A 55,416-nucleotide genomic window follows, 5' to 3' on the forward strand; every position below is an offset into this window, starting at 1 on the left:
CTTCGGGGTGTGGCCACGTACGAGGACATCTACAAGCTCACGTACGTCCGCGGTCCCAGCGGCATCATCGTGATGCTCGCCGAGGAGCTGAAAAAGGGCTGACGGCCGCCACCCGGGCGGCGGCCGTCAGCTCGTCACATCAGACGCCGAGCGGGTGCCAGACCGTCTTCGCCTCCAGGTACCGCCGCAGGCGCGTCAGGTCCGGGGCCGCTGTCCAGTCCGGCTCTGCCGCCGGGACCGTCAGCACCCGCTTCACCGTGTTCGCCGCTTCGCGGGCCAGTTCGACGCGGTCCGCCGGGGTTGCTCCCGTCGGGTCCAGCGCGTTGACGTCTCCGTGCGATGCCAGCCAGGGGCCCAGTTCCGCGGCTCGCCCGGTCAGGACGTTCGCCACGCCGCCCGGGACGTCCGATGTCGCCAGGACCTCCGACAGGGTGATCGCCGGCAACGGACGCTCCGCGCTGGACACCACCACCGCCGTCGAGCCCGTGGCCAGGACCGGGGCCAGGACCTCGACCAGGCCCAGCAGCGACGACTGCTGCGGGGCCAGCACGCCCACCACGCCCGTCGGCTCCGGGACCGTGAACGAGAAGTACGGGCCCGCCACCGGGTTGGCCGCGCCGAGGACCGTGGCGATCTTGTCCGTCCAGCCCGCGTACCAGACCCAGCGGTCGATGGCCGCGTCCACAATGGACTCGGCCTTCTTCGGCGCCAGGCCCTCCGACGCCGACACCTCCGCGATGAACTGGTCGCGGCGGCCTTCGAGCACCTCGGCCACGCGGTAGAGGACCTGGCCGCGGTTGTACGCCGTGGCGGACGACCAGCCTCCGAACGCCTTGCGGGCCGCCACCACCGCGTCGCGGACGTCCTTGCGGGAGGCGTGGGCCGCGTTCGCCAGGAACTTGCCCTTGCTGTCCGTCACCGGATACACGCGGCCGGATTCCGAACGGGGGAACTTGCCGCCGAGGTACAGCTTGTACGTCTTGGCGACGGAGATGCGGTCAGACATTCAGGTACGCCTCCAGCCCGGTGCGGCCGCCTTCGCGCCCGAAGCCGGATTCCTGGTAGCCGCCGAACGGGGCGGTGGGGTCGAAGCGGTTGAAGGTGTTGGCCCAGACCACGCCGGCGCGCAGCTGGTTCGCCATCCACAGGATGCGGGAGCCCTTTTCCGTCCAGATGCCCGCCGAAAGCCCGTACGGCGTGTTGTTCGCCTTCGCCACGGCCTCGTCCGGCGTGCGGAACGTCAGCACCGACAGCACCGGGCCGAAGATCTCCTCGCGGGCGATCCGCATCGACTGGTGGACGTTCGCGAACACCGTCGGGGCGAAGAAGAACCCGCGCTCCGGCACCGGGCACGGGCTGGTCCAGCGCTGCGCGCCTTCGGCGTCGCCCGACTCGACGAGGCCGCGGATCTTCGCCAGCTGCTCGGCCGAGTTGATCGCGCCGATGTCGGTGTTCTTGTCCAGGGGGTCGCCGATGCGCAGCGTCGAGACGCGGTAGCGCAGCTTCTCCAGCACCTCTTCGGCGATGGACTCCTGGACCAGCAGGCGCGAGCCCGCGCAGCAGACGTGGCCCTGGTTGAAGAAGATGCCGTTGACGATGCCCTCGACGGCCTGGTCGAGCGGGGCGTCCTCGAACACGATGTTCGCCGCCTTGCCGCCCAGCTCCAGGGTCAGCTTCTTCGGCGTGCCCGCGACCTGGCGCTGGATGGCCTTGCCGACGTCGGTCGAGCCGGTGAAGGCGATCTTGTCGACGTCGCCGTGCTCCACAATGGACGCACCGATGTCGCCGGCGCCCGGGAGGATGTTGACCACGCCCGGCGGGAGTTCCGCCTGCTGGCAGATTTCGGCGAACACCAGCGCGGTCAGCGGCGTCGTCTCGGCCGGCTTGAGGACCACGGTGTTGCCGGTGGCCAGCGCCGGGGCGATCTTCCAGGCCAGCATCAGCAGCGGGAAGTTCCACGGGATGATCTGGCCCGCGACCCCCAGCGGCCGCGGGTCGGGCCCGTACCCCGCGTAGTCCAGCTTGTCGGCCCAGCCCGCGTGGTAGAAGAAGTGCGCCGCCGCCGTCGGGACGTCGGAGTCGCGCGACTCCTTGATCGGCTTGCCGTTGTCCAGGCTCTCCAGCACCGCCAGCTCGCGCGAGCGCTCCTGGATCAGCCGCGCGATGCGGAACAGGTACTTCGCGCGCTCGGTGCCCGGCATCTTCGACCAAACCGTGGTGTACGCCTTGCGCGCGGCCTTCACCGCGGTGTCCACATCGGACTTCGACGCGGTGCCGACCTCGGCGAGGACCTCTTCGGTGGCCGGGTTGATCGTCTTCAGCGGCTCACCCGAGCCGTCGACGAATTCGCCGTTGACGAACGGCTTGTAGGAGTCCTTCAGGTTCGCGATGGCGCGGGATTCGGGCGCCGGTGCGTACTCGAAAACAGGCATCAGTCCACCGTCACGTAGTCGGGGCCGCTGTAGTGGCCGTCCACCTGGGTGCGGCGCTGCAGCAGCAGGTCGTTGAGCAGGCTGGACGCGCCGAAGCGGAACAGGTCCGGGGTCAGCCACGGCTCGCCGGCGACCTCGTGCACGGCGACCAGGTACTTGATCGCGTCCTTCGTCGTCCGGATGCCGCCCGCGGGCTTGACGCCGCGCAGCTCACCGGTCTGGGTGTGCCAGTCGTGGACGGCCTGCAGCATGATGTGGGTGACCGGCAGCGTCGCGGCGGGGGAGACCTTGCCGGTGGACGTCTTGATGAAGTCGCCGCCCGCCAGCAGCGCCAGCCACGACGCGCGCCGGACGTTGTCGTACGTCGCCAGTTCGCCGGTCTCGAGGATGACCTTCAGGTGGGCGTCGCCGCAGGCGGCCTTGATCGCCCGGATCTCCTCGAAGACGTCCATGTACCGGCCTTCGAGGAAGGCGCCGCGGTCGATCACCATGTCGACTTCGTGCGCCCCGGCTTCGACGGCGATCTTCGTGTCGGCCAGCTTGATCTCGCGGCTCGTCCGCCCGGCGGGGAACCCGGTGGCGACGCTGGCGACGTGCACGCCGCTGCCCTCGAGCGCTTCGACGGCGGTGGCAACCATGTCCGGGTAGACGCAGACGGCGGCGACGCGCGGGGTGTCCTGGCGTTCGGGATCGGGCCGGACCGCCTTCGCGGCGAGGGCCCGGACCTTGCCCCGGGTGTCGGCGCCCTCCAGGGTGGTCAGGTCGACCATGGAGATGGCGGTGTCGATGGCCCACCGCTTGGCGTCCTTCTTGATGCTGCGCGTGCCGAGGCCCGCCGCGCGCTGCTCGACGCCGACCTGGTCGACACCGGGCAGCCCGAGCAGGAAGCGGCGCAGGCTCGCGGCGTCGCGAGTCGCGTCCACCAGCGGTGCCGGGGTGTCCGGCGCCGCTGACGTGCTGGTCGTGGCTGTCATGGGCCTGAGTCTAGGCGGCGGGTCCGACAGTTCGTGTCCCCGTTGGTTGTGACGCTGGGTGCGTAACACGTCACAACGCCGAGGTCAGGCCCCTTCGATCTGCGGTGGCTCGGCTCGGTTCGAAGGCTTCCGGTACACGACCACGCCACCCCAGAAGGCCAGGCCGTTGATCTTCACGGTGGGCGCGGTCGGCGGGGCCGGGGGTGCGCCCGACTTGTCCTCCAGGACGAAGCCGCCCATCAGGCCGATGCCCGTGACGTCCACGTTGATGTCGTCGGGGACGGTGATCTGGATGCCGCCCATGATCGCGACGGCGGTGATCGTGCTGTGCTTGTCCGCGAACCGGGCCTGGCGGAGGTCGATCTCCGCGCCGCCCCAGAAGGCCAGGCTGTTGTGCTGCGGGGGGAGGACCCAGCTGCCCTTGCGGACCGCGCCCGACAGCACGCCGATCGACACCGGGGAGCCCGGGTGGCCGCCGATGCGCTGGTCCGGGAAGCCCAGGGCGCGGGTCGTCGCCGGCTCGATCGCCGCCGAGGACGTCGGGAGGTCCGCCGTCACCGGCTTCAGCTCGCCGAGGGTTTTCGCCGCGTAGACCGTGGTGAGCCGCTCTTCCAGCTCGTTGACCGTGATCCGCCCCTCCGCGAGGGCGTTGTGCAGCACCCGGGCGACGCGTTCACGGTCCGCGTCGGAAGCCCGCATCTGGTCGGGCGTCAGTTCGCTCACCCGGCGTAGCTTATCGGCGAAAACCACGCTGTGTGTCCATCTTCTGGAGGACACTGGGCCGATGGTCGAGTTTCCGGACGGCACCCGCGTGCACGGGCGCGGGCTGGGCCGTCCCCGCCCCGACGGACCCGAGCCCGATTTCGGGCTCTACCTGGGGACGAGCCGGCTGCGCCGCAAGCACGGCGGCGGCATCAGCTGGCCGCACGAGTGGATCACCTGGCCCGATTTCCTGTTGCCGATGAACCCGCAGGACGCCCGCCGCAAGATCAAGGCGCTCCACGAACGGGCGAAAACCGAGACGGTCGAGGTCGCCTGCTACGGCGGTGTGGGGCGGACCGGGACGGTCATGGCCTGCCTGGCGACCCTGTCGGGGGTGCCGGCCGAGGAGGCGGTCGCGTGGGTGCGGGCGAACTACCACGAACGGGCGGTCGAGACGCCCTGGCAGCGACGCTGGGTCAGCTGGTTCGCGCAGCAGAGCTGAGGAACGCGGCCCACGCGGGGGCGGGGACGGTGAGGTGGCCGCCTTCGCGGTCCTTGGTGTCGCGGACGCCGACGGTGGAGGGGGAGGTGGCCACCTCGACGCAGTTGGAGTCGTTAGTGCTGTGGCTGCTCTTGCGCCAAGCGTTCATGGTTTGTGCTCCTCAGCTGGGACCGGCTCGCCGATAGTACTGGCAACCAGCCGCGCCGAGTCGGCGTGTGACAGCGCGATGGCACAGATTTCGCGCCAGGCTGTCTTGACCATGGCCACGTGGTGGTCCTCCTCGAGAAAGCTGCTCGTACCCCGGCTTTCGACATGGACCAAAGAGGGCTCGTCCCCAAATTCGAGGATGAGGAATGGTCCCCGTAGGCCGGGGTGCGCGCCCGCGGCGAAGGGAACCACGCGGAAGGTGACATTGGATCGGCGGCCGAGGAGGAGAAGGTGGTGGAGCTGTGCGCGCATGGTCTCGGAGTCGCCGATCGGGCGGTGGAGCACCATTTCATCGACCATGAGCTCAACGGAAGCGGCATTGCGGCGGCTCAGGATGAGCTGGCGGGTGAGCCGGGCCGAAACCAGACCTTCGACTTCGGCTTCGGTCAGGCGCGGATCGCCGCCGTGCAGGAGTGCGCGCGCGTATTCAGGGGTTTGGGCGAGGCCGGGAATGACCTGTGATTCGTAGTTCTTGATGCCGACCGCTTCGTTCTCAAAGCGCATCAAATCCTTCCAGTTCGGCGGCAACTTGCCATGGATCTCGTGCCAGTTCCGCTCCTCACCCTCCCTGACCAGCGCCAACAGCTCCGTCCGCTTCGCGGCCGGCACGCGCAGCAGCCCCAGAATCGCCGACACGTCGTCCGCGTACAACCCGCGGTCGCCGGTCTCCATCCGGCTGATCTTGCTCTCCGAGCAGTCGAGGGCCGTCGCCACGTCCAGGCAGGTCAGGCCCGCCGCCACCCGCCACGTCCGGAGCTCCGCCGAGACCCTTCGCTGCCGCACCGACACCCGCTTGTTCTTGGCCATGCGCACACCTTCACCGCTTGCCGGCGCGGCAAGGAAGATCGCTCACCCGGTCGATCAGTTGCGTGCGTCCGTGGCAAGGAACCAGGCTTGGGCATGTTCAAGAAACCCAAGGCCATGCACCAGACCTGGACGCTCAACGGCGTCTACGCGAACTGGAAGCTGACCGTCGCGATCGAGCCGGGGGAGTACGCCCACGACGTGCCCGAGTGGCCCGGGGAGAAGCTGGCGCCGCTCGTCGGGCACTTCTTCGAGGCCGTCAACCTCTACGAACTGAGGAGGGACGCCGAACTGACCCACCGGCTAGATTGACCGCATGGATGTGCACGTCGTCGACCACCCCCTCGCGAAGGCCCGGCTCTCCACGATGCGCGACGCGCGCACCGACAGCGCCGCGTTCCGGGCCGCGCTGCACGAGCTGACCGTCATGCTCGTCTACGAAGCCACGCGCGACGTGCCCGTCAAGATCGAGAAGATCCACACGCCGGTCGCGCGCACCGACGGCTACAAACTCGCCAAGCCGCCGCTGCTCGTACCGGTGCTGCGCGCCGGGCTGGGCATGGCCGACCAGGCGCACAAGCTGATCCCGGACGCGCAGATGGGGTTCGTCGGGCTCGCGCGCGACGAGGAGACGCTCAAGCCGACGCCGTACCTCGAATCCCTGCCGGAATCGCTCGCCGACCGGCCGGTGCTGGTCCTCGACCCGATGCTCGCCACCGGCGGCTCGATGGAGTACACCATCCGCCTGCTGACCGACCGCGGCGCCGACGACGTGACGGCGATCTGCGCGCTCGCGGCCCCCGAGGGCCTGGCCCACCTGGAGAAGACCGGCCTGCCGGTGCGGGTCGTCACCGCGAGCATCGACGAGCGCCTCAACGACTCGGGCTTCATCGTCCCGGGCCTCGGCGACGCGGGCGACCGCCAGTACGGCGCCGTCTAGCCTTGCCCGTCCTGAATTGGCGGTGGATCGCCGTGACCGCCGCCGCGGTCGCGGCCGTCACCGGGGTCCTGCTCTGGGTGTTCCTGGCCTGGTCCGGACGGCCCGACGCGCCGGTCCGGATCGACGCGGTCAAGACGGCGTTCGGCGTCGGCGCGGGCGGGGCGTTCGCGCTCTGGCTGGCGACCCGCCGCCAGCGCACCCTCGAACTGCAGCTGGCCGAGACGACGCTGGACCTGGAGGAGCGCCGGGTCACCGAGCTGTACACGAAGTCCGTCGAGCAGCTCGGCAGCGACAAGGCACCCGTCCGGCTCGGCGGGCTGTACGCCCTCGAACGGCTCGGGCAGGACAACCCGAAGCACCGGCAGTCGATCGTCAACGTGCTGTGCGCGTACCTCCGGATGCCGTTCAAGGCCCCGGACACCGGCCTCCGCGGCCGGACCGGCGCGGAACCCGGCGAGGACACCGACCCCGAGCTGCTGGTCCGCCTGGCCGCGCAGTTCACCGGCACCGCGAACTTCGACCGGTCGACCTTCGACGAGGGGGCGTTCTTCTCCGGGTCGCACTTCGCCCGGGACGCCCGGTTCACGCGGATCCGCTCGGGCGGGGTGTTCCAGTTCTCCCACACGACCTTCGACGAGGGCGCGGCGTTCGAGGACGGCGAACACGAGGAGCTCGACCTCGCGGACGCGCGGTTCCCCGAGGCCGGGTAACACAACACCCGGGCCGGTGCCGGCCACTCAACGGTGTGACCAACCAAGTGACAGGGGCGCCGGTGGGTGACCGGGCACTGTGGGACCGGGCGGCCGAAGGCGACGAAGCCGCCTTCGGCGAGCTCTTCGAACGGCACGCCGAGGCCGTCTGGAACCACGCCTACCGGCTGACCGGCTCGTGGTCCGCGGCCGAGGACCTCACCTCGCACACCTTCCTCATCGCCTGGCGCCGCCGCGCCGACGTCACGCTCGTGCGGGACAGCGCGCTGCCGTGGCTCTACACCGTGGCCGGCAACGCCGCCCGGGACGAACACCGCGGCGCGAGCCGGCGGTTGCGCCTGCTCCGGAAGCTGCCGGACGCGCCGGTGGTGTCCGACCACGCCGACGCGGTGGCCGAGCGGCTCGACGGCGAACAGCGGCTGCGCGAGGTCGTCGCCGCCGTCCGGACGCTGCCGAAGGCGCAGCGGGAGGTCGTCGAGCTGTGCCTGCTCGGTGAGCTGAGCGCCGCCGACGCCGCCGCGTTGCTGGCCGTCGCCGAGGTCACCGTCCGCGCCCACCTGTCCCGGGCCCGCGCCCGGCTGCGCACGCTGCTGGAGGAGAAATGAGCCTGCGAGAACTCCCGCCCCGGCGCACTCTGCCGGACGACGTCCGCGACCGGCTGCGGGCCGAAGTCCGCCGGGGCATCGCGAAACCGCGGCGCACCAGGCACGTCTGGTACGCCGCCGCGGCCGCTGTGCTCGTCCTGGCCGCGGGCGCGGTCGTGGCGACGCAGGTGATCCGATGGCAACCGGTGGCCGGTCCCGGGCGGGGCCCCGAGGTCTTCAATCCGCTCAGCCTCGACGTGCGGGTGGCCACCTCGTCGCTGGACCGCTGTTGGGCCGCGGTGCAGGCGGCGGGAAAGGCGGACCGCGTGCCCCCGCGAGCCGAATGGGTCCCGCTGTTCACGACGGTTCTGCACGCGGATTCGGTGGTCGCGGCGACCGCCGCCGGCAAGCCGATCTTCTGCGAGACCACCGAGGCGACCGTGACGCTGTCGGACCCGGCAGCCACGCCCGCCTACGCCCCGGGCACGCGCACGGGGCTGCTGCTGCACAGCGCGACCGGAATGGCCGGTGGGGTCCTCGCCCCCGACGGGGACGGGTTGTTCCTCGGCTCGCGCACCGAGGACGGCGAGAACCAGTCGCAGGCCATCTACTCCTCCCCGGTCACCCGGCAGTTCGTCGGGGTGACCCGGAGCGACCCGGCACGGACGACGCTCACCCTCGGCCGGCCGATGCAACCGGGCGAGGAAACGCTGCCCGCGGCGCCGCCGCCCCTGCTTTCGGTCGTGGACCGGCCGGTGACCGCCGACCGGACGTCCCCCGCGGGCCGGGCGCTGGGCGACTGCCTGGCGGCGGCGGAGCTGGAGGCGATCCCCGACGCCGCGGCGTACGAGCCGGGGCCGCTGCTCGAGACGGACGTCTACCGGGTGGTCCTCGGCCGCCGCGGCGACCGGTTGGTGGTCTGCACCACCGAGCCCGACTACGGGCGGCCGGGGAAGCCAAGGGTCCGCGCCATCGCCAGCGGCCCTTCGCCGGAGAAGCCGCCGGCGTACCCGTTGATCGTGGATACCCTGGGTCGCCAACCGGGCGCCCCGCCGGCGACGGACCGCCGTCCGTTCGCCGCGGCCCTGCCCGCGACCGCGGCGACGGCGGTCATCGATTTCGGCGGCGGCGCGAGTACCGAGGCCCAGGTCGTGGCCGGCATGGTCGTCGTGTGGGTCCCCGAAAACACCAAGCTCTCGCCGGAGACGAATGTCCACGTGACGGCGAGGGACGCGAAGGGCGCGGTCGTCTACGACGGGTCGTTGCCCATGATCTGAGGCCGCAGCCAGCCGGAGGCGTTCGCGCGCAGAGCCGCTTCGTAGGACGCGGTGACGTCGAACTCCTCCGGCAGGTTGCCGGTCAGTTCCAGGGACACCAGGCCGTGCACGATGGCCCAGCAGCCGACCGCGATCGTCTCCGGCGGGACGTCGAGGAAGACGCCGTCGGCGACGGCCCGGCGGATGATCCGCTCCAGCGGTTCCAGGGTTTTGCGGGCGAGCTTTTCGGCGTCTTCGTTCGGCTCGAACCCGGGCACCGACCTGGAGAACATGATCCCGTAGAGGTGCGGGTCGGCCAGCGCGCTCGTGCGGTAGGCGCTGCCGAGCGCGACGAGGTCGTCGACGGCGTCGCCGGTCAGCTGCGTCCCGGCCATCCGGGCGCCGAAGCGGCGGAAGCCTTCGGTGTAGAGGGCGTTCACCAGGTCGGGTTTGCTGCCGAAGAGCGAGTACACGGCGGTGGTCGACGTCCCGGCGTCGGCGGCCAGCTTGCGCAGGGAAAGCGCCTTCGGCCCGTCGGCCGCGATCAGCTCGCCGGCCCGGTCCAGCAGCTTGAGCCGGAGCGCTTCGTCGTGCGTGCGGGGCCGTGCCATGCACGCAGCGTATCGGAACGGTGTTATGGATGACCAGGGTGAAGAGTTGACCTGGAGTGCACTCCAGGTCGTACTGTCGGGCACATGAGCTACTCGATAGCGGAAGCCGCTCGACGTAGCGGACTGTCCATCGACACCCTCCGGTACTACGAGCGCATCAAACTGCTCGAACCGCCCGCGCGGGACACCGCGGGCCGCCGGGCGTACTCCGACGACGACCTCAACTGGCTGGGCTTCCTGACCAAGCTGCGGACCACCGGCATGCCGATCAAGAGCATGCGCGAGTACGCGTCGCTGCGCCGCCACGGCGTCGCGAGCGCGGGCCGCCGCAAGGCCCTGCTGGTGGAACAGCGCCGGTCGGTCGCCGAGCGGATCGCCGAACTGCAGGGGTGCCTCGACATCCTGGACTACAAGATCGAGAACTACGCCCAGGTCGAGCGCAACGTGCTCGGCGTGGAACCCGGTATGGAGGAGATTTCCGCGTGAAGAACAGGAAGCTGGGCGGCCTGGAAGTCGGCGCCCAGGGGCTCGGCTGCATGGGCATGAGCCAGGCCTACGGCGTCCGCGACAACGACGACGAGTCGATCGCGACGATCCACCGGGCGCTCGAACTCGGGGTGACGCTGCTGGACACCGCGAACGTCTACGCGAACGGCGTCAACGAAGAGCTGGTCGGCCGGGCGATCGCCGGCCGCCGCGACGAGGTCGTGCTCGCGACGAAGTTCGGCATCGTCTGGACCGACGGCGCGATGGGCGCCCGCGGTGACGCTTCGTACGTGAAGCAGAGCTGCGACGAGTCGCTGCGCCGGCTCGGCGTCGACCACATCGACCTCTACTACCAGCACCGCGTCGACCCGGACACGCCGATCGAGGAGACGTGGGGTGCGCTGGCGTCGCTGGTGGAGGCCGGGAAGATCCGGTACGCCGGGATTTCGGAGGCCAGCGCGGCGACGATCCGGGCCGCGCACGCCGTGCACCCGGTGACGGCGTTGCAGAGCGAATGGTCGCTGTGGACCCGCGGCATCGAGGGCGAGATCCTCTCCACGTGCCGGGAGCTCGGCATCGGGATCGTCCCGTTTTCGCCGCTGGGCCGGGGCTTCCTGACGGGCGCGGTGACGTCGGTCGCGGACCTGCCCGAGGACGACATGCGCCGCGGCCTGCCGCGGTTCGCCGAGGGCAACTTCGAGCGCAACATGGCGATCGTCGAGGCCCTGCGCGAGCTGGCCTCGGCCAAGGGCGTGACGGCGGGTCAGCTGGCGCTGGCGTGGGTGCAGGCGAAGGGCGAGGACGTCGTGCCGATCCCGGGCACCAAGCGCCGCAAGTACCTGGAGGAGAACGTCGCGGCGGCTGCCCTGGAGCTGACGGCCGAAGACGTGGCGGCCATCGAAGCGGCGGCCCCCGCCGACGCGATCGCCGGAGAGCGCTACCCGGAGCGGCTGGCCCGCGCCGCCGGGAAGTAACGCTGCCCGCGAGCCTGCTCGCCCGCGGCAGCCAGGAGAGCCCGCACCTCGCGTGATCAAAGCCGGAACTCGCGTGATCCGGGCCGCAACTCGCGTGATCAGGGCCGGAACTCGCGTGATCAGGGCCGTAACTCGCGTGATCGAAGCCGTGACGGGCCGGATCACGCGAGTTCCGTCCCCCATCACGCGAGTTCCGGCTTCGATCACGAGCCGCGCCGCCGGGAAGTAACTTACGCGCTTCTGAGGCTTTTCTGAGATCTCCGGAGCAGGCTCGGTGCCGATCATGCGGTCGGTGCCGAGCCTCAGGAGGTCGTCGTGGAGGAAGTGCTCGATTATCTGGTCGTCGGGGCCGGGCCGGCGGGGTTGCAGCTGGGGCAGCACCTCGGGCACGCCGGGCACCGGTACCTGGTGCTGGAGGCCGGTTCCGCGCCCGGGCACTTCTTCGAGACCTTCCCGCGGCACCGGACCCTCATCTCCATCAACAAGAAGCACACCGGGTACACCGACCCGGAGCTGCGGATGCGGATGGACTGGAACTCGATCCTCGCCGACGGCGACGGCGACCCGGTCGTCTTCACGGACTACAGCGAACTGCTCTTCCCGGACGCCGAGGACTTCCTCCGCTACCTCGCCGACTACGCCGCGAAGCACCGGGTGAACGTCCGCTACGACACCCGCGTCACGCGGATCCGGCGTGAGCGCGAAACTTTCGTTCTCACCGCGGGGGAAACCGAGTTCCGGGCGCACCGGCTGATCATGGCGACCGGTGTCACGAAGCCCTACATCCCGCCGTTCCCCGGCGTCGAGCTCATCGACCAGTACGTCGATGTCGACGTGGATCCCGAAAGTTTCACCGACCAGCGCGTCCTGGTGCTCGGCAAGGGCAACTCCGCGTTCGAGACCGCGGACAACCTGATCGAGCAGGCCGCGGTCGTGCACGTCGGCGGCCCGCGGCCGGTGAAACTGGCCTGGCGCACGCACTTCGTCGGCCACCTGCGCGCCTACAACGCGGGCATCCTCGACATGTACCAGCTGAAACTCCAGCACGCGATCCTCGACGGCGAGGTGCGCGAGGTCCGCAAGGACGCCGACGGCTACCACGTCAAGTTCGCCTTCGCCCGCGCCGACGAGGTCGTCAAGGAAATCCGCTACGACCGCGTGATCGGCTGCACCGGCTTCCGGTTCGACGCGTCGCTGTTCGACGAGGACTGCCGCCCCGAGCTCACGATCGACGACCGGTTCCCGGCGCAGACGCCGGACTGGGAGTCGGTCAACGTGCCCGGCCTGCACTTCGCCGGCACGATCACGCAGGTCCGCGACTTCAAGAAGGCCACCAGCGCGTTCATCCACGGCTTCCGGTACGGCGTCCGCGCGCTGGCCAGGGTGCTGGACGAGCGCTACCACGGCACCCCGTGGCCGCACACCGAGCTGCCCGCCAAACCGGACGCGCTGACCGAAGCCGTGATCACCCGGATCAACCGGACTTCGGCGCTGTACCAGCAGTTCGGCTTCCTCGCCGACGTCGTGGTCGTGGACGGCGACACCGCCCGCTACCTCGAAGAGGTGCCCGTCGACCGGGTCCTGCGGGACGCGCCGGACGACGTCTACGTCGTCACCCTGGACTACGGCCCGGACCACGACAAGATCGATCCGTTCGACTTCGTCGCCCGCGCCGCCCAGGACAAGGCGAACGACCACGGCGAGGGCCACTACCTGCACCCGATCGTCCGGCACCACCGCCGCGGCGAGCTGGTCGCGACCCACCACGTCACCGAGAACCTCGAGAACGAGTGGGACCAGGAAGTCCACATCGGACCGCTCACCGCGTTCTTCACGCGGGAGCTCTGATGCGCACGATCGCGGAGTTCGAGGCGGCGGCCCGCGAGCGCCTCGACCCGGCCCACTACGACTACTTCGCGGGCGGCGCGCAGGACGAGATCACCCTGCGGGAGAACGAAACCGCCTACCAGCGGCTGCGGCTGCTGCCCCGGGTGCTGCGCGGCAGCGACAAGCGTGACCTCGCCGTGACGCTGCTCGGGACGCCGTCGTCGATGCCGATCCTGGTCGCGCCGACGGCGTTCCACCGGCTCGCGCACCCCGACGGCGAGCTCGCCACCGCCCGGGCGGCGGCGCGGGCGGGCACGATCATGATCGTCAGCATGGCCGCCACCACGGCGATCGAGGACATCGCCGCGGCCGCGCCGGACCTCGGCCTGTGGTTCCAGCTCTACCTGCAGCCGGACCTCGAGTTCACCGAGGCGATCGTGCGCCGGGCCGAAGCCGCCGGCGTCAAGGCGTTCGTCGTCACCGTCGACTCGCCCGTGCTCGGCCGCCGAGACCGCGACGACCGCAACGCCTTCCACGACCTGCCGCCCGGCCTCGCCGTGGAGAACCTGCGCGACATCGGCGAGAACCGCAGCGGCGGGACGGCCAGCCACGTCCGCGACATCGTCATGTCGGCGCTGAACTGGGACCACATCGCGTGGCTGCGCTCGAAGACGAAGCTGCCGGTGCTGATCAAGGGCGTGCTGCACGCCGAGGACGCGCGGCTGGCCGTGCACCACGGCGTCGCCGGGATCGTGGTGTCCAACCACGGCGGCCGCCAGCTCGACACGGTGCCCGCGACCATCGACGTGCTGCCGGAGATCGCGGCGGCCGTCGGCGGCGCGGTCCCGGTGCTGCTGGACGGCGGGATCCGCCGCGGCACCGACGTCGTCAAGGCCCTCGCCCTGGGCGCGGACGCGGTCGGCGTCGGGCGGCCGGTGGTGTGGGGCCTGGCCGCGGGCGGCCGCGAAGGCGTCACGCAGGTCCTGGAGCTGCTGCGGGCGGACTTCGACCAGGCTCTCGCGCTGTGCGGCGGGCGGCACCCGGCCGACCTCACCCCGGACCAGGTCCGGCGATGATCGGCGAGCTGCTCGGCTGGCTGCCCGGGCGCGTCGTCGCGCTGCGGATGCGGATCTTCGCGCTGGTCAACGGCCAGGACGCGGTGACGATCCCGGGGCCGCAGGTCGGCGTCGCCGACTTCCGGCGCGTTTACGCCGACCCGGCGGCGAACGGCCGCAGCCGCGGCGCCGCGCTGTCGGACCTGTTCTGGTACTGGCTCTCGCCGGGGGCCGAAGTGCACCAGGAACACCTCGAAGCCGGGCCGCGCTACGACGAGGTCGCCAAGTGCACCCGGCACATCCTGATCCGGTCCAAAAAGGACTCCGAGGAGCTGACCCGGCGCGTGGCCCGCCACGTCCTGGACGGCGTCCGCCCGGGTCTCGTCCGGCTGCGGGACGAGATGATGCCGATCTGGGCGGAGCTCTACTACGAGCTGGTGTTCGACGAGCCGTGCCCGCCGGAGGCGCGGGACCTCATCGTGGCGCACGCCGACGACGTCGTCTCCGCGCTGAAGTGCGTGCGGCCGCGGAACATGCGCCGCCGGGCGCGGCTGACGAAGTACCTCCGGCGGCGCCTCGCCGACGTCCCGCACCCGCTGCCGGAGTCGCTGACCCCGGACGAGCAGGTGTTCTACCTGCAGGGCACGTTCTTCACCACCGCCGTCGTGCAGATGTCGGAGGCGATGGCGCACCTGCTGATGATCATCGCGCAGGACGACGGCCTCCAGCGGCGGCTCGCCGATCGCCCGGAGGACATCGACGGCGTGATCGACGACGGGCTGCGCGCGTACCCGCTGTTCGGCATCGCGCACCGGATCAGCACCGCGGACATCGAGCTGGCGGACCTGACCATCCCGGCGGGGACGGTGCTGTGCTTCAGCTACCCGGACTTCGCCGCCCGGACCGGGAAGGACGAGTTCATCCCGTTCGGCGTCGCGCAGAACCGGGCCTGCCCGGCCCGCGGGCTCGCGCCGCCGACCATGCGGATCGTGACGCAGGAGGTGCTGCGCCGCTTCGACCTCGCTTCGACGGCCGGGCACACGCGCTCGATCCCCAACCGCGGCCCGGCCCTGCTGACCGCCCGCGGGACCCGCCGCCGGCGGGCGCCCCTGGTGTGGCTCGCGGTCCGCGACCGCTGGGAAGACGTCTGGCGCAGCTTCGCCCAGCTCGTCTTCGGCACGTACATGGTGCTCGACGCCCGCAAGAAAGCCCTCTGCTCGACCTACTTCGCCGGAGGTAACCGATGAGCCCGACCGAAGCGGCGCCGGTGTTCTTCCTCGCCGTCGTGGTGATCCTCGTGGTGGTCCGGCTGGTCTGCCTGGCCGCGGTCAAGCTCGGCCAGCCGCCGGTGGTGGGCGAGATGATCGCCGGCGTGCTGCTCGGCCCGTCGCTGTTCGGGCTGCTGCTGCCGGGCGTGCAGGCGGCGCTGTTCCCGGACGGCATCCGGTCGCTGCTGTACGTCGGCGGCCAGATCGGCCTGGTCATCTACATGTTCGGCGCCGGCTACGAGTTCAACCTGAGCAGCGTGGTCAAGTCGCGCAAGTCGGTCGCGGCGATCTCCTCGGCCGGGACGCTGGTGCCGCTGGCCCTCGGCATCGGGGTCGCGGTCCTCGGCACGTCGTGGGTCGACATCGGCAAGGACGGCGTTTCGCTGGTCACCTCGGCGGCGTTCGTCGGGGTGGCCGTGGCGATCACGGCGTTCCCGATGATGGTCCGGATCATCACCGAACGCGGGATCGCGTCGACGAAGTTCGGCTCGCTGGCGCTGGCCTGCGGCGCGCTCGACGACGTCCTCGCGTGGCTGCTGCTGGCCGTCGTGCTCGGCATGCACGCCGGGTCGATCGGGCCGGTCGCGCTCGCCCTCGGCGGCGGCCTGCTGTTCGCGCTCGGCGTGTTCACCTTCGGGCGGCGCCTGCTGAACCGGATGATGGGCAGCGACCGGGTGAACGTCGACCAGCGCGTGCTGATCACCGCGATGACGCTGTTCGCGGCGGCCTGGTTCACCGACACCATCGGGCTGTACGCGGTGTTCGGCGCGTTCTGCGTCGGGGTGGCGTTCCCGCGCGGGACGGCGTCCGACGCGGTGCTGGCGAAGATCATGCCGATCGGGCGGATCGTGTTCGTGCCGCTGTTCTTCACCTACTCCGGGCTCAACACGCGGTTCGCGCTGCTCGCCGACCCCAAGCTGCTCGCCTTCGCGCTGGTCACGGTGGTGGTCGCGATCGTCGGCAAGCTCGGCGCGTCCTGGGGCGCGGCCCGGCTGGCGGGCGAGCCGCCGGCGATCGCCTCGCGCGTCGGCGTGCTCGTCAACGCGCGCGGCCTGATGCAGCTGATCGCGCTCAACATCGGGCTCGCCGCCGGGATCGTCTCGTCGGCGTTGTTCACCGTGCTGGTGCTCGTCGCGCTGGTCACGACGATCATGACCGCGCCGCTGCTGAGCTGGCTCGACCGCCGCGATGCCCGCAAGGGGACCACCGAGGTACTCCTGACGGCCGAACCGGTCCCGGTGACCGGGAAAAGTTGATAGTTCAAATTCAGAAAATCACTGCCAGTATGGACCCGTGCACTCTCGCGCGACGAAACAGCGGGTGCTCCTCGTGGAGGACGACCGCGAACTGGCGGGCATGCTGGGGGAGCTGCTCGCGGACGAAGGGTACGAAACCGAAGCGGCGCACGACGGTCAGCGGGGGCTGCACCTCGGGCTCACCGGACACTACGACGTGATGGTCATCGACCGCCGGCTCCCGGTGCTCGACGGGTTGGAGCTGCTCCGGCAGCTGCGGGCCCGGGCGGTCACCACGCGGGTGCTGGTGCTCTCGGCGCTGGGCGAGGTGGCCGACCGCGTCGCCGGGCTCGACGCCGGCGCCGACGACTACCTCGTCAAGCCGTTCGAGGCCGAAGAGCTGCTGGCCCGGCTGCGTGCGCTGGGCCGGCGTGACCTCGAGGGCGCCGAGTGCCTCCCGCTCGGCACGGCGGCGCTCGACCTGCTGCGCCACGAAGTCGTGCTGCCGCGCGGCGAGCGGATCACGCTGTCCGGGCGGGAGTTCGAGCTGCTGCGGACGCTGGCGCAGCGGCCAAAGGCGATCCACCCGAGGGCGGCGCTGCGCACCCGCGTCTTCGCCGACTCGACCGGGGAGTCCATCGTGGACACCTACGTGTACTACCTGCGGCGCAAGCTCGGCCGCGACGTCGTCCGGACCGTGCACGGCCTCGGCTACCAGCTCGGCGCGGTATGAGCCCCGATCCGGAGGACCGGGCGCTGCGGCGGGCGCGGTGGGCGATCGCCGCGCAGATCGCCGTCGTGGTGTCGCTGCTGGTCGCCCTGGCGGGCGCGATCGCGTACGCGATGCTGCTGTCCGGGCAGCACGCCGACGCCGACCGGACGCTGGCCCGGACGATCCAGCTCGGCCCGGGCACGACCCCGCCCGGCTGCGTCTGGCTGTTCACGCCGACGGCCCACGCGCCTTCGGGCCCGCCGCCGGCGGGGATGCCGCTGCCCGAGTTGAACGCGCTGGTGCCGGCGTCCGGTGACGTCCACACCGAACGGCGGTCGATCGGCTGGATGACCTACACGATCCGGGTGGAGAACCACGGCGGCGCGGTTTCGCAGGCGTTGTTCGAGGAGCGCTACCAGATCCAGGACCGCGCGTCGCTGCTGTTCGGGCTCGGCGTCGCCGAGGTGCTGGCGCTACTGGCGGCCCTGGTGAGCGGGCGGGTGCTGGCGCGCCGGGCGATCCGGCCGCTGGAGGACGCGCTGCGGCGGCAGCGGACGTTCGTCGCGGACGCGTCCCACGAGCTGCGGGCCCCACTGACCCGGCTGTACACGCGCGCGCAGCTGCTGGCCCGGCGCGCGTCCGGCCGCGACGCGGCCGACCTCGACCAGCTGGTCCGCGGCACGCGTGAACTCGGCGAAGTCGTCGAGGACCTGCTGCTGTCGGCGCAGGCGTGCGGCGAACGGCCGTCGCTGGAACCGGTGGAGCTGGGCCTGCTGGCGGAAGAGGCGGTGGCGGCCGAGGCGGTGCGCGCGGGGGAGGGCCGGATCCAGCTGGCGGTGACCCGCGAGCGGCGGCCGTACCTCGTCCAGGGCGTGCCGACGGCGTTGCGCCGTGTGCTCTCGGCGTTGCTGGACAACGCACTCGGCCACACGCCACCGGGCGGGTCCATCGAGGTCTCGCTCGGTGTCCCCGACGAACGGCACGTGGAGCTGCGCGTCCGCGACACGGGCGTCGGCTTCCCGCCGGCGGACGCGGACCGCATCTTCGAGCGGTTCGCCCGCGGCTCGGACGGCGACGGCCGCCGGTTCGGCCTCGGCCTGGCCCTGGTCCGCGAAGTGGTGACGGGCCACGGCGGCACGATCGCGGCCGCCACCCGCCCCGGCACCGGAGCCACGTTCACCCTCCGCCTCCTCCGCGCCGACCCCACGTGAGCAGACCCGTAACTCGCGTGATTACCGCCGTAACCGGTGAGTTCCGGCGGTGATCACGCGAGTTACGGCCTCAATCACGCGAGTTACGGGTTCCGGGCAGGGCGAAGCGGATCTGGCGGGCTGTCTCGGGTGGGAGGAGGTCGAGGTGGGCCTCGATTTCGGCCGCGAGGGCCGGGGACGGGGTCGTGTAGGTGTCCGCCGAGTGGTGGAGCCAGGCGTGGATGTCCTGGTGGGCGTCGGGGGCCAGGTCCGGGTCGCGCAGGAGGGTGAGGTCCGTGTGCAGGCGCAGCCACGTGCCGTGGTCGCGGAGCAGGGCCGCGGCCGCGCGGCGCGTGTGTAGGGGGTGACCGGCGGCCAGGAGGGGGCGGAGCGTGGCCGGGTCGACGAACCGGCCGCGCAAGAACGCCACGACCTGGCGGGTCACCGCGGGCGACGGGTCCGTCAGCAACGGCCGGACCGCCGCCGACTCCGGTGCGATGCGGCGCAGGCCGCGGACGGCCGCGCGGCGGATTCGCGGACGCGCGTCGGCGAGGTGCTCCTCCAGGCGCGGCGCGTCGGCGGCGGTGCCGGTTTCGCCCAGCCCGGCGAGCGCGCCGAACGAGACCGGCAGCGCGCGGTAAACCGCCGCCGGATCCGGGACGAGGGCTTGGGCCATCGTGCGCACGGCTGACGACCGGTCCGCCAGGCAGGCCACGGCGGCGTCCGGGCCGAGCAGCGTCAACGCCCGCACGCGGACCTTCGGCGCCCCGGCCGCCAGCAGCTCCTCGACGCACTCGCCGCGGTCGAGCAGCTCGTTGCCGCAGATGGCGCGCACCACGAAGTCGGGGTGCGTGGAAGCGATCGCCAGCAGCCGCTCGCGGGACAGCAGCCCGAGCGCCTCGCGGTGCGCGAACCGGCGGCTCTCGCGGTCCTCCAGCGCCAGCGCGGTGTCGAGCGAGCTCAGCAGCGACCGGCGGAACAACCCGGTCATCCAGTCGTCGACCTGACGCCGCCGCAGGACGCCGATCAGCGGCAGCAGCGCGCGCAGCGCCGCATCGTCCAGTTTGGACAGAACTGCCTTCCGGGCCGCCGCGCGGACCTGGGGGACCCAGTCCACGCACCGGATCAGCAGCAGCGCCACCGCCTCGGGGTCCGGGCTGACCGCGAGACGCGAGACGGTCGCCTCGCGTTCGCGGCCGTCCGGCGAGCATGCGGCGAACGCCAGTGCTTCCCGCGCGGTACGGCGTCCACCGCTGTACCACCACTCCCGCCGCACGGCGAGGTCGAACTCGACCCACTGCTGCACGTCTTCGAACTCGATCATCGGCCTCCCCTTCCGGCGCCCAGGATGCCCCGGACGCCGGAGGGGAGTCGAACCGATTTACGCCAGCAGCGCCTGGACCGCGGCGGGTGCGTCCGCAACCGCGACCGGGTTCTGCTCCCGCGTGGCCAGGCTCCGGACCGTCACGTTGCCCGCCGCCCAGTCCTCCTGGCCGACGATCACCACCGCGACCGCGCCCGCCTTGTCCGCGCGGGTGAGTTCCTTGCCCAGCTTGCGGTGCTCGATCGGGGTCGACGTCCGCAGGCCCGCGGCGCGCAGGGACGCCGCCACGGACCGGGCCGCGTCGTACAGGTCCTCGGTCACCGGGATCACCATCACGTCGACCTCGTTGCGCGGGGCCGGCGTCAGCCCGTGCGTGTCAAGGAAGTCGATCAGCGTCACGTCGCCCATGCCGAACCCGATGCCGGGGATCTGCTGCGGCGTGAACATCGACGCCAGGTCGGCGTAGCGGCCGCCGCCGAACAGGGCGCGGCGGTTCTGCGGCGAGGTGTCGAAGACCTCGAACACGGTCGAGGTGTAGTACGCCAGCCCGCGCACGATCATCGGCTCGTACTTCACCAGGCTGCCGGCGCTGCTGTTGAGCACGTGGACCAGGTTCGACCGCTCCCGCACCTCGGCCGGCAGCTCGTCGAGCAGCGCCTCGCCGGCGCCGAGCGTCTCCGCGAGCTTCTCGAACTGCTTGTCCGAAAGCCCGATCTCGGCGGCGCTTTCGGCCAGCTTCTCGCGCGGGTACTTCTCCCAGCGGTCGACCAGGGCGAACACCTGGCTCAGGTGGTCCTGCGACACCCCGGCGACGTCGATCAGCGCCGACGTCAGCAGGTTCCGGTCGTTGACGCGCAGCACGAACATGTCCGGCGTCGCGCCGAGGGCGGCCATCAGGTCGTGCACCAGCTCGAAGATCTCGATCTCGCAGTTGGCGCTGTCCGACCCGAAGATGTCCGCGTTGATCTGCCAGTGCTCGCGGACGCGGCCGCGCTGCGGCGCCTCGTACCGGTGGCAGTTCGGGTGGCTGTACCAGCGCACCGGGAACGAGAGCGACTTCGCGCTCCCGGCGATCATCCGCGCCACCGACGGGGTCATCTCCGGGCGCAGCGCCAGCCGCCGCCCGCCCTTGTCGGTGAGCGTGTACAGCTGCTTGTCCGCGATCTCCTGGCCGGACTTCCGCTCGTAGATCTCGGCCGACTCGAGGATCGGGCCGTCGTAGCGGAGGAAACCGCGGCGCTCGAGGACGTCGTAGAGATGACCGAACACCTGGGTACGCACGGACATTTCGGCGGGCAGGAAGTCCCGGGTCCCCTTGTAGGGCGCGGTCGGCAGGTATTCAGGCACGTGACCAGCTTAACGACCGCCACTCAGGCGAAAGCGACCCCGTACGCGGTGAGCAGCACCGCCGCGGCCAGCAGCAACGCGCCGGCGGACGTCACGCGCCCGCCGAGCTTGCCCCGGTTCGGCAGCAGGTGGAGGAAGAAACCACCCGATTGGGCAAGGATCCCGAACAGCAGCAGGAAGCACGTGATCCACAACGTCGGGTCGGACAGCGTTGTGCGGCTGAGGATCTGCAGCGTGACCAGGGCGAGGACCAGCAGGACACCGGCGTGGGCGTGGCCGGCGCGGAACATCGCGCGCTGGTGTTCGGTCAGCTTGCGGTCGCGCAGCACGCCCATCAGCGCGTAGCCGCCGTACATCACGGTCGGCAGCGAGACCAGGGCGATCACCGTGAACAGCTGGGTCGGTCCGTGCATCGGGGAGCTCCTTCGAGGTGGGTAGCGCAACAGTAACACTGTTTTAAAACGCTGTCACCAAAACGGGTGTTCCCCGATCGGGGACCTAGGCGGGACGGCCCTGGGCGAGCACCAGGAGGGGGTTGCGGAGAGCCGCGAGGGAAGCGAGGGGGTCGCCTTCGACGACCAGGACGTCCGCCGCCAGGCCGGGCGCCAGGCGGCCGGTCACCGAGGCCAGGCCCAGCCCGGCCGCGCTGTCCTCGGTCGCGATCTCCAGGATCCGGCGCCGGGGGAAGCCGAGCCATTCGTACAGCTCCAGCGCGCCGGCCGGGTCGTCGAACACCGAGCCCGGCAGGCCCGCGTCGGTCCCGGACAGCAGCCGGACGCCGTGCTCCTCCAGCCACGGCAGCCGCCCGTACATCGCCTGCGCGACGTCGTCGCCGAGCTTCTCGACGATCACCCGCCAGTTGCGGCTGCTCGTCGAGCACGCCGAAATCCCGCCGGCCGCCATCCGCTCGGCCACGTGCGCGCGGCGGTCGAAGGAGCGGGGCCCGGTCAGGAAGCTGCAGTGCTCGACCGTCGACACCCCGGCTTCGACTGCGGCCTCGATCGCGTCCGCGCCGTGGGCGTGCGCCGCCACCGGCAGCCCGTGCGACGCCGCGTGCGCGACGATCAGCGCCAGCTGCCGCGCGTCGAACTGCGACTCCCACATGTCGGCGCCGCCTTCGGTGAGCTGGCCGCCGCTGGCCATCACTTTGATCACGTCGGCGCCCGCGGCCGCGTTCGCGTCGATCAGGGCGCGGATTTCGCCGTCGGAAGCCGTTTCACCGCCGAAAAAGCAGCAATGCCCGCCCGGCACGGTGATCGGCGGACCGGACACGAGCAGCCGCGGCGCCACCGAACCGTCGAACGACCGCCGGACGGCCGCGCCGAGGTGCCCGCGGTCGCCGAGGTCCCGGACGGTCGTGACCCCGCTGCGCAGCATGGCCGTGAGCCGCGAGCGGGCGCCGTCCAGCAGGTCTTCGCTTTCGGAGAAGCGGGCCAGCATTTCGCGTGAGGCGTCGAACGCCAGGTGGACGTGGACGTTGCACAGCCCGGCCAGCGCGGTCCCGGTCGGGAAGTCGTGCCGGGTCGCGTCCGGCGCGGCCTGCGCGAGGACGTCCGCCCGCGGGCCCACCGCGACGAGCACGCCGTCGCGCACCAGCACGGCCCCGTCGTCGATCGGCGTCGACGGCCGCGGCAGCACCCGGCCGGCGGTGATCAGCGTGTCCACGTCACGTCCCCCGCCGCCATCGCGGCCGACAGCGCGAGCAGCGGCCGGACGTCGGATTCGAGGTCGTCCGCCCCCGCGGGGAGGACCTGCTTGGCGCGGCCGTCGCTGGCCTCGCCGTCCGCGTGCCGGCGCAGCGCCGCCTTCAGCGCGGCCGCCGCGGCCGCCGGATCGGTGGCGACGACCTCGCCGAAGTCCGCGTCCAGGTACGGCGAGAGCTGCACCAGGCCGTCCCGGATCTCGATCACCCGCCGGTAGTGCCCGCGGTGGACACCGCGCGGGGACAGCCGGTCGCCGCGCCGCGGCGGGGTCCGCAGCACGATGCTGGGGAACGCCCCGACCAGGACTGTCCACAAGGGAGCGAGCGCCTCGTGTTCGCGCCGGTGCTGGCGGCGGCGCCGCAACGCCGACACCCGCGCCCGCAGCCCGGGGTAGGTGACGCCGGCGAGGAACAGCATCCCGCCGACGATCACGAACGGCACGCCCAGCAGGAGCAGGACCTTGACGACCGGCCCGAACACCCACGCGACCACGATGTACAGCGCGCGGCAGATGCTGCCGATGGCCGCGCTCGCCATGCCGATCGCGCCCAGCCGCAGCCCGATCCGCAGATTCCGGTCCGCCACCCGCAGATAACGCACGATCCAGGCCGTGCAGGCGATGAGACCGTAGATCAGGTACAGCCCGGCGCCGAGGTAGAACGCCGCGACCCAGCTGTCGTGGATCGTCGCCGGACCCAGCGGCAGGCCCCGCAGCTCGGGTGGGGTCAGGCTCATCGTGACGATCATCAGCGTGATCGCCGCGACCAGCGGCACGAGCTCCAGCGCCACCCGGCGGTAGCGCCGCGGGCCGAGCGCCGAGCCGAGGAAGAAGATGACCAGCGCGCAGAGGCCGCACGCCAGCAGGGAGTTGTTGGCGACGCGGGCCGCGCCGCGGCCGAACAGCGCGTCGACCTCGTCGGAGATCACGGTCTGCTGCAGCAGGAACGCGGCCGCGAAGCCGGCGACGCACGCGGTGACGGCCCAGTTGGGCACGGTCGGCGCGCGCGTCACCTGGTAGATCCGCCACGCGAGCGCGGCGGAGAACAGCACCAGCGCAACAAGGTTCACGGGGCTAAGAAGTGTGCTCACAACCACCCTTGGTGATCGCCGAGCGCCCCCTGGATCCGGCGGAGATCCCGGTCCGCAGCGCGCCGCGGGATCGTGTAGTTCAGGACCGACGCCCACTCGAGGATGATGGTCGCGACGGTCTCGGCTTCCCACTCGTGCGCGTCATCGTAGGACGACCGGCGCAGGGCGCGGTGTACGGCATCCGGGTCGAGATCCGTTGCCGGGCCGCGGAGGAAGTCGGCCGGCTCGGCGTCGCCGTGCGGGTGGTGGTCGGCCAGCATGTGGCCGAGTTCGTGCAGGATGATGTGGTCCTGGTGCGATTTCGTCGTTTCGGCCTGGTAGAAGATGTAGTCCGCGGACGTCGTCGCGATCCAGCAGCCGAACGGGCCGGGCACCTCCAGCGGGTACGCCATCAGCCGGATCGGCTTCCCGCGCCGCTCGCCCAGCCGCGCGCAGAGCACCTCGACGTCCAGCGGCGGCCCGATGTCGAGGTCCTTGAGCAGTTTCCGGCAGCGGCGGCGCAGCTCACGCTCCTTCATCGCGCCGGTTCTCCCGGGTTCCGGCCTTCGCGTTCGGCCCGCTCGTAACGTTCGACGAGCTCCAGCAGGTCCATCACCTGCCGCCGGCCCTGCGGCGACAGCTCCTGGGCGCGCATCGCCATCAGCTGGGCCTCGCCCGCGGGAACCGCGGCCACCTCTTCGTCGAAGAAGTACGTCACCGGCACGCCGAACAGCTTCGCCAGCGCCTCGACGTAGTGGATCTTCGGGTTGACCCGCTTGCCCGTGGCCAGCTGCTGCAGGTACGCGGGCGACATCGCCGGGCCGCCCGCACGCTCGACGGCGGCGGAGATCTCCCGGTAGCTGTGCGGTGCACGGCCGTCCACGCGGGCGGCCTCGATCAGGGCGCTCAAGCGCTCCGCGAAGGTGCGTTCCCGTGCCATCTCCACCCCCTGGGAATCCAGCCGCGAAAATTCTAACCGCAAACCACTGTACGCACTTGTTGACAGCCATCGTATGCAGTGGTTTACAGTTGGCTCGCCTCTCGCCTTGCGGGTCCGTGCCCTGGGGGTGCACGGAACGGTCAAGGCGAGAGGTTGTCGCGCCTTCGACTCGTCATGATCGGCCGTCTGTAGTACGCTTCGGGGGCCAAGGTTGATCGCCCTCGTGGCGAACCCTTGGTCACGGCCTGTTGCCGGAGGTCGACCCCCAGGGCTTCCGGTGACAGGCCCCTTTAATTTCCGGGCATCAGGCTCGCGGCCAGCGTCGCCCCCAGTTCGGTGCACGCCGCCAACGTCGCTTGGTCAGGATCACCCGTTGAGATGACGGGTGCTGCTGCTTTTGCCCAGGACAACCCGGTTGTGATGGCGAGCAGCTGGCGTTCCGTGCCCGAAGTGTCGCTGTTGCCGTGAATCCAGTACCCGAACGAGCGACCGCGCGTCGCGTCCAGGCACGGGTAGTAGACGGTGTCGAAGAAGTGCTTGAGCGCACCGCTCATGCTGCCCAGGTTCGCCGGCGTGCCCAGCAGGTAGCCGTCCGCTTCGAGGACGTCGGTGGTGGTGGCCGCCAGCGCCGCGCGGCGGACCACCTCCACCCCTTCGATGTCCGGGTGCGTCGCGCCCGCCACCACCGCTTCGAACAGCGCCTGCGTCGACGGCGACGGCGTGTGGTGGACGATCAGCAACCTCGGCATCAGGCGAGCAGCTCCTCGACGTCGGCCCGCAACGCCGTCAGCCGCTCCTGCGCCGCGTCGCGGGCGTCCGCCACCACCTGCAGGTACGCCTTCAGCTTCGGCTCGGTCCCGGATGGCCGCACGACCACGCGCACGCCGTCGCCGGTCAGGCGCACGACGTCGGCGTCCGGCAGCAGGTCTTCGAGGGTGACGTCGACGCCGCCGAGCCGGGCCGGCGGGGTCGCCCGCACCTTCGCCATCAGCTGCCCACGGACGGCGAGATCGGTGACCCGCAGCGAGACCTGGTCGGTCAGGTGGACGCCGTGGCGCTGCGCCAGTTCGCCGAGCACGTCCAGCGGCGTGCGGCCCTGCGCCTTGAGCTGCGCGGCGAGCCCCGCGGCGAGCGTCGCGGCGGCGATGCCGTCCTTGTCCCGCACGAAGCCCGGGTTCACGCACAGCCCGAGCGCCTCTTCGTAGGCGAACACCAGTCCTTCGCCGGCCCGCACCAGCCACTTGAAGCCGGTCAGCGTCTCGGCGTACCGGGCTCCCTCGGCCTTGGCGATCTCGCCGAGCATCGACGACGACACGATCGTAGTGGCCACCAGCGGGTCCGGCAGTGTCGTGCGGTCCACAGTGGACAGAATGTACGAGCCGAGCAGCACGCCCGTCTCGTCGCCGCGCAGCATGCGCCAGCGACCGTCCCGTTCGCGGACGCCGAGCGCGCACCGGTCGGCGTCCGGGTCGAGCGCGATCGCCAGGTCGGCGTCCACATCGGACGCGAGCGCCAGCAGCAGGTCGGTCGCCCCCGGTTCCTCGGGGTTCGGGAACGACACGGTCGGGAAGTCCGGGTCGGGCGCGGCCTGGGCCGCGACCAGGTGCAGGTCGGTGAACCCGGCCCGCTCGAACGCCGCCTGCAGCGTGTTCGCACCGACGCCGTGCAACGCCGTCGCGGCGACGCGCACCGCGCGCTCGGCCCCCATCGGCAGCGTCGCGACCTCGTCGAGGTAGCGGTCCAGCAGGTCGACGACCTCGGCCCCGGGCGACCGCGGCACCTCCGCCGCCGGCGGCGCGGCCTCGATGGCGCGCTCGATCTCGCCGTCGGACGGCGGGACGATCTGGCCGCCGGTCGCGTCGTAGAGCTTGTACCCGTTGTCCGCCGGGGGGTTGTGCGAAGCGGTGATCTGGATGCCGGCCACCGCGCCGAGCCGTCCGACGGCGAAGGCGAGCACCGGCGTCGGCAGCGGGCGGGGGAACACCTTGACGTCGAACCCCGCCGCGGTCAGCACCTCGGCGGCGGCGGTCGCGAAGGCTTCCGAGCCGTGCCGCGCGTCGCGGCCGACGACGACCAGCGCACCGGCGTGCCCGTGCGCCTCCAGCCATTGGGCGACCCCGGCCGTCGTGCGCGTGACGACGGCGACGTTCATCCCGTTCGGGCCGGCGCGCACCGGGCCGCGCAGGCCGGCCGTGCCGAACTCCAGCGGCCCGGCCAGCCGGTCGGCCAGGTCCGCCGCGGCCGCGGGGTCGCTTTCCGCCCGGGCCAGGACGGTATCCAGCTCGGCACGGGTTGCGGGGTCCGGATCGGCGGCCATCCAGCGGAAAGCGGCGTCGCGCAAGGAGGAATCGGTCGTCACCGGCCCAGCCTACGGGCTAAGGTCGGGTAGGTGCGCTTACTCTTCACCTCTCTGGGGTCCTTCGGCCACACCTTCCCGCTCGTCCCGCTGGCGGTCGCCGCGCGCGAGGCGGGCCATGACGTCGTCTTCGCCACATCCGAAGACTTCCTGCCACAGCTGACCAAAGCCGGCCTCGAAACCGCGGCGGCCGGGCTCGCCATCAAGGACGCGTTCGGCCAGGCGTTCGCCGGCTCCGGGCCACGGCGCCCACCCGGGGAAATCCCGCGCGAGGAGCTGTTCCCGGTCGTCGCGAAGGTGTTCGGCGAGCTGATGCCCGAGCGGTTCCTCGCCGACCTGCTGCCGCTGTTCGAGCACGTCCGGCCCGATCTGGTGGTGAGCGAGGCGGGCAACTCCGGCGGGGCGTTCGCCGCGCTGAAGGCGGGGATCCCGGTGGTGGCGCACGGCTTCGGCCGCGTGTCGACCGGCGACCCGATGACCACGCAGATCCGGGACGCGATCCGCGAGCACGGTGCTTCGCTGGGCATCGAGATCGGCGAGGACCTGGCGTTCGGCGGCCCGTTCGTCGACATCTGCCCGGAGTCGGTGCAGGACGCGGACTTCCTGGCCCGCACCCGCCGGGTGCCGCTGCGCCCGGTCGGCTGGAGCGAGCCGGGTGAACTGCCGGCGGGCGTGCTGGACAAGCGGCGTCCGCTCGTCTACCTGACGCTGGGCACGGCGATGGGCCACGCGGGCGTGCTCACCGAGGCGATCGCCGGTCTGTCCGGTTTGGACGTCGACGTCCTGGTCGCCACCGGCCCGTCGCTGCCCGACGACGCGCTGGGCGAGGTCCCGGCGAACGTCCGGCTCGAGGCGTGGGTCCCGCAGGCGGCGCTGCTGCCGCACGTCGACCTGGTGGTCCACCACGGCGGCAGCGGCACGACCCTCGGCGCGTTCGGCGCGGCCCTTCCGCAGCTGCTGATGCCGCAGGGCGCGGACCAGTTCACCAACGCGGACGCGGTGGTCGCGGCCGGCGTCGGCGACCGCCTGCTCGGCACCGAGGTCACCGCCGAGGCCGTCGCCACGAAGGCGCGTCACCTGCTCACGGACACCTCGGTCCGCGACGCGGCCCGCACCCTGGCGGCCGAAGTCGCAGCCATGCCGTCCCCGGCCGAGGTGGCCGCCCAGCTCCCCACCCTGGTCTGAGTTCCGGCTTCGAACACGCGAGTTCCGGCTTGAATCACGCACTCACGTGATTCAAGCCGGAACTCGGTCAGGCGCGGGTGACCAGGTCTCGCAGGAGAGAACCCATCTGGGTGGCGGCCGCGCGGCCGGCTTCCAGGACTTCCTGGTGGTTCAGGGGCTCGCCCGTCATGCCGGCGGCCAGGTTCGTCACCAGGGACAGGCCGAAGACCTCGACGCCGGCCGCGCGGGCGGCGATCGCCTCCAGCACCGTCGACATGCCGACCAGGTCCGCGCCCAGCGTGCGCAGCATCCGGATCTCCGCCGGCGTCTCGAAGTGCGGCCCCACCAGGCCCGCGTAGACGCCTTCTTCGAGCGACGGGTCGATCTCCCGCGCGATCTTCCGCAGCCGCGCCGAGTACAGGTCCGTCAGGTCGACGAAGTTCGCGCCGACGATCGGGGAGCGCGCGGTCAGGTTCAGGTGGTCGGAGATCAGCACCGGCTGGCCGACGCGGAAGCCCTCGCGCAGCCCGCCGGCCGCGTTCGTCAGCAGCACCGTCCGGACGCCGGCCGCCGCCGCGGTGCGCACGTTGTGCACCACCGGGTCGATGCCCTTGCCCTCGTAGAAGTGCGTCCGGCCCAGCATGACCAGGACGTTCTTGTCCCCGATCGTCAGCGACCGGATGGTGCCGCCGTGGCCCACCGCGCCGGGCGTGGTGAAGCCGGGGAGCTCGGCGAACGGGATCTCCGTCTCGCACTCCCCGATGACGTCCGCCGCCGGGCGCCAGCCCGACCCCAGGACCACCGCGATGTCGTGCGCCTCAACGCCGGTGCGCTTGGCGATGGCGCTCGCGGCTTCGTGTTCACTCATGCGAGGGAGCGTATCCGCACGGCCCTCACCACGAGGAACACGACCAGCCCGAACGGGGAGAGGAAGATCGTCAGCAGCAGGATCGGGCTGACGACCCACGGCGAGAGCCCCCGCGCCCGGCCCTCGAAGTACATCCACCGGGCGATGAACAGGTCGAACGCGATGAGGTGCGCCCAGACGAGCCCGGCGCCCCACGGCGTGGCCAGCAGCGTCTGCAGGACGCCGAGGTCGGGCCGGAGCATCGCCCGCCCCCACTCGCCGAAGTGCGGCAGCACGAGCGCGAAGTAGCAGGCCAGCGGCAGCAGCGGCACCCACGGCGACGCCATGATCCGCTCAGTCCACCGCCACCCCGGGGCCAGGACCATCAGCGCCCAGAACGGCGCGGCGAGCGGGAAGGCCAGGTCGAAGAGGGTCATCGGACGCGCACCGTAGCCCACGAACCCAGCCCGACCGCGGCGGCCAGCACGGCGAACGCTCCCAGCGTCGCCGCGTCCGGGTGCACGATCGACTGCGCCCGCAACGCCTGCCACGTCACCAGCGCGGTCAGGCCGGCGTACCCGGCCGCGCCGAGCAGGACCAGCCGTGCGCGGACGACGTCGTCACGCAGCCGCGGGAACCGCGCGGCCAGTGCGGCCAGCCCGATGGCGAGCAGCGGCAGGGCCTGCAGCGCGTGCATCCCGACGAAGTGCGGGATCCGCAGGTCGCCGGCCACCGTGCTCCAGCCGAGCAGGGGCAGGCCGGGGCCGCCGTCCGCGAGCCCGACGGTGTGCGCGCCGACCACCGTCGGCGTCGTGCCGGTCTTCCACTGCGCGAGCTGCTGCGCGGTCGGCGACGTCATCAGGATGCCCAGCGAGATCCCCACCAGCGACAGCACGGCTCCGGTGCGCACGGCCCAGAAGGTCGCCCGGCCGGGCACCTTCGTGAACATCACCAGCACGGTCAGCACCAGCGTCGCCACCCACAACCCCATGATCATCTTGCCCATGACGTCGTAGATCAGGGTGTCCTGCGGGGTCGCGTTGTTGAAGTGGCTCGCGTGGCCCCGCGCCGCCTGGAACACGAGGAGAACGTACTCGGCGGCGAAGATCACGACGAGGAAGTTCGTCAGCAGGCCCGCCGTGCGCCGGAACCGTGGCAGCAGCGAGACGAGCCAGCTCCAGGTGACGAAGTAGAGCGCGCCGGAAACGGCGAACTTGACCGGCTTGGCCCAGATCGGCGCGCCCGCCAGGGTCCGCTGGTCGACGAGCAGCGCGGCCAGCCCCAGCAGGGCCGCGACCCCCAGGGTGGCGGCGGCGAGCGCGGACGGCCGGTGCCACCCGTGCGTTCTGCTCCGGAGATCGGCGAGGATGGTCATGGTTCCCTCCCAGAATGGATAGTCAAGCTCTCCGTTATGGGAAGTTAAGGTATCCATGCTGAGCTGTCTTCAGGGTTGCCCCGGAGACCGACCCCGGGATCGAGAGCGGATGCGCATGCGGATGGCCGAACTGAGCGCCCAGTCCGGGGTGCCGGTCGCGACCGTCAAGTACTACCTGCGCGAGGGCCTGCTCCCGCCCGGCGAGCGGACGAGCCCGAACCAGGCGCGGTATTCCCCGGCGCACGTCCAGCGGCTGCGGCTGATCAGGGCGCTCACCGAGGTCGGCGGGCTGCCGCTGGCCTCGGTCGGGGTGGTGCTGGCCGCGATCGACGGCGACGAGACCCCGCACCGGACGATGGGCGTCGTCCAGGAGGAGCTGGCCGGACCGGCGCCGAAGGTGTCGGAGGAGGCCGCGGCGTGGGCGTCCGGGCTGCTCGAGGACGTCGTCCGGGAGAACGGCTGGAAGTGGCACGAACCCCGGGGCGCCACGATCGACAACCTGGTCGCCGCGCTGGCCACGGCGAAGGAGCTCGGGCAGGACATGCTGACCGAACGGCTCGGCGAGTACGCCCGGCTGGCGCTGCGCGTCGCGGAGGTCGACGTCGGGGTGGTGGCCGGCCTGACGTCGGTGGACAAGATCATCGAGGCGGGCGTGGTCGCCACCGTGCTCGGCGACCGGATCTTCGCCGGCCTGCGCCACCTCGCCCAGGAGCAGGTGTCCCGGGACGTCCTCGGCGGCGCTAGTCCGAAACGCTGAGCGTCTGGGCGACGCGGTCGAAGACGTCCTGACGGCCCGAGTTCTCCTGCTCGGCCGGCACGGTGACCGAAAGGAGCCAGAGGCTGGTGCCCGCCGGGACGAGGTTCATGAACGTCACGCGGGTGCCGCCGCCACCCTTTTCGGGCAGCGTGCCGCCCTCGGCCAGGCGGTAGGTCAGCGTCGTGCCCTTGCCGTCCGGCATCGGCGACGGCCCGAAGAGCGTGAACGCGTTACCCGGGTACGACGTCTTCAACCAGGAGATGTACTCCTCGTCGGAGGGGTACTGGGCGAAGTACTTCACCAGCCGTTCCACCCGCAGCGACCGGCGGCCGTCGGGCGAGACGTACTGGACGGCCGTGCTCGCCCCGAACTTCGTGGTGGTGTGCGGGGCGACGAACTTCTGCCACCCCTGCGGCACGGCGAGGCCGAACTGCCCGCCGTTGCCGGTCGCGTAGCTCGCGTCGCCGGACTGCTGCACCAGCGACGGCGGCGGCACGTCGGTGGGGCCGTTCGACGTGCTCCGCGGGGCGGCGTCCGGGGGCAGCAGCGGCTGCCCGCCCACCGTCCTGGCCAGCGCGAACCCGCCGCCGGCGGCGAGCAGGAAGAGCAGGATCGCCACCGCGACGAGCACCGCGGTGGCCGTGCCGCTGCGACGGCTCGCCCGCGGCAGCGGCGGCGGAGCGAACACCGTCGGCGGGTCCGTGGCCGGCGGCGCCGAGGCGGGGCCCGGCGGGCGCAGGAACGGCAGCGGGCCGGGATCGGCGGCGAGCTCGCTGCTCGACCCCTCGGCCTTCTTCTCCGCCTTGTCCTTGGCCTTGTCGGGCAGGACGGTCTTGATCACCTGCGTGTCGGTCGCGTCCGGCTGCGCGGACGTCTTCTTGCCGTCCGGGGTGTGGAACAGCTCGGGCCCGAACAGGTCGAGCGGCGTCTTCGTCTGCAGCGGGTACAGCCGGTGCCGGACCTCCCGCAGGGTGATCCGGCGGCCCGGCTCCTTCGTCATCAGCGCGCCGATGACGTCGGCGAGCGGGCCGGCCTTCGGCTTGGGCACCTTCCCGTTGACGACCTTGCCGACCGTCTCCAGCGGGTCGCCGTCGGCGTCGTACGGCGGGGCGCCCTCGACCGCGGCGAACAGCGTCGCGCCGAGGCCCCAGAGGTCCGCGGCCGGCGTGACGGCGCCGCCGGAGGCCACCTCCGGCGCGATGTAGGCGGGGGAGCCGAGCATGATCCCGGTGCGGGTCATGGTCGCCTCGGAGACGTTGCGCGCGATCCCGAAGTCGGTCAGTTTGATCCGGCCGTCGCTGGCCACCAGGACGTTGCCCGGCTTGACGTCGCGGTGGGTGATGCCGGCGGCGTGCGCGGCCTCCAGCGCGGACGCCACGGCGATGCCGACCGCGGCGGCCTGCCCGACGGTCAGCGGCCCGTGGTCGCGCAGGATGTGCGCCAGGCTGCGCGAGGGCAGCAGCTCCATCACCACGAAGGGCTGGTCGTCCTCGCGGGCGACGTCGTGCAGGATGATCACGTTGGGGTGGGACAGCACGGCGATCGCGCGCGCCTCGCGCAGCGTCCGCTCCCGCAGCTCGTCCGCCTGCGACGCCGGGATGCCCGGCGGCACCTTCATCTCCTTGACGGCCACCTGCCGGTGCAGGAACTCGTCGTAGGCCGACCAGACGGTGCCCATCGACCCGGAGCCGAGCACCGAACGCAGCCGGTAGCGACCGGCGACCACTCGTGTCTCTTCGCTGGAGGGGGGCACCCGCCAATTGTGGCGTACGGGACCGGCAGTCTCTGCAGGCTGGCCCCTAACCCGGCGTGGCCCGGCCCCTAGCGCGACCAGACTCACAGGTCGGACGCGGCGAGTGCCTCTACCATCACTGGTTATGACTGATGTGGCCGGTCCGGAGTCAGTGCCGATCTCCGAACTCGACCTCGCGGCCGAGTTCCCCCAGGCGACGCGCGAGCAGTGGCAAGAGCTGGTCGCGGGCGTGCTGCGCAAGAGCGGGAAGCTGCCGGAGGACTTCGCGGGCGCCCCGGAGAGCAAGCTCGTCACGCGGACCTACGACGGGATCGAGATCCAGCCGCTGTACACGGCCGAGGACGTCCCCGGCGACATCGGCTTCCCGGGCCTGCCGCCGTACGTGCGCGGGTCCCGGCCGGAAGGCCAGGTCGGCACCGGCTGGGACGTCCGGGCCCGCTTCACCGGCTCGGACGCGCGAGAGGTCAACAAGGCGATCCTCGCCGACCTCGAAGGCGGCGTGACGTCGATCTGGCTCACGGTGCCGCCGTCGGAGCTGGCCGACGCGCTGAACGAGGTCTACCTCGACCTGGCGCCCGTCGTGCTGGACGCGGGCCCCTCGTATGAAGCGGCCGCTTCGGAGCTGCTGGCGCTGTTCGACGAGCGCGAGATCCCGGCGAGCGAAGCCACCGCCGTGCTGGGCGCCGACCCGATCGGGCTGGCCGCCCGCTCCGGTTCCGCCGTGGCCCTCGAACCGGCGGCCGCGCTCGCCGCGCGTGTCGCCGGTAAGTACCCGAAAGTGCGGACGATCGTCGCCGACGGCCTCCCGTTCCACGAAGCCGGCGGTTCGGACGCGCAGGAGCTGGGCGCGCTGGTCGCCGCCGGCGTCACCTACCTGCGTGCGCTGACGGACGCCGGGCTGGACGTCGAGGCCGCCGCCGGGCAGCTGGAGTTCCGGCTGGCCGCGACGGCCGACCAGTTCTCCACCATCGCGAAGCTGCGCGCGGCCCGCCGGCTGTGGGCGCGCGTCGCCGAGGTCTGCGGGTTCACCTCGCCGATGCGCCAGCACGCCGTGACCTCGCCGGCCATGCTGACCCGGCGCGACCCGTGGGTGAACATGCTGCGCACGACCGTCGCCTGCTTCGGCGCGGGCGTCGGCGGCGCGGACGCCGTCACCGTGCTGCCGTTCGACGCGGCAATCGGCCGTCCCGACGCCTTCTCCGCGCGGATCGCCCGCAACACCCACGCGGTGCTGCTGGAGGAGTCCAAGCTGGCCGGTGTGGCCGACCCGGCGGGTGGCTCCTGGTACGTCGAGAAGCTCACCGACGACCTCGCGCACGCGGCCTGGGCCGAGTTCACCGCCATCGAAGGCGCGGGCGGCCTGGTCGCGGAGCTCGCGTCCGGCGCTTTGGGTGAGCGGCTGGCGGCGACCTGGGAGAAGCGCTCTTCGCGGATCGCGACGCGGCGTGACCCGCTCACCGGCGTCAGCGAGTTCCCGAACTTGGCCGAGAAACCGGTGGTCAGGGTGCCCGCCGAGGCCACTGTGGACGGTGGGCTGCCGCGGCACCGGTACGCCGAAGGATTCGAAGCGCTGCGGGACGCTTCGGACGCGTACCTCGCTTCGCACGGCTCGCGGCCGAAGATCTTCCTCGCGACGCTCGGCCCGGTCGCCGCGCACACCGCGCGCGCCGGATTCGCCGCCAACCTGTTCCAGGCGGGCGGGATCGAAGCCGTCAACCCGGGCGCGACCGACGACCTGCCCGCCGCGTTCCGCGCGTCCGGCGCGAAGATCGCCTGCCTCTGCGGCACCGACGACGCCTACGAGGCCCAGGCGGCCGACGTCGCCAAGGCCCTCGGCGCCGACCACGTACTACTGGCGGGCAAGGGCACCTACGACGGCGTGGACGGCAACGTCTTCGCCGGCTGCGACGCCCTCGACGTCCTCAACGGCCTGCACGCCAAGCTGGGAGTCACGCGATGAGCATCCCGAACTTCGCCGGTCTCGACCTCGGCACGCCGTCGCCGGGCGACCGCGACACCTGGGCGAAGGCGGTCCAGGAGGCCACCGGCAAGGGGCCGGACGCCCTGGCCTGGGAGACGCCCGAGGGCATCGGCGTCAAGCCGGTGTACACGGCCGCCGACCTGTCCGATGTGGACTTCCTCGGCACGTACCCCGGCGTCGCGCCCTTCCTTCGCGGGCCGTACCCGACGATGTACGTCAACCAGCCGTGGACCATCCGCCAGTACGCCGGGTTCTCCACCGCCGAGGAGTCCAACGCCTTCTACCGGCGCAACCTCGCCGCCGGGCAGAAAGGGCTTTCGGTCGCCTTCGACCTGGCCACCCACCGCGGCTACGACTCCGACCACCCGCGCGTGTCCGGCGACGTCGGCATGGCCGGGGTGGCGATCGACTCGATCTACGACATGCGCCAGCTCTTCGACGGGATTCCCCTCGACAAGATGTCGGTGTCGATGACGATGAACGGCGCGGTGCTGCCGGTGCTCGCGCTGTACGTCGTCGCGGCCGAGGAGCAGGGGGTGAAGCCGGAGCAGCTCGCGGGGACGATCCAGAACGACATCCTCAAGGAGTTCATGGTCCGCAACACCTACATCTACCCGCCGCAGCCGTCGATGCGGATCATCTCCGACATCTTCTCCTTCACTTCGCAGCACATGCCGAAGTACAACTCGATCTCCATCTCCGGCTACCACATGCAGGAAGCCGGCGCGACGGCCGACCTCGAGCTGGCGTACACGCTCGCCGACGGCGTCGAGTACATCCGATCGGGGGTGGCCGCCGGGCTCAGCGTCGACAAGTTCGCGCCGCGGCTGTCCTTCTTCTGGGCGATCGGCATGAACTTCTTCATGGAGGTCGCGAAGCTGCGCGCGGCGCGGCTGCTGTGGGCGAAGCTGGTCAAGGGTTTCGACCCCGCCAACGCGAAATCGCTGTCGCTGCGGACGCACTCCCAGACGTCGGGCTGGTCGCTGACCGCGCAGGACGTCTACAACAACGTCGTCCGCACCTGCGTCGAGGCGATGGCCGCGACCCAGGGGCACACGCAGTCGCTGCACACGAACGCCCTCGACGAGGCACTGGCGCTGCCGACGGACTTCTCCGCGCGGATCGCCCGCAACACGCAGCTGCTGCTGCAGCAGGAGTCCGGCACCACGCGCGTGATCGACCCGTGGGGTGGGTCTGCTTTCGTCGAGAAGCTGACTTATGACCTGGCGCGCAAGGCGTGGGGCCACATCAGCGAGGTCGAGCAGGCCGGCGGCATGGCCAAGGCGATCGACGCGGGCATCCCCAAGCTGCGCATCGAGGAGGCCGCCGCGCGCACCCAGGCACGCATCGACTCCGGACGGCAGCCGGTGATCGGCGTCAACAAGTACCAGGTCACCGGCGATGAGGACATCGAAGTCCTCAAGGTCGACAACGCCGGCGTCCGCGCCCAGCAGCTGGAGAAGCTGCGGCGGCTGCGGTCCGAACGCGACTCCGCGGCGACGGAAGACGCGCTGCGGCGGCTCACCGAGGGCGCCGGCAACGGCGGCAACCTCCTGGAACTGGCCATCGACGCGGCCCGCGCGAAGGCGACCGTCGGCGAGATCTCCGACGCGCTGGAGAAGATCTGGGGCCGGCACTCCGGCCAGATCCGGACCATCTCGGGGGTGTACCGCGAGGAGGTGGGGAAGACGCAGAACGTCGAAAAGGCCCGGCAGCTGGTCGACGAGTTCGCCGCGGAGGAGGGCCGGCGGCCCCGGATCCTCGTCGCGAAGATGGGCCAGGACGGCCACGACCGCGGCCAGAAGGTGATCGCCACCGGTTTCGCCGACCTCGGCTTCGACGTCGACGTCGGCCCGCTGTTCTCCACCCCGGCCGAGGTGGCCCGGCAGGCGATCGAGGCGGACGTGCACGTCGTCGGCGTCTCGTCGCTGGCCGCCGGCCACCTCTCGCTGGTGCCCGCGCTGCGCCACGAGCTCGCCGAGCTGGGCCGCGAGGACATCATGGTGGTCGTCGGCGGCGTCATCCCGCCGCAGGACTACCCGGCGCTGCGCGAGGCCGGTGCGGCGGCGATCTTCGGCCCCGGCACGGTGCTCGCGGACGCAGCCATCGACCTGCTCGGCCAGCTGTCGGTGCAGGAGTCCTGACCCTTGCCGCGGAAGATCGACGTCACCGCCTACGCCAAGGGGGTGCTCGCGGGGGACCGCGGGACGCTGTCGAAGGCGATCACGCTGGTCGAGTCGCAGCGGGACGACCACCGGGCGCTGGCGCAGGAGCTGCTCGTCGAGCTGCTGCCGCGCGCCGGCGGGGCGCAGCGGGTCGGCATCACCGGCGTCCCCGGTGTCGGCAAGTCGACATTCGTCGACCAGCTGGGCACCGACCTGACCGCGGCCGGGCACCGCGTCGCCGTGCTGGCGGTCGACCCGTCGTCCACGCGCACGGGCGGGTCGATCCTCGGCGACAAGACCCGGATGGCGCGGCTGGCGGTCGACGAGCGGGCGTTCATCCGGCCGTCGCCGACGTCCGGCACGCTCGGCGGCGTCGCGCGGGCCACCCGCGAGACGATCGTGCTGATGGAGGCGGCCGGCTACGACGTCGTGCTGGTCGAGACCGTCGGGGTCGGACAGTCCGAAGTGACCGTCGCGAACATGGTCGACTGCTTCCTCTTTTTGACCCTCGCCCGCACCGGTGACCAGCTCCAGGGCATCAAGAAGGGCGTGCTGGAACTCGCCGACGTCATCGCGGTCAACAAGGCCGACGGCGACCACGAGCGGGACGCGCGGCGGGCGGCGCGGGAGCTGGCGGGCGCGCTGCGGATGATCTACGGGCCCGAAGCGTCCTGGACGCCGCCGGTGCTGACCTGCAGCGGCCTGCACAACCTGCGCCTCGACGAGGTCTGGGGCGCGATCGAACAGCACCGCGAGACGCTGACGGCGTCCGGCGAGCTCGACGCCCGGCGCCGGCAGCAGCAGGTCGACTGGACGTGGGCGATGGTGCGCGAGCAGCTGCTCGGTCGGCTGGCGGCGCATCCGGACGTGCGAACGGTCGTTCCGGACGTCGAACGGGCGGTGCGGGACGGTGAACTGACGGCTACCCTCGGTGCACAGCGGATCCTCGACGCGTTCGGTGGCTGACGTGCGGGCGGTCCGTGGGCAGAATGCCTGGTCGTGGCGAAAGGATGACATGGGGAAACTGCGGGGTCTGGTCCTGGCCGGGGTGCTCGGCGCGGTGCTGTTCACCGCGTCGCCGGCGTCGGCGCTCGCCGGACCGGTGCGTCCGGCTGCGGTCACGGTGAGTGTGGCTGCTCCGGTGCTTTTCCCGGCGCAGACCCAGCCACCGGGGCCGGTCCTCGACCCGGCCCAGACGGACAAGGCGAACACCGAAAAGACCAGGAACAAGCTGGTCGCGGGCCTGATCGCGGTCGTACTGCTCGGCATCGTGATCTGGGGGCGCAAGATCCGTTCGAAGCGGGCCAAGGGGTCCTGATGCGTTCGGGTGTGCCGAAGTACTGCACACCGTTCAACGCAGATCCGGTACCGGCCATCTAGGACGGCCGTTTTCGAGGCGCGCGTTGCCGCCTGCATGGTGCACGATCGTCTGCAAATGCGTACGACAGATCGATCGGCACGTTGCGTGACCCCAGCCGCTGCCCGGGTTACCCGTGTTGCGGGAGGAGGTGCGGCGTGACGGTGTTGGACTCACGACCGGACGTTCCAGGCGACCCCCACGGGCGCATCGTCAACCCCATGGAGGGGTCCGAAGCGCTGATTTCCGCAGCCGGCGTAAGCATGGCTCCCGTGGAGGACCTTGGTGCGGGCCGCGGCCCGTTCTGGCTGGACGACTGGCTGCGCGCCAACGCGACCGACGTGCTCGCCTGGCGGCGGCACATCCACGCGCACCCGGAGCTGTCGCGGCACGAGTTCGCGACCACGGAACTGGTCGTCACGCTGCTGCGGACGGTCGGGCTCAAGCCGTGGGTGCTGCCGGGCGGCACGGGCGTGGTGTGCGACATCGGCCGCGGCGAGCGGTGCGTGGCGCTGCGCGCGGACATGGACGCGTTGCCGCTGACGGAGGCGACGGGCCTGCCGTTCGCGTCGACGGCCGAGGGCGCGGCGCACATGTGCGGCCACGACGCCCACACGGCGATCCTGCTGGGCGCCGCCCGCGCCCTGGCCGGCGCGCCGGAGCTGCCGGGCCGCGTCCGGCTGATCTTCCAGGCGGCCGAGGAGGTCATGCCGGGCGGAGCCCTGGACATGATCGCGGCGGGCGCGCTGGACGGCGTCGACCGGATCTACGGCCTGCACGTCGACCCGCGTCTCGAGGTGGGATCGGTCGGCATGCGCGTCGGCGCCCTGACGTCGGCGGCGGACCTGATCGAGCTGCGCCTGACGTCCCCGGGCGGCCACACGTCCCGCCCGCACCTGACGGCGGACCTGGTCCACGCACTGGGCACGGTGATCACCTCGCTGCCGGCGCTGCTCTCGCGGCGCGTCGACCCCCGTTCCGGGACGGTCCTGGTCTGGGGAGCGGTCCACGCAGGCCAGGCGGCCAACGCGGTCCCGCAGGACGGCGTCCTGCGCGGCACGCTGCGCACGGCGGACCACGAGGTGTGGACGGCCCTGGAGCCGCTGGTCGCGTCTTCGGTCGAGTCCCTCCTGGCCCCGACGGGCGTCGGCTTCCAGCTGGACTACCGCCGCGGCGTCCCGCCGGTGGTCTCGGACCCGGAGTCGACGGCCCTGATGCGCGCCGGCGTCGAGGCCGCCCTCGGCGAGGGCGCGGTGGCGCCGACGGAGCAGTCATCCGGCGGCGAGGACTTCGGCTGGTACCTGGAGCACGTCCAGGGAGCCTTCGCCCGCCTGGGCGTCTGGTCCGGCCCCCCGGCCCCGCAGTCGGACATCCACCGCCCGACGTTCATCCTCGACGAGCGTTCCCTCCTCTGCGGAGTCCGAACCCTCGTCCACACCGCCCTAACCTCCCTCGCCTAACGAGTCCCGTCTCCAATCACGCGAGTCCCGTCTCCAATCACGCGAGTTCGGAGTTACGCACACAAGTTATCCACAGGTGTGGCGAGTTATCCACAGGTCGAGGATGAGGCCCTTCCGTTGATCGTCGGCGGGCCTCATCCTCGATGATGTGATCAATTGGGGAGGACGACACGGAGCCGTCTCGCGTCGCGAAGCTGATGCAGTTCTGGGGCGGCGAGCAGTGCTCGAAGGGCTGGCGACCGGCGTGCTCGCGCAGCCATGGCGTGGCGTGGTCATCCACGCCGCAGATGCGCTGAACCTCGGGACTCGCGCTCAGGCCGCGCTCATCGCGGTGGGTCCACCGGCAGCGCTGTCTGGAGCTACTTCGCTTGCGCTGCATGGGATATCGGCTGCCGATGAGCCCACAGTGCACCTCACCGTGCCGTATGCCAGGCGGGTGGAGTCGAGGGCGGGCTTGGTCATCCATCGAGCCGAATTCACCGAGTCCGATGTGATCGAAATCGACGGGTTGGCGGTCTTCTCGCTCGATCTCGCCCTCGCGGATTTCCTCTGCGACGGCGACAAGCGAACAGCGTTCGCCGCGCTGGACGAAGCCATGCGCGGTCTGGCCGCCGACCACTGTCAGAAGCTTCGGGAGAACGTCCGTGACCGGATCCTGGACCGTCGGAGCAAGCGAGGTATCCACAGGGCGCAGATGCTCCTGGCTCTCGCCACCGGCAAGGCCGAATCGCCGCCCGAAAGCGTCCTCCGGCTGATCGTGGTCGAGGCCGGGTTGCCCGTTCCGGAGGCGCAGTACGAGATCACCGCCATCGATGGCCGGCGGCTGTACGTACTCGACATGGCCTGGCCGGAAGTGCGCATCGCGTTGGAATACGACGGCTTCGCAGCTCATGAGGAGCGACGCGAGCAAGACGCCGAGCGCGACCACCGGTTGGCCGGCCGTGGGTGGGTCACCATCCGCGCGACGGCGGCGGATCTCCGTGACCCGAGCCGGGTGCTCGCCGAGTTGCAGGCGCAGTTCGGCCGACGAGCGGCGTAACTCGCGTGATCGGAGCCGTCATCCGCGTGATTGGAGACGGAACTCGCGTGATCGGAGCCGGGACTCGTCAGCCGGTTATGCCGGAGCAGGGGCGGGTTCTCAGGTCGCCGACGTAGTCGGCTGGGGCGCCGGCCGCCTCGGCGGCGTCCGCCAGGACGCCCAGGTAGCGGGCTGATGGCAGGCCGCCCTCGTAGGCGTCCAGGACGTACAGCCAGGCCAGGACCGAGCCGTCCATCGTCTGGACGCGCAGCCTGATCTTCGAGTGGATCCCCAGCTCGCCGCCTTCCCAGCGGTCCAGCCCGGTCTCGTCCAGCGGGGTCACGTCGTAGAGGACGACGAACACCCGTGATCCCGGGTCTTCGACGATCGTGGCCAGGGCACCTTCCCAGCCGAGGTCCTCGCCGCCGAAGGTCAGGCGCCACCCCTCCAGCCAGCCGGTGCCGGCCATCGGCGAGTGCGGCGCGCGCTCCAGCATCTGGGCGGGCTCCATGTTCGATCCGTACGCGGCATACAACGGCACGCCGACAGCGTAGCGATACCTCCCTCACCCGAGTGGACGCACTCGCCGTGTTCGCCCACTTCAGTGTCCGGTCACCTTCGCCGCGTACGGTGAGAGCACCGCACGGACTGCCTTAGGAGGACCCAGGTGACCAGGATCGTGATCATGGGCGGGGGCCCGGCCGGCTACGAAGCCGCGCTCGTCGCGGCCCAGCACGGCGCCGACGTCACGATCGTCGAACGGGACGGCCTGGGCGGGGCCTGCGTCCTCTACGACTGCGTCCCCTCGAAGACCTTCATCGCCAGCTCGGGCGCCCTGGCCAAGATGCACGACCTCGGCGAACTCGGCATCAACACCGACATGGCCGACACCAGCATCGACCTCCCGACCGTCCACGGCCGGGTGAAGGGCCTCGCCCTCGCCCAGTCCGCCGACATCCGCGCCCGCGTCCAGCGCGAAGGCGTCCGCGTCATCGCCGGCGAGGCCCGCTTCTGCGACGAAGAGCCCGGCCTGGCGACGCACAAGGTCGCCGTCACGACGAAGGACGGCACCGAGAAGCTGCCCGCCGACGTCGTCCTCATCGCCACCGGCGCCACCCCGCGCGTGCTGCCCGGCGCCGTGCCCGACGGCGAGCGCATCCTCGACTGGCGCCAGCTCTACGAGCTCCAGGAGCTCCCCGAGCACCTCGCCGTGATCGGCTCGGGCGTCACCGGCGCCGAGTTCGCCTCCGCCTACACCGAGATGGGCGTCAAGGTCACCGTCGTCTCCAGCCGTGACCGCGTCCTCCCGCACGAAGACGCCGACGCCGCCGCGGTGCTCGAAGAGGTCTTCTCCCAGCGCGGGACGACCGTCGCCAAGCACGCGCGCGCCGACCGCGTCGAGCGCACCGAAAAGGGCGTCCGGATCCAGCTCGCCGACGGCCGCGTGATCGAAGCCAGCCACGCGCTGATGACCGTCGGGTCGGTGCCCAACACGAAGGACATCGGCCTCGACAAGGTCGGCATCGAGGTCGGTCCCGGCGGGTTCATCACCGTCGACCGCGTTTCGCGCACCTCCGTTCCCGGGATCTACGCCGCCGGCGACTGCACCGGCGTGCTCATGCTGGCCTCGGTGGCGAGCATGCAGGGCCGCATCGCGATGTGGCACGCGCTGGGCGAGGGCGTCGCGCCGATCAAGCTCAAGACCGTCGCCGCCAATGTGTTCACCCACCCGGAGATCGCCACCGTCGGCATCAGCCAGCAGGCGATCGACTCCGGCGAGGTGCCCGCGCGCACCATCATGCTGCCCCTGGCCACCAACGCGCGCGCGAAGATGGAGGGCCTCCGCCGAGGCTTCGTGAAGCTGTTCTGCCGCCCCGCCACCGGCGTGGTCGTCGGTGGCGTCGTCGTGGCGCCGCAGGCGAGCGAGCTCATCCTTCCCATCGCGCTCGCCGTCCAGAACCAGCTCACAGTGGACCACCTGGCACTGACATTTTCGGTGTACCCGTCGCTCTCGGGCTCGATCACCGAGGCCGGGCGCCAGCTCATGCGCCACGACGATCTCGACTGATTCCGTAGGCAACCCGTCGCGCCCCGTCGCGTCTTGTCGGTTGTAAGGCTGAAGGACGCGAAGGGTGTGAAGGTGCGCAAGACGGTGTTTTTCGTTGCGGCAGCGGTGATCGGGGCGACGGCGCTGGCGGGACCGGCGATGGCGCAGAACACCGGCACCAGCACCGCCGCCGCGCCGGCCCCGGCCGCCGGCATGGTCCAGCTCAACGTCAACACCGCGGTCAACCAGACGCTGGTGAACAAGTACGTCCGCGACGCGCCGAACGTCGCGCTGGCGAAGTGCGAAGGTGCGTCGCCGAAGTTCGCCTCGCCCGTGCTGACCTTCTCCAACTACACCCCCGGCCCGTTCATGGGCGCGGACGCGAACATCAGCGCCGACGTCGAGCTGAAGCCCGGCACCGCGGCGGGCACGTACCCGCTGACGGTGACCTGCGGCAGCCAGACCTACAGCGCGCAGTTCTCGGTGCCCGCCTCCCAGGTCTCGAAGGTGCCGTCGGGAGCCGCGAAAGCGGGCGACGGCAGCATGGCCGGCTGATTTCGGAAATCGCGGGAAACCACCTCGGGGCCACGCTCCGGGGTGGTTTTTTCTTGCCCGGGAGCAACCTCCGCCGCAGGTAGAGCGTCTTCGTGAGCAAAAGCTCCCGGGGGAGGGAAACCGATGGAAACGAAAAAACTCCTGGCCGTGGCCGCCGTTTCGGGTGGATTGCTGCTTTCGGCTCCGGCGGCCTTCGCCGGCACGCCGGCCCAGCACGCGGCGAACCCGAAGGCCTATCTCCGCGTCATGCCGACCGCGGCCCGGCCGGGCGCGAAGGTGGAGATCCGGCTCGGCTGCGAAGCCGCGAGCACGAGCGACCTGGTGTCCCCGGTCCTCAAGATCGGCGCGCTGCGGCGCGTCGGCCCGCAGAGCGACCCGGCCAAGGCGCCCGCCGCCGCCGCGTCGGCGGCCGTGCAGCCCGCGAAACCCGGCGTCTACCGGGTGTCGTTCTCCTGCGGCGGTGCGGAACTGAGCACGAAGTTCACCGTCCTGGGTGAACGTCCTCAGGTGGCGAAGGTGCCGTCGGGGGCGCCGCAGACCGGCGGTGGCCCGGCCGGGCACGGGCCGCTCGCGGCCGCGGCCGCCATGGGTGCGCTCGCCGTCGGGAGCGGCGGGCTCGTGCTGGCCCGCCGGGCCCTGCGCCGCTGACCGCCGCGGAGGTACCGTCGGGATGCAACCAAACGGTCCACCCGGACGTGTGAATTCCAGGCGCCGGTCACGGGGGAGACTATGACGACGAGGATCACGACCAGACGGGGTGTGCTGATCACCCTGGCCATCGCGTTGCCGGCGGCATTGGCGGTGCTGGCCCTGACGCTCGGCGGCGGCCCGGAGCCGTCGTCCGCGCAACCGCCGCCCGCCCAGCCGGTCGCGGTGGCCCCGCAGCCGCGGAGCGAAAGCCGGGACGCCGTCGAGGCCCTGCCCAGGTCCGAGCCCGTTTCGCTCGACATCCCGAAGATCGGCGCCCGTTCGTCGCTGGTCCCGCTCGGGCTCAACCCGGACAACACCGTGCAGGTGCCGCCGGTGACCACACCGCTGCAGGCCGGCTGGTACACCTACGCGCCGACGCCGGGCGAGGTCGGCCCGGCGGTCGTCCTCGGGCACGTCGACGGCAACCACCAGAAGGGGATTTTCTTCCGGCTCAAGGAACTCGCCGCCGGTGACCGCGTCTCGATCGCCCGCAAGGACGGGACCACGGCGGTGTTCGAGGTGACGAAGGTGCACCAGGTGCCGAAGAAGGACTTCGAGGCCGAAGGCGTGTACGACGACACGGCCGGTCCCGAGCTGCGGCTGATCACCTGCGGCGGCGTGTTCGACCGGAGCGCGCACAACTACGTCGACAACATCGTCGTCTACGCCCGCCTGGTCCAGGCCTGATTTTCGGTTTTTGTCGGTGCCCGGTGCCAGACTGTGCCGGTCGTCATCAACCGGCGGCGCCGACGAGGGTAGGGGAGTCGAAATGGTGTTCCGGGAAGAAAGATGGCCCGACGGCACGCCCAGCTGGGTGGACCTGATGGTGCCCGACCAGGCGAAGGCGATCGCCTTCTACAGCGCCCTGTTCGGCTGGGACGTGCAGCGGGGCGGCGAGGAAACCGGCTTCTACGGCATGGCGGAGCTGCGCGGCCGCCCGGTCGCCGGGATCGGCCAGACCCCACCGGGCCAGGACATCCCGCCGGTGTGGACGACCTACCTCGCGGTATCCGATGTGGACCGGACGGTCACCGCGATCACCGAGGCCGGCGGGCAGGTCGTGATGCCGGTGATGGAGGTGATGAAGGAGGGCCGGATGGCCGTCGTGGCCGATCCGGCGGGCGCGGTCTTCGGCCTCTGGGAGGCGGGCCACCACCTCGGCACGCAGGTCACCGCGGCGCCGGGCACGCCGGCCTGGAACGAGTGCATGAGCCGCGACTTCGCGGCGGCGAAGCCGTTCTACGAAGAGGTCTTCGGCTACGGCTTCCAGGACATCTCGAGTGACCAGTTCACGTACACGGTGCTGCTCATCGACGGGCGGCCGGTCGGCGGCCTCGGCGGGCTGCCCGACTCGGTGCCGGCCGAGGTGCCGTCGCACTGGCTGGCCTACTTCTGGGTGCCGGACGCCGACGCGGCCGCGGCCAAGGTGACCGAGCTCGGCGGCACGGTGCAGGGGAAGGCGTTCGACTCGCCGTACGGGCGGCAGGTGCGGGTCACCGACGACCAGGGCGTGCCGTTCCTGGTGATCGCACCCAACGAACAGTCCGGCGAGCCGGAGGGCTGGGAAGGGTGAGCGGGCGGGCCGGAGACGCCGTCGGGCGCCCCCGGCCCTCGCCGGTCAGTCCTCTTCGGAGACCCAGTCGAAGGTCTTCGTGACGGCCTTCTTCCAGTTGCGGTACTCGCGCTCGCGGCGGGCGTCGTCCATCGACGGGTCCCACTGCTTGTCCTGGGCCCAGTTGGTGCGGATGTCGTCCTCGGACTTCCAGAACCCGACGGCGAGGCCGGCGGCGTACGCGGCACCCAGCGCGGTGGTCTCGTTGACCACCGGGCGGATCACCGGCACGCCGAGGATGTCGGCTTGGAACTGCATGAGCAGCTCGTTGACGACCATGCCGCCGTCGACCTTGAGCGACTTCAGCGGGACTCCGGAGTCGGCGTTCATCGCGTCGATGACCTCGCGCGACTGGAAGGCGGTCGCCTCCAGCACCGCGCGGGCGAGGTGGCCCTTGTTGACGAACCGGGTGAGCCCGACGATCGCGCCGCGAGCGTCGGATCGCCAGTAAGGAGCGAACAGACCCGAGAACGCCGGGACGAAGTACGCGCCGCCGTTGTCCTCGACGCTGCGCGCGTGCTCCTCGATCTCGGCCGCGGTCGCGATCATGCCGAGGTTGTCGCGCAGCCACTGCACCAGTGAACCGGTGACGGCGATGGAGCCTTCCAGCGCGTAGACCGTGTCGTTCGAGCCGATCTTGTAGCAGACCGTGGTGAGCAGCCCGTTCTGCGACATCACCTTTTCGGTGCCGGTGTTGAGCAGCATGAAGTTGCCGGTGCCGTAGGTGTTCTTGGCTTCGCCGGGCGAAAGGCACGCCTGGCCGAACGTCGCAGCCTGCTGGTCGCCCAGGATGCCCGCGATCGGGACGCCGGCCAGCGCGCCCTTCTCGCGAACCTTGCCGTACTCCTCGGACGAGGAGCGGATCTCCGGCAGCATCGAAAGGGGGATGCCCATCTCGCCGGCGATCTCGGCGTCCCACTGCAGGGTGTCGAGGTCCATCAGCATGGTGCGGGAGGCGTTGGTCGGGTCGGTGACGTGCACGCCGCCGTCGGCCCCGCCGGTCATGTTCCACAGCACCCAGGTGTCCATGTTGCCGAAGACGAGGGCACCGGCCTCGGCCTTCTCGCGCGCGCCCTCGACGTTGTCCAGGATCCACTTGATCTTGGGTCCGGAGAAGTAGGTCGCGAGCGGGAGGCCGACCTTGTCGCGGTAGCGCTCCTGGCCGCCGCCGAGGTTGCCGAGCTCGGTGACGATCTTGTCGGTGCGGGTGTCCTGCCAGACGATGGCGTTGTACACCGGCTTGCCGGTCGTCTTGTCCCAGACGAGCGCGGTCTCGCGCTGGTTGGTGATGCCGACCGCGGCGATGTCCTTCGCGGTCAGGTCGGCCTTGGCGAGGGCACCGGCGGCGACCCGGCGCGTGTTCTCCCAGATCTCTTCGGCGTTGTGCTCGACCCAGCCGGCGCGGGGGAAGATCTGCTCATGCTCACGCTGGTCGACCGAGACCACGCGGCCCTCGTGGTTGAAGATCATGCATCGGGTCGAGGTGGTGCCCTGGTCGATCGCGGCTACGTACGAAGTCATGTGTGCTCCCGGAATTGGCGTCGAACGGCGATCAGGTCAGGTTGTGGACGACGAGGTACAGGAGGGCGGCGAGGGCGCCACCGGCGAGCGGGCCGACGACCGGGATCCACGAGTAGCCCCAGTTGGCGTTGCCCTTGTTCCGGATCGGCATCAGGAACGCGTACGCGATCCGGGGACCGAGGTCGCGCGCCGGGTTGATGGCGTACCCCGTCGGACCGCCGAGGGAGGTGCCGATCACGAGGACGACGAACGAGACACCCGCGTAGCCCAGCGCGGAGTTGCCGAAGTTCGGCGTCCCGCCGTCACTGGCGGCGTAGGTCGGGCTGAGCAGGATCCAGGCCACCAGCACGAAGGTGCCGATGACCTCGGTGACGAGGTTCCACGCGATGTTCGGGATCTGCGGGCCGGTGGAGAAGATGCCGAGGGTGTTCTCGGGCTCGGGGTGGTCGTCGAACTGCAGCTTGTAGGTGGCCCAGCAGAGCATGGCGCCGATGATGGCCCCGGCGAACTGGCCGATGAAGTAGAAGGGAACGTCGGCCCACGGGGTCTTGTCGGCGATGGCGAGGCCCAGCGTCACCGCCGGGTTGAGGTGCGCACCGCTGGGCGCGGCGATGCTGGCGCCGGTGAAGACGGCGAACGCCCATCCGAAGTTGATGAACAGCATGCCGCCGTTGTTGCCGTTGGTCTTCCGGAGGACGTGGTTCGCGACCACACCGTTGCCGAGCAGGATCAGGGCGGCCGTTCCCAGTAGTTCCCAGACGATTATTGCCCCAGCACTCACCGCTGCACCTCCACACTGGACACTCTGCGCAGGGTCGATCACGGCGTGCCACGGCTCCGTTGCCGACCCACGTCCGCGCGACGTTACCGGGGCGTAGAAGCTACTTCCAAGCACCGGAGAGCCGAATTCTTTCAAGATCCCGGTCAAGATCCCGGTCAAGATCGCGGAGGGTTACGCCACAAGTGTCATCCGTGGACGGGCGGAGGATCACCGGGTCGTGCGATGCTGGAACCCCCGCCAGCACGAGGAGGATGTCACGTGGCGCAGCACGCAGCGGAGACGAACCCGGCTCGACTGGGCCCGGCCAAGCGGGAAGAGACCTGGCAACGGCTCGGGAACGAGACCTTCGACCTCGTCGTGATCGGCGGTGGCGTCGTCGGCGCGGGCACGGCCCTGGACGCGGCGACGCGCGGGCTGCGGGTCGCCCTCGTCGAAGCCCGCGACCTCGCGTCGGGGACGTCGAGCCGGTCGAGCAAGCTCTTCCACGGCGGCCTGCGCTACCTGGAACAGCTGGAGTTCGGCCTGGTCCGGGAAGCACTGCGCGAGCGTGAGCTGATGCTGACGACCATCGCGCCGCACCTGGTGAAGCCGGTCAGCTTCCTCTACCCGCTGACGCACCGCGTGTGGGAGCGGCCGTACACCGCGGCGGGTCTGCTGATGTACGACACGATGGGCGGCGCCCGCAGCGTCCCCGGCCAGAAGCACCTGACCCGGGCGGGCGCGCTGCGGATGGTGCCGGCGCTCAAGCGGTCGGCGCTGATCGGCGGGATCCGCTACTACGACGCGCAGTCCGACGACGCCCGCCACACGATGACGGTGGCGCGGACGGCGGCGCACTACGGCGCGGTCGTGCGGACCTCGACCCAGGTCGTCGGGTTCCTGCGCGAAGCCGACCGGGTGTCGGGCGTGCGCGTGCGTGACGTCGAGGACGGCCGCGAAACGGAGATCTCGGCGGCCGCGGTGATCAACTGCACCGGCGTGTGGACCGACGAGCTGCAGCGGCTGTCCGGCGGCCGCGGCCGGTTCCGGGTGCGCGCGAGCAAGGGCGTGCACATCGTCGTCCCGCGCGACCGGATCGTGTCGGAGTCGGGGATGATCCTGCGCACCGAGAAGTCGGTGCTGTTCGTGATCCCGTGGCGCAATCACTGGATCGTGGGAACGACGGACACGGACTGGGAACTCGACCTGGCCCACCCGGCGGCGACGAAGCACGACATCGACTACATCCTCGAGCACGTCAACACGGTCCTCGCGACGCCGCTGACGCATGACGACATCGAAGGCGTGTACGCGGGCCTTCGCCCGTTGCTGGCGGGGGAGAGCGAAGAGACTTCGAAGCTCTCGCGCGAGCACGCGGTGGCCCGCGTGGCCCCGGGCCTGGTGGCGATCGCGGGCGGCAAGTACACGACCTACCGGGTGATGGCGGCGGACGCGGTCGACGCGGCGGCGGTCGACCTGCCGGGCCGCTCCCAGCCCTCGATCACGGACAAGGTCCCCCTGCTGGGCGCGGACGGCTACCACGCACTGGTCAACCAGGCCGACCACCTGGCGGCGGAGCATGGGCTGCACCCCTACCGGGTGAGGCACCTCCTGGACCGCTACGGCTCGCTGGTCCACGAGGTCCTGGCCTCGGCGGAGGGCCGCCCGGAGCTGTTGAAGCCGATCGAGCACGCCCCGGACTACCTGGGCGTGGAGGTGGTGTACGCGGCTTCGCACGAAGGGGCGCTGCACCTGGAGGACGTCCTGGCCCGCCGGACGCGCATCTCGATCGAGTACGCCCACCGCGGCGTGGACTGCGCCGCGCAGGTCGCCACCCTGGTCGGCGAGGTCCTCGGCTGGTCCCCCGAAACGGTGAAGCGCGAGATCGAGGTGTACCAGGCAAGGGTGGAGGCCGAGCGCGAGTCGCAGTCGCAGCCGAGTGACGAAGCGGCGGATGCCTTGCGGTCGGCGGCTCCGGAGGCCCGGGCGGGCATCGTGGAGCCGGTGAGCTGAGGGTTGTCCACAGCCCTGCCGGGTTGTGGACAACCGGCGCTGCGGGGCGCTTTCGGACCGGTTTCTGTCCGGAGGCGCCGATAGACTGGCCTCGGGGGGCGCCCCCGCGGGAATGGCGGCGATTCAGGACGTTCGGTGCTGCCCGGACCGGGACCGAGGGGCCTCGAGACGTTGGGTGCCAGCGGCCCGCCACCGAGGCTGGTCAGGATCTCCGGTGCCGGTGCCGGTGCCGGTGCCGGTGGCCCGGGACCGAGGATCCGCAGGACGTTGGGTGCCTGCGACCCGCGAACGAGGCTGGTCAGGACCCTCCGGCGCCAAGCGGCCCGGGACCGAGAACCCTTAGGAAGTCCGGTGCCAACGAATCAGGCGTTCCCCCGTCGCGGCTCGCTCCGGCTCCGGGCCGATCAGCGTAAACCCGCACCGCTCGGCCACGATCGCCGATGCCGTGTTGCTCTCCTCGTACCGGTAGCTCACCTCGGCCAGCCCCAACCCCCCGAAGCCGAACCTGAGCGCCGCGTTCAACGCCGTTGTCGCGACTCCCTTGCCTCGCTCGGCCGGGTGGATCCAGATCGTCGCCTCCGCGTACGCCGCGTCCAGGTTCAGCTCGCGTAGGCCCACTTCGCCCAGCAAGCGGCCCGATGTCGGCTCGGCGATCGCCCACGAACAGCGCTCGTCGCCCGCCCACTGGGCCGCTCGCAGCGCCACGTACTCCGTTGCCTCGTCCAGCGTGCGCAACCGGTAGTTCAGCACGTACTTGCGGTGCGTCGGGTCCGCGAACGCCTCCATCAGGAGCCGGCGGTCGTCGATGTGCCGGTCGGCGCGCAGCTGGCGCAGGTAGTACGTGCCCGCGTTGATCTCCACCGGTTCCACTCCACCCAGCCTAGCCAGGCCGGGAGCGCGCCGCCCCCGGCCTGGCATCGACCGCCTCTTACGGGGTGAAACGCCAGATCACCGGGACGCCGCCCTCGTCGAGCGCGCCGTTCGAAGCCCAGCCGGTGAACACGCCGTCGTCGGTGACGTGGCTGGCCAGGTAGCCCGGGTAGGTGCCCGGCTGCTTCAGGTCGCCGGCCGGGGTGGTTCCGCGCCACGCCGTCGGCTTGCCGCGGAACGAGCCCGGGACCGGGGCCTGGCCGATCGTCAAGCCGCCCACGTTCAGGTCGCCCGCGTAGTCGCCGCCGGCCAGCGCGACCGGCGTCTCCGGCGTTGTCCAGCGGATCGCCTGGGACGCGTTGGCGTTCGAGGCGAACCCGACCACGACGCCGTTGCGGATCGCCGAACCGTGCGGGTTCGAGAAGCCCGGGATGTCCGCCAGCGGGCGGCTCACGCCGTTCTTCCAGACGATGTCGCGCGCGAACCCGCTGAACAGGATCGCGCCGTCGTCGTCGATGTCGACCACGTTGTCCGCGCCGGCCGGCAGCGGGAACACCGTGGCCGCGCCGCCACCCGCCGGCCAGACCGCCGCCGCGTTGTCCGCCGGGTCGTCGGTGAAGACCAGGCCGGCCGCGTCGCCCCGCCGGTTCACCGCGCGGATCTCGAACGACCGGTAGCCGGGCGGGTTGTCGCGGAGGTGGAAGCCCGTGTCGTCGAGGACGAACGTGCGGTCGTCGTTGGTGTCGTAGTCGAGCGCCTCGCCGTAGATCCGCCCCGCGCTGTCCTCCCCTTCGGCCATCGCCCACTCGAAACCCGCCGGCGCGCCGCGCAGCACCGGCTTGCCCCCGCGCCAGCTCACCACCTGCAGCTTGCCGTCCACGATGAACGACCCCGTGTACTCGCCGTGGCCGTCCGAAGCGTGCAGATAGCCGTGCCCCGCCGGGTCGGCGCCGGCGGGCAACGGCAGCAGCGTCGCCTGCCAGCCCAGCCGCCCGGTCGCGGCCTGTGCCGGCCCGGCCGCCAGCGCCGCGACGGCGAGCGCCGCCGTGGCGAGCGCCCCCGACCGCGTCCACATCCTGTTCATGGTTGTCTCCCTTTCCCCCGACCTGCGTGATCACCACGTCGGAACGCGGGAGCAGGTTGCCCGGCAAAGGGAGTAATCAGCGACGGCGGCGGGCGCCCGCGATCATGGCCACGACCAGTGGCAGCGCCACCGAGATGATCAGCAGCCGGCCGCGGGACAGGATCAGCACCGCGATCGCCAGGACGATCGCGATCGGCACCGCGCCCGCGGTCAGGAAGCGCACCAGCGCGTTGTCCTCCGACGACGCCACCGGGACCCGAGGCGCCGAAACGCCGTTCAGCAACGCGCTCGGGCGGGGCGAGGGGAGGTCTTCGAACAACGGGACGAGCTCGCTGACCCGCTTGGCCGCGGTGACCTTCGCGGACCGGGCGCCGTACTCGTCGATGTCGAGGCGCCCGGTGCGGACGTGCTCTTCCAGGACGTCCAGGGCGTCCTGGCGTTCGGCGTCGCTCAACCGCATGTCGCCCACGCCCGGATCAGCGGCCCAGCTCGCGCCGGTAGGAATCACGCAGTTCGCGACGGCGTTCCCGGTCTCGCAGGTGCCGGTCGCGACGGTCGTGGTGGTGCCCGTGGCCCCACATCGCGCGGCCGAACACGCTCAGCCCGATCGGCAGCAGAATCAGCGTCCCGGCCACCACCCCGGACGCGATCAGCGCGATCACCGCGATCCAGACCAGGGGCACGAACGCGGCCACGAACCGCTGCGACGACGACCAGCCGTCCGGGGCCGCCGGCCGCGGTGCGGGGTCGTTCGCCGGCTCGGGGGTCGCGACGGCGGCCTTCGGCACGTCGTCGTACTGCGGGTGCGGCGCCGGCAGGTCCGCGAAGATCTCACCCAGTTCGCCGCGCGTCTTGGCCGCGGTGATCCGGGCCGAGCGCTCGCCGTATTCGTCGATGTCGATCCGCCCCGCGGTCATGTGCTCACCGAGCGCGGACAGCGCGGACTCGCGGTTCTGGTCGCTGATCCGCAGCTGCGGAGACGGGACTTCGGTCACGTAGTCGATGGTAGGCCGCCCCGGGGGCGGCCCACCACGACATCTGTAACGAACCGCGCTACTTGATCTCGAGAAGCTGCGTGCCCTGCGTCACGGCGGCGCCGACCTCGACCGAAAGACCGGTCACGGTGCCCGCTTTGTGCGCGGTGACCGGGTTCTCCATCTTCATCGCCTCGAGGACGACGATCAGCTCACCGGCTTCGACGCTCTGGCCCTCTTCGACGGCCACCTTCACGATCGTGCCCTGCATCGGCGCCGTGACGGCGTCGCCGCTCACCGCGGCCTTGGTGCCGCCGGCGCGCTTGCGCGGCTTGGCCTTGACGGCCGTGCCGCCCCCGCCGCCGCCCCCTTCGAACGCGAACCCGCCCGGCAGCGACACTTCCAGGCGCCGCCCGCCGACCTCGACCACGACGTTCTGGCGCGGCTCTTCCTCGGCAGCCTCGACGTCCGGCGCGACGAACGGCTCGATCCGGTTGTCGAATTCCGTTTCGATCCAACGGGTGTGCACGCTGAAGCCGTTCTCGTCGCCGATGAACGCGGGGTCGTCGACGATCACGCGGTCGAACGGCAGCACGGTCGCCATGCCTTCGACGACCATCTCGGCCAGCGCCCGGCGGCTGCGCTCCAGGGCGTTGTTCCGGTCCGAGCCGGTGACGATCAGCTTGGCCAACATGGAGTCGAACTGCCCGCCGATGACGCTGCCGGACTCGACGCCGGAGTCGACGCGCACGCCCGGACCGCTCGGCGCGACGAACTTCGTCACCGTGCCGGGCGCGGGCAGGAAGCCGCGGCCGGCGTCCTCGCCGTTGATGCGGAACTCGATCGAGTGGCCGCGCGGCTCGGGGTCCTCGGTGATCCGCAGCTTCTCGCCGCGCGCGATGCGGAACATCTCACGGACGAGGTCGAGCCCGGTCGTTTCCTCCGACACCGGGTGCTCGACCTGCAGGCGGGTGTTGACCTCGAGGAAGGAGATCGTGCCGTCGGTCGCGACGAGGTACTCGACCGTGCCGGCGCCGTAGTAGCCGGCTTCCTTGCAGATCGCCTTCGCGGACTCGTGGATGCGCTTGCGCTGCTCGTCGCTCAGGAACGGCGCGGGCGCCTCCTCGACGAGCTTCTGGTGCCGGCGCTGCAGCGAGCAGTCGCGGGTGCCGACGACGATCGCGGTGCCGTGCATGTCGGCCAGCACCTGCGCCTCGACGTGCCGCGGCTTGTCCAGGTAGCGCTCGACGAAGCACTCGCCGCGGCCGAACGCGGCGACCGCTTCGCGGGTGGCCGACTCGAACAGCTCGGGGATCTCTTCGCGGGTGCGCGCCACCTTCAGGCCGCGCCCACCGCCGCCGAACGCGGCCTTGATGGCCACCGGCAGGCCGTGCTCGTCGGCGAACGCGACGATCTCGGCGGCGTCCTTGGCCGGTTCCTTCGTGCCCGGCACCAGCGGCGCGCCCGCGCGCATGGCGATGTGGCGCGCGGTGACCTTGTCGCCGAGGTCGCGGATGGCCTGCGGGCTCGGCCCGATCCAGGTCAGCCCGGCGTCGAGGACGGCCTGGGCGAAGTCCGCGTTTTCGGAGAGGAAGCCGTAACCCGGGTGCACCGAGTCGGCGCCCGAGCGCTTGGCGGCGTCCAGGATCTTTCCGATGTTCAGGTAGCTCTCGGCCGCCGTGGTGCCGCCGAGCGCGAAGGCTTCGTCGGCCAGGCGGACGTGTGGTGCGTCGCGGTCCGGATCGGCGTACACCGCGACGCTGGTCAGCCCGGCGTCCTTGGCGGCTCTGATCACGCGTACCGCGATTTCGCCACGGTTGGCGACCAGGATCTTGGTCACCGGACCACCCGTGGTTTCGCCGACCTGCTCGGCCACCCCGCACCTCCTGCGTCCGACAGCTGCATTGCTGACCGCCCACGCGGCATCAGGGAAGTCTACGGATATGACGTCGGGAGTCTCTTGAGTGAGAGGTGAACCACGCTCAGACGTGGTGGCGCAGCTCCTCGGGCAGGGGCGAGTCGAGCACGATCACGTCGTACGGGTTCGCCGCGTGGATCTTGGCCAGGTGCTCGGTGTTCACCAGGGCCCAGGGCTGGTGCTCGCCGCAGCAGTCGATCAGCCGGTCGAGCGCGGTGAAGGCGACCAGCGCGGTGCGGCCGTCCGGCGTGCGGCGCAGTTCGATCGACGCGCCTTCGGTTTCGGCGC

The 55,416-nt window shown here is 71.3% G+C and carries 58 protein-coding genes (2 of these 58 only partly in view); 29 read left to right on the top strand and 29 right to left on the bottom strand.

Going from position 1 to position 55,416, the window contains the following annotated elements:
• Positions 1-102 carry the 3' portion of a VOC family protein gene (locus C2L59_RS30780; protein ID WP_103353034.1) on the top strand. Its footprint begins 336 nt before the window's first position, so 102 of the gene's 438 nt are visible here — the last part of the coding sequence; its start codon lies beyond the left edge, outside the window; the stop codon is at positions 100-102.
• Between the two features lie 37 nt (positions 103-139).
• Here C2L59_RS30780 and C2L59_RS30785 read toward each other — a convergent pair whose 3' ends face one another.
• From C2L59_RS30785 to C2L59_RS30800, 4 genes are all read right to left on the bottom strand, one after another.
• Positions 140-1,006 (bottom strand): aldehyde dehydrogenase family protein, encoded by an 867-nt coding sequence (locus C2L59_RS30785; RefSeq protein ID WP_103353035.1) that lies wholly within the window; start codon positions 1,004-1,006, stop codon positions 140-142.
• Positions 999-2,432: an aldehyde dehydrogenase family protein gene (locus tag C2L59_RS30790; protein WP_103353036.1), complete on the bottom strand. Its 1,434-nt coding sequence runs from the start codon at positions 2,430-2,432 to the stop codon at positions 999-1,001. The genes C2L59_RS30785 and C2L59_RS30790 overlap by 8 nt, the downstream gene beginning before the upstream one ends.
• Positions 2,432-3,406 carry a deoxyribose-phosphate aldolase gene (gene deoC / locus C2L59_RS30795; protein WP_103353037.1) on the bottom strand — a complete coding sequence of 325 codons (975 nt, stop codon included), beginning with the start codon at positions 3,404-3,406 and terminating at the stop codon, positions 2,432-2,434. Before deoC ends, C2L59_RS30790 begins: the two co-directional genes overlap by 1 nt.
• A gap of 84 nt (positions 3,407-3,490) precedes the next feature.
• On the bottom strand, positions 3,491-4,105 hold the full coding sequence (locus tag C2L59_RS30800) for a DUF1707 domain-containing protein (protein ID WP_199199341.1): 615 nt from the start codon (positions 4,103-4,105) through the stop codon (positions 3,491-3,493).
• Positions 4,106-4,190: 85 nt separating this feature from the next.
• Here C2L59_RS30800 and C2L59_RS30805 point away from each other — a divergent pair, with 85 nt between their 5' ends.
• Positions 4,191-4,610 carry a protein-tyrosine phosphatase family protein gene (locus C2L59_RS30805; RefSeq protein WP_103353039.1) on the top strand — a complete coding sequence of 140 codons (420 nt, stop codon included), beginning with the start codon at positions 4,191-4,193 and terminating at the stop codon, positions 4,608-4,610.
• Here C2L59_RS30805 and C2L59_RS30810 read toward each other — a convergent pair.
• Positions 4,585-4,758, bottom strand: coding sequence for a DUF397 domain-containing protein (locus tag C2L59_RS30810; RefSeq protein ID WP_103353040.1), 174 nt, complete (start codon positions 4,756-4,758; stop codon positions 4,585-4,587). The two genes, C2L59_RS30805 and C2L59_RS30810, sit on opposite strands and share 26 nt — an antisense overlap.
• Complete coding sequence (locus C2L59_RS30815) at positions 4,755-5,624, bottom strand: helix-turn-helix transcriptional regulator (RefSeq protein WP_103353041.1); 870 nt, start codon at positions 5,622-5,624, stop codon at positions 4,755-4,757. The genes C2L59_RS30810 and C2L59_RS30815 overlap by 4 nt, the downstream gene beginning before the upstream one ends.
• A 93-nt stretch (positions 5,625-5,717) precedes the next feature.
• Here C2L59_RS30815 and C2L59_RS30820 point away from each other — a divergent pair, with 93 nt between their 5' ends.
• Genes C2L59_RS30820 through C2L59_RS30840 form a run of 5 tightly spaced genes read left to right on the top strand, consistent with a single transcriptional unit; the run spans position 5,718 to position 9,132 of the window.
• Positions 5,718-5,933 (top strand): hypothetical protein, encoded by a 216-nt coding sequence (locus tag C2L59_RS30820; RefSeq protein WP_103353042.1) that lies wholly within the window; start codon positions 5,718-5,720, stop codon positions 5,931-5,933.
• Between the two features lie 4 nt (positions 5,934-5,937).
• The gene (upp, locus tag C2L59_RS30825; RefSeq protein WP_091304537.1) at positions 5,938-6,561 is read left to right on the top strand and encodes a uracil phosphoribosyltransferase; all 624 of its coding nucleotides are present in this window, start codon (positions 5,938-5,940) and stop codon (positions 6,559-6,561) included.
• 32 nt (positions 6,562-6,593) lie between these two features.
• A complete protein-coding gene (locus C2L59_RS30830; RefSeq protein ID WP_103353043.1) occupies positions 6,594-7,271 on the top strand; it encodes a pentapeptide repeat-containing protein in 678 nt (225 codons plus the stop codon).
• A gap of 35 nt (positions 7,272-7,306) precedes the next feature.
• Positions 7,307-7,876 carry an RNA polymerase sigma factor gene (locus tag C2L59_RS30835; RefSeq protein WP_103353044.1) on the top strand — a complete coding sequence of 190 codons (570 nt, stop codon included), beginning with the start codon at positions 7,307-7,309 and terminating at the stop codon, positions 7,874-7,876.
• Positions 7,873-9,132: a hypothetical protein gene (locus C2L59_RS30840; protein WP_103353045.1), complete on the top strand. Its 1,260-nt coding sequence runs from the start codon at positions 7,873-7,875 to the stop codon at positions 9,130-9,132. Before C2L59_RS30835 ends, C2L59_RS30840 begins: the two co-directional genes overlap by 4 nt.
• Here C2L59_RS30840 and C2L59_RS30845 read toward each other — a convergent pair.
• Entirely contained in the window at positions 9,105-9,722 is a 618-nt protein-coding gene (locus C2L59_RS30845; RefSeq protein ID WP_103353046.1) for a TetR/AcrR family transcriptional regulator, read from the bottom strand. The two genes, C2L59_RS30840 and C2L59_RS30845, sit on opposite strands and share 28 nt — an antisense overlap.
• An 84-nt stretch (positions 9,723-9,806) precedes the next feature.
• On the opposite strand from C2L59_RS30845, the gene C2L59_RS30850 reads away from it, so the two are divergent.
• The 8 genes from C2L59_RS30850 to C2L59_RS30885 all read left to right on the top strand — a co-directional run bounded on the left by C2L59_RS30850 (position 9,807) and on the right by C2L59_RS30885 (position 18,490).
• A complete protein-coding gene (locus C2L59_RS30850) occupies positions 9,807-10,208 on the top strand; it encodes a MerR family transcriptional regulator (protein WP_103353047.1) in 402 nt (133 codons plus the stop codon).
• Positions 10,209-10,258: 50 nt separating this feature from the next.
• The gene (locus tag C2L59_RS30855) at positions 10,259-11,182 is read left to right on the top strand and encodes an aldo/keto reductase (protein ID WP_233223787.1); all 924 of its coding nucleotides are present in this window, start codon (positions 10,259-10,261) and stop codon (positions 11,180-11,182) included.
• 315 nt (positions 11,183-11,497) lie between these two features.
• Positions 11,498-13,030, top strand: a complete 1,533-nt coding sequence (locus C2L59_RS30860) for an NAD(P)-binding domain-containing protein (protein WP_103353049.1) — start codon at positions 11,498-11,500, stop codon at positions 13,028-13,030.
• The gene (locus C2L59_RS30865; RefSeq protein ID WP_103353050.1) at positions 13,030-14,085 is read left to right on the top strand and encodes an alpha-hydroxy acid oxidase; all 1,056 of its coding nucleotides are present in this window, start codon (positions 13,030-13,032) and stop codon (positions 14,083-14,085) included. Before C2L59_RS30860 ends, C2L59_RS30865 begins: the two co-directional genes overlap by 1 nt.
• The gene (locus C2L59_RS30870; protein WP_103353051.1) at positions 14,082-15,311 is read left to right on the top strand and encodes a cytochrome P450; all 1,230 of its coding nucleotides are present in this window, start codon (positions 14,082-14,084) and stop codon (positions 15,309-15,311) included. Before C2L59_RS30865 ends, C2L59_RS30870 begins: the two co-directional genes overlap by 4 nt.
• Positions 15,308-16,588, top strand: a complete 1,281-nt coding sequence (locus C2L59_RS30875) for a cation:proton antiporter (protein WP_103353052.1) — start codon at positions 15,308-15,310, stop codon at positions 16,586-16,588. Before C2L59_RS30870 ends, C2L59_RS30875 begins: the two co-directional genes overlap by 4 nt.
• 64 nt (positions 16,589-16,652) lie before the next feature.
• Positions 16,653-17,300 carry a response regulator transcription factor gene (locus C2L59_RS30880; protein WP_103353053.1) on the top strand — a complete coding sequence of 216 codons (648 nt, stop codon included), beginning with the start codon at positions 16,653-16,655 and terminating at the stop codon, positions 17,298-17,300.
• Positions 17,297-18,490: a sensor histidine kinase KdpD gene (locus C2L59_RS30885; protein WP_103353054.1), complete on the top strand. Its 1,194-nt coding sequence runs from the start codon at positions 17,297-17,299 to the stop codon at positions 18,488-18,490. The genes C2L59_RS30880 and C2L59_RS30885 overlap by 4 nt, the downstream gene beginning before the upstream one ends.
• Positions 18,491-18,560: 70 nt before the next feature.
• On the opposite strand, the gene C2L59_RS30890 is transcribed toward C2L59_RS30885, so the two are convergent.
• From C2L59_RS30890 to C2L59_RS30930, 9 genes are all read right to left on the bottom strand, one after another.
• Positions 18,561-19,793: a HEAT repeat domain-containing protein gene (locus tag C2L59_RS30890; protein ID WP_103353055.1), complete on the bottom strand. Its 1,233-nt coding sequence runs from the start codon at positions 19,791-19,793 to the stop codon at positions 18,561-18,563.
• 57 nt (positions 19,794-19,850) lie between these two features.
• Positions 19,851-21,140: a histidine--tRNA ligase gene (gene hisS / locus C2L59_RS30895; RefSeq protein WP_103353056.1), complete on the bottom strand. Its 1,290-nt coding sequence runs from the start codon at positions 21,138-21,140 to the stop codon at positions 19,851-19,853.
• Positions 21,141-21,163: 23 nt separating this feature from the next.
• On the bottom strand, positions 21,164-21,553 hold the full coding sequence (locus C2L59_RS30900; protein WP_103353057.1) for a hypothetical protein: 390 nt from the start codon (positions 21,551-21,553) through the stop codon (positions 21,164-21,166).
• Between the two features lie 85 nt (positions 21,554-21,638).
• Positions 21,639-22,805 carry an amidohydrolase family protein gene (locus C2L59_RS30905; RefSeq protein ID WP_103353058.1) on the bottom strand — a complete coding sequence of 389 codons (1,167 nt, stop codon included), beginning with the start codon at positions 22,803-22,805 and terminating at the stop codon, positions 21,639-21,641.
• The gene (locus tag C2L59_RS30910; protein WP_103353059.1) at positions 22,793-23,932 is read right to left on the bottom strand and encodes an MAB_1171c family putative transporter; all 1,140 of its coding nucleotides are present in this window, start codon (positions 23,930-23,932) and stop codon (positions 22,793-22,795) included. Before C2L59_RS30910 ends, C2L59_RS30905 begins: the two co-directional genes overlap by 13 nt.
• Positions 23,929-24,450, bottom strand: a complete 522-nt coding sequence (locus tag C2L59_RS30915; protein WP_103353060.1) for a hypothetical protein — start codon at positions 24,448-24,450, stop codon at positions 23,929-23,931. Before C2L59_RS30915 ends, C2L59_RS30910 begins: the two co-directional genes overlap by 4 nt.
• Positions 24,447-24,851 carry a helix-turn-helix transcriptional regulator gene (locus C2L59_RS30920; protein WP_199199329.1) on the bottom strand — a complete coding sequence of 135 codons (405 nt, stop codon included), beginning with the start codon at positions 24,849-24,851 and terminating at the stop codon, positions 24,447-24,449. The genes C2L59_RS30915 and C2L59_RS30920 overlap by 4 nt, the downstream gene beginning before the upstream one ends.
• A 290-nt stretch (positions 24,852-25,141) precedes the next feature.
• Entirely contained in the window at positions 25,142-25,600 is a 459-nt protein-coding gene (locus tag C2L59_RS30925) for a flavodoxin family protein (protein ID WP_103353062.1), read from the bottom strand.
• Positions 25,600-27,168: a phospho-sugar mutase gene (locus C2L59_RS30930; RefSeq protein WP_199199342.1), complete on the bottom strand. Its 1,569-nt coding sequence runs from the start codon at positions 27,166-27,168 to the stop codon at positions 25,600-25,602. The genes C2L59_RS30925 and C2L59_RS30930 overlap by 1 nt, the downstream gene beginning before the upstream one ends.
• Positions 27,169-27,240: 72 nt before the next feature.
• Here C2L59_RS30930 and C2L59_RS30935 point away from each other — a divergent pair, with 72 nt between their 5' ends.
• The gene (locus C2L59_RS30935; RefSeq protein ID WP_103353064.1) at positions 27,241-28,392 is read left to right on the top strand and encodes a glycosyltransferase; all 1,152 of its coding nucleotides are present in this window, start codon (positions 27,241-27,243) and stop codon (positions 28,390-28,392) included.
• Positions 28,393-28,459: 67 nt separating this feature from the next.
• Here the strand turns inward: C2L59_RS30935 and C2L59_RS30940 are convergent, their stop codons facing one another.
• Genes C2L59_RS30940 through C2L59_RS30950 form a run of 3 tightly spaced genes read right to left on the bottom strand, consistent with a single transcriptional unit; the run spans position 28,460 to position 30,593 of the window.
• Positions 28,460-29,239 (bottom strand): purine-nucleoside phosphorylase, encoded by a 780-nt coding sequence (locus tag C2L59_RS30940; protein ID WP_103353065.1) that lies wholly within the window; start codon positions 29,237-29,239, stop codon positions 28,460-28,462.
• Complete coding sequence (locus tag C2L59_RS30945) at positions 29,236-29,655, bottom strand: ABA4-like family protein (protein ID WP_103353066.1); 420 nt, start codon at positions 29,653-29,655, stop codon at positions 29,236-29,238. Before C2L59_RS30945 ends, C2L59_RS30940 begins: the two co-directional genes overlap by 4 nt.
• Positions 29,652-30,593, bottom strand: a complete 942-nt coding sequence (locus C2L59_RS30950; RefSeq protein ID WP_103353067.1) for a hypothetical protein — start codon at positions 30,591-30,593, stop codon at positions 29,652-29,654. Before C2L59_RS30950 ends, C2L59_RS30945 begins: the two co-directional genes overlap by 4 nt.
• Before the next feature lie 115 nt (positions 30,594-30,708).
• Between C2L59_RS30950 and C2L59_RS30955 the strand changes: the two genes are divergently transcribed.
• Positions 30,709-31,350, top strand: coding sequence for a MerR family transcriptional regulator (locus tag C2L59_RS30955; RefSeq protein WP_103353151.1), 642 nt, complete (start codon positions 30,709-30,711; stop codon positions 31,348-31,350).
• Here the strand turns inward: C2L59_RS30955 and C2L59_RS30960 are convergent.
• Entirely contained in the window at positions 31,334-33,076 is a 1,743-nt protein-coding gene (locus C2L59_RS30960; RefSeq protein WP_103353068.1) for a serine/threonine-protein kinase, read from the bottom strand. The two genes, C2L59_RS30955 and C2L59_RS30960, sit on opposite strands and share 17 nt — an antisense overlap.
• A 151-nt stretch (positions 33,077-33,227) precedes the next feature.
• Between C2L59_RS30960 and C2L59_RS30965 the strand changes: the two genes are divergently transcribed.
• From C2L59_RS30965 to C2L59_RS30990, 6 genes are all read left to right on the top strand, one after another.
• A complete protein-coding gene (locus tag C2L59_RS30965; protein ID WP_199199330.1) occupies positions 33,228-35,063 on the top strand; it encodes a methylmalonyl-CoA mutase family protein in 1,836 nt (611 codons plus the stop codon).
• Positions 35,060-37,228, top strand: a complete 2,169-nt coding sequence (gene scpA, locus C2L59_RS30970; protein WP_103353070.1) for a methylmalonyl-CoA mutase — start codon at positions 35,060-35,062, stop codon at positions 37,226-37,228. Before C2L59_RS30965 ends, scpA begins: the two co-directional genes overlap by 4 nt.
• Positions 37,229-37,231: 3 nt before the next feature.
• On the top strand, positions 37,232-38,215 hold the full coding sequence (meaB, locus tag C2L59_RS30975) for a methylmalonyl Co-A mutase-associated GTPase MeaB (RefSeq protein ID WP_103353071.1): 984 nt from the start codon (positions 37,232-37,234) through the stop codon (positions 38,213-38,215).
• A gap of 49 nt (positions 38,216-38,264) precedes the next feature.
• Entirely contained in the window at positions 38,265-38,567 is a 303-nt protein-coding gene (locus C2L59_RS30980) for a hypothetical protein (RefSeq protein ID WP_103353072.1), read from the top strand.
• 197 nt (positions 38,568-38,764) lie between these two features.
• Positions 38,765-40,066, top strand: coding sequence for an amidohydrolase (locus C2L59_RS30985; RefSeq protein ID WP_103353073.1), 1,302 nt, complete (start codon positions 38,765-38,767; stop codon positions 40,064-40,066).
• Positions 40,067-40,271: 205 nt separating this feature from the next.
• Positions 40,272-41,105 carry an endonuclease domain-containing protein gene (locus C2L59_RS30990; protein WP_103353152.1) on the top strand — a complete coding sequence of 278 codons (834 nt, stop codon included), beginning with the start codon at positions 40,272-40,274 and terminating at the stop codon, positions 41,103-41,105.
• A gap of 67 nt (positions 41,106-41,172) precedes the next feature.
• Here C2L59_RS30990 and C2L59_RS30995 read toward each other — a convergent pair whose 3' ends face one another.
• Positions 41,173-41,625 carry a gamma-glutamylcyclotransferase gene (locus C2L59_RS30995; RefSeq protein ID WP_199199331.1) on the bottom strand — a complete coding sequence of 151 codons (453 nt, stop codon included), beginning with the start codon at positions 41,623-41,625 and terminating at the stop codon, positions 41,173-41,175.
• 126 nt (positions 41,626-41,751) lie between these two features.
• Here C2L59_RS30995 and C2L59_RS31000 point away from each other — a divergent pair, with 126 nt between their 5' ends.
• From C2L59_RS31000 to C2L59_RS31020, 5 genes are all read left to right on the top strand, one after another.
• Entirely contained in the window at positions 41,752-43,152 is a 1,401-nt protein-coding gene (locus C2L59_RS31000) for an NAD(P)H-quinone dehydrogenase (RefSeq protein WP_103353075.1), read from the top strand.
• 72 nt (positions 43,153-43,224) lie between these two features.
• Complete coding sequence (locus C2L59_RS31005; protein ID WP_103353153.1) at positions 43,225-43,686, top strand: hypothetical protein; 462 nt, start codon at positions 43,225-43,227, stop codon at positions 43,684-43,686.
• Between the two features lie 123 nt (positions 43,687-43,809).
• Positions 43,810-44,334, top strand: a complete 525-nt coding sequence (locus tag C2L59_RS31010; RefSeq protein ID WP_103353076.1) for a hypothetical protein — start codon at positions 43,810-43,812, stop codon at positions 44,332-44,334.
• Positions 44,335-44,415: 81 nt separating this feature from the next.
• Complete coding sequence (locus C2L59_RS31015) at positions 44,416-45,063, top strand: class F sortase (protein ID WP_103353077.1); 648 nt, start codon at positions 44,416-44,418, stop codon at positions 45,061-45,063.
• Positions 45,064-45,145: 82 nt separating this feature from the next.
• A complete protein-coding gene (locus C2L59_RS31020; protein WP_103353078.1) occupies positions 45,146-45,949 on the top strand; it encodes a VOC family protein in 804 nt (267 codons plus the stop codon).
• Between the two features lie 45 nt (positions 45,950-45,994).
• Here C2L59_RS31020 and glpK read toward each other — a convergent pair whose 3' ends face one another.
• Both glpK and C2L59_RS31030 read right to left on the bottom strand, forming a co-directional pair.
• The gene (gene glpK, locus C2L59_RS31025) at positions 45,995-47,509 is read right to left on the bottom strand and encodes a glycerol kinase GlpK (RefSeq protein ID WP_103353079.1); all 1,515 of its coding nucleotides are present in this window, start codon (positions 47,507-47,509) and stop codon (positions 45,995-45,997) included.
• A 31-nt stretch (positions 47,510-47,540) separates the two neighbouring features.
• Positions 47,541-48,290, bottom strand: coding sequence for an MIP/aquaporin family protein (locus C2L59_RS31030; RefSeq protein WP_199199332.1), 750 nt, complete (start codon positions 48,288-48,290; stop codon positions 47,541-47,543).
• A gap of 222 nt (positions 48,291-48,512) precedes the next feature.
• Here C2L59_RS31030 and C2L59_RS31035 point away from each other — a divergent pair, with 222 nt between their 5' ends.
• The gene (locus tag C2L59_RS31035; protein ID WP_233223782.1) at positions 48,513-50,282 is read left to right on the top strand and encodes a glycerol-3-phosphate dehydrogenase/oxidase; all 1,770 of its coding nucleotides are present in this window, start codon (positions 48,513-48,515) and stop codon (positions 50,280-50,282) included.
• Positions 50,283-50,621: 339 nt separating this feature from the next.
• Here C2L59_RS31035 and C2L59_RS31040 read toward each other — a convergent pair whose 3' ends face one another.
• The 6 genes from C2L59_RS31040 to C2L59_RS31065 form a co-directional block, all read right to left on the bottom strand.
• On the bottom strand, positions 50,622-51,152 hold the full coding sequence (locus tag C2L59_RS31040; protein ID WP_103353081.1) for a GNAT family N-acetyltransferase: 531 nt from the start codon (positions 51,150-51,152) through the stop codon (positions 50,622-50,624).
• A 58-nt stretch (positions 51,153-51,210) separates the two neighbouring features.
• The gene (locus tag C2L59_RS31045; protein ID WP_199199333.1) at positions 51,211-52,236 is read right to left on the bottom strand and encodes a hypothetical protein; all 1,026 of its coding nucleotides are present in this window, start codon (positions 52,234-52,236) and stop codon (positions 51,211-51,213) included.
• 76 nt (positions 52,237-52,312) lie between these two features.
• A complete protein-coding gene (locus C2L59_RS31050; protein ID WP_103353083.1) occupies positions 52,313-52,705 on the bottom strand; it encodes a DUF1707 domain-containing protein in 393 nt (130 codons plus the stop codon).
• Between the two features lie 7 nt (positions 52,706-52,712).
• Entirely contained in the window at positions 52,713-53,231 is a 519-nt protein-coding gene (locus C2L59_RS31055; protein WP_103353084.1) for a DUF1707 domain-containing protein, read from the bottom strand.
• Positions 53,232-53,289: 58 nt separating this feature from the next.
• Positions 53,290-55,086 (bottom strand): acetyl/propionyl/methylcrotonyl-CoA carboxylase subunit alpha, encoded by a 1,797-nt coding sequence (locus C2L59_RS31060; RefSeq protein WP_103353085.1) that lies wholly within the window; start codon positions 55,084-55,086, stop codon positions 53,290-53,292.
• Between the two features lie 106 nt (positions 55,087-55,192).
• A protein-coding gene (locus tag C2L59_RS31065; protein ID WP_103353086.1) for an SAV_915 family protein crosses the window boundary here: on the bottom strand, positions 55,193-55,416 show its 3' portion. It continues 52 nt past the right edge of the window; only the last 224 of its 276 coding nucleotides appear in the window; its start codon lies off the right edge, out of view; its stop codon occupies positions 55,193-55,195.

Origin of the sequence: Amycolatopsis sp. CA-128772 (assembly GCF_002904295.1) — a bacterium.
In the GTDB taxonomy this organism is placed as follows: domain Bacteria; phylum Actinomycetota; class Actinomycetes; order Mycobacteriales; family Pseudonocardiaceae; genus Amycolatopsis.

Bases quoted from the DNA above. Each gene is read 5' to 3' on its own strand.
- C2L59_RS30865 (WP_103353050.1), top strand. From the start codon at position 13,030: ATGCGCACGATCGCGGAGTTCGAGGCGGCGGCCCGCGAGCGCCTCGAC.
- C2L59_RS30810 (WP_103353040.1), bottom strand. From the start codon at position 4,758: ATGAACGCTTGGCGCAAGAGCAGCCACAGCACTAACGACTCCAACTGC.
- C2L59_RS30885 (WP_103353054.1), top strand. From the start codon at position 17,297: ATGAGCCCCGATCCGGAGGACCGGGCGCTGCGGCGGGCGCGGTGGGCG.
- C2L59_RS30815 (WP_103353041.1), bottom strand. From the start codon at position 5,624: ATGGCCAAGAACAAGCGGGTGTCGGTGCGGCAGCGAAGGGTCTCGGCG.
- C2L59_RS30890 (WP_103353055.1), bottom strand. From the start codon at position 19,793: ATGATCGAGTTCGAAGACGTGCAGCAGTGGGTCGAGTTCGACCTCGCC.
- C2L59_RS30950 (WP_103353067.1), bottom strand. From the start codon at position 30,593: ATGACCATCCTCGCCGATCTCCGGAGCAGAACGCACGGGTGGCACCGG.
- C2L59_RS30850 (WP_103353047.1), top strand. From the start codon at position 9,807: ATGAGCTACTCGATAGCGGAAGCCGCTCGACGTAGCGGACTGTCCATC.
- C2L59_RS30930 (WP_199199342.1), bottom strand. From the start codon at position 27,168: ATGGCCGCCGATCCGGACCCCGCAACCCGTGCCGAGCTGGATACCGTC.
- C2L59_RS30845 (WP_103353046.1), bottom strand. From the start codon at position 9,722: ATGGCACGGCCCCGCACGCACGACGAAGCGCTCCGGCTCAAGCTGCTG.
- C2L59_RS30870 (WP_103353051.1), top strand. From the start codon at position 14,082: ATGATCGGCGAGCTGCTCGGCTGGCTGCCCGGGCGCGTCGTCGCGCTG.
- C2L59_RS30800 (WP_199199341.1), bottom strand. From the start codon at position 4,105: ATGCGGGCTTCCGACGCGGACCGTGAACGCGTCGCCCGGGTGCTGCAC.
- C2L59_RS30955 (WP_103353151.1), top strand. From the start codon at position 30,709: ATGCGGATGGCCGAACTGAGCGCCCAGTCCGGGGTGCCGGTCGCGACC.
- C2L59_RS30900 (WP_103353057.1), bottom strand. From the start codon at position 21,553: ATGCACGGACCGACCCAGCTGTTCACGGTGATCGCCCTGGTCTCGCTG.
- C2L59_RS31020 (WP_103353078.1), top strand. From the start codon at position 45,146: ATGGTGTTCCGGGAAGAAAGATGGCCCGACGGCACGCCCAGCTGGGTG.
- upp (WP_091304537.1), top strand. From the start codon at position 5,938: ATGGATGTGCACGTCGTCGACCACCCCCTCGCGAAGGCCCGGCTCTCC.
- deoC (WP_103353037.1), bottom strand. From the start codon at position 3,406: ATGACAGCCACGACCAGCACGTCAGCGGCGCCGGACACCCCGGCACCG.
- C2L59_RS30925 (WP_103353062.1), bottom strand. From the start codon at position 25,600: ATGCCGAGGTTGCTGATCGTCCACCACACGCCGTCGCCGTCGACGCAG.
- C2L59_RS30920 (WP_199199329.1), bottom strand. From the start codon at position 24,851: ATGGCACGGGAACGCACCTTCGCGGAGCGCTTGAGCGCCCTGATCGAG.
- glpK (WP_103353079.1), bottom strand. From the start codon at position 47,509: ATGACTTCGTACGTAGCCGCGATCGACCAGGGCACCACCTCGACCCGA.
- C2L59_RS30915 (WP_103353060.1), bottom strand. From the start codon at position 24,450: ATGAAGGAGCGTGAGCTGCGCCGCCGCTGCCGGAAACTGCTCAAGGAC.
- C2L59_RS30940 (WP_103353065.1), bottom strand. From the start codon at position 29,239: ATGAGTGAACACGAAGCCGCGAGCGCCATCGCCAAGCGCACCGGCGTT.
- C2L59_RS30965 (WP_199199330.1), top strand. From the start codon at position 33,228: ATGACTGATGTGGCCGGTCCGGAGTCAGTGCCGATCTCCGAACTCGAC.
- C2L59_RS31010 (WP_103353076.1), top strand. From the start codon at position 43,810: ATGGAAACGAAAAAACTCCTGGCCGTGGCCGCCGTTTCGGGTGGATTG.
- C2L59_RS31045 (WP_199199333.1), bottom strand. From the start codon at position 52,236: ATGAACAGGATGTGGACGCGGTCGGGGGCGCTCGCCACGGCGGCGCTC.
- C2L59_RS30820 (WP_103353042.1), top strand. From the start codon at position 5,718: ATGTTCAAGAAACCCAAGGCCATGCACCAGACCTGGACGCTCAACGGC.
- scpA (WP_103353070.1), top strand. From the start codon at position 35,060: ATGAGCATCCCGAACTTCGCCGGTCTCGACCTCGGCACGCCGTCGCCG.
- C2L59_RS30785 (WP_103353035.1), bottom strand. From the start codon at position 1,006: ATGTCTGACCGCATCTCCGTCGCCAAGACGTACAAGCTGTACCTCGGC.
- C2L59_RS30855 (WP_233223787.1), top strand. From the start codon at position 10,259: ATGGGCATGAGCCAGGCCTACGGCGTCCGCGACAACGACGACGAGTCG.
- C2L59_RS30875 (WP_103353052.1), top strand. From the start codon at position 15,308: ATGAGCCCGACCGAAGCGGCGCCGGTGTTCTTCCTCGCCGTCGTGGTG.
- C2L59_RS30980 (WP_103353072.1), top strand. From the start codon at position 38,265: ATGGGGAAACTGCGGGGTCTGGTCCTGGCCGGGGTGCTCGGCGCGGTG.
- C2L59_RS30945 (WP_103353066.1), bottom strand. From the start codon at position 29,655: ATGACCCTCTTCGACCTGGCCTTCCCGCTCGCCGCGCCGTTCTGGGCG.
- C2L59_RS30790 (WP_103353036.1), bottom strand. From the start codon at position 2,432: ATGCCTGTTTTCGAGTACGCACCGGCGCCCGAATCCCGCGCCATCGCG.
- C2L59_RS30805 (WP_103353039.1), top strand. From the start codon at position 4,191: ATGGTCGAGTTTCCGGACGGCACCCGCGTGCACGGGCGCGGGCTGGGC.
- C2L59_RS31035 (WP_233223782.1), top strand. From the start codon at position 48,513: ATGCTGGAACCCCCGCCAGCACGAGGAGGATGTCACGTGGCGCAGCAC.
- C2L59_RS31015 (WP_103353077.1), top strand. From the start codon at position 44,416: ATGACGACGAGGATCACGACCAGACGGGGTGTGCTGATCACCCTGGCC.
- C2L59_RS30840 (WP_103353045.1), top strand. From the start codon at position 7,873: ATGAGCCTGCGAGAACTCCCGCCCCGGCGCACTCTGCCGGACGACGTC.